The following is a 57,297-nucleotide window of genomic DNA, read 5'->3' as shown; positions in this document are numbered from 1 at the left end:
TAAAGCGAAACTTTGTCAGTGTCGTAGCTCTGGCTTGTGCTTTTGTCTGGTTACCAATGTGAAACGTCAACAGCTCCTAGTCTGTTGGACAGACTTGTCACTATCAAAACCTGACAGTGAAACAGCGAATATCTCAACTCAGCCTATCGGCTCATTGCCATAATTTTTGGCATATAAAGATTCCCCCATAGCGGTAATCTGATTGCCAATTAACCGGTCAAATGCCGTCAGCATGCGCTCACAGGCAGCCCGATCATGATCAAAGGCATTCAGCACTTCCACTGCAGCTTCAACGGTAGAGAGATAACCAGGAGCAGGAACCTTACGGATGCGATAGGCAGATAACTTATCCGTCGTAATCTGCACGGCAGGCAGTGTATGGAGGCAGGTGGACAGATAATAGATTTTTCGCGCTTTACGCCATGTGGCATCCAATAGAATGAACAAGGGCTTCTTATCGCCCTGCCCGGCATTTGCCACGGTAGCCAATGACACAGCGCCGCCCTTTGGGAAAAGTAACCACGGCTGACAGTCCGGATCATTCAATTTTTTTAGCAGGCGGCTATCGGAAGAAAAGTCGTCACCGACAAGAATCTCCGCATTATCCACTGCAAGCGTAACAATGGTAGCCGTATTCAGTGCATGCCTGGATTCATCAGGATGCTGGAGAATCAATAGATCGACCGGCGCCTGATGCGCGATCAAATCATGGCAGTAACAGACCGATTCAGGACGGCGACAACGTGGACAACAAATTCGAGGCATCAGAGAAAATAGAAAGTAAGAAGAAAGCCTAAACTATACGAGCAGAACACCACGTATTTCAAACAGACAGGAAAAGAAATTGACTACCGCAAGAACCACAAAACAAGAAAACAACGCACGAGTGGCCACTACCCAAAAACCACTCTCGATTGATTGCGCTTACTTCTCAGAATGACGCTCGATATCTTTCTTAATAAACCAGGCGAAACCACCACCAAACGCAATCACTAATCCAACGGTAAGCAAGCCTGCTATCACAACGGTATCAAGGTACATACCCCCCTCCTTCCTGCATTTTCGTTATCTTTATGAGTTCAGGCTAGCAGTACCCGGAAACCACCCTATTGACTCAGATCAACAACCTTTCGAAAAGTCAGGTTAATGCGGGGAGATACACTTTTTTGTGTCTTTGGAACCTGATGTTTCCAGTGCTGCTGCATACCTGTCCCCATAAACAGCAACGAACCCGCCTCAAGCATCAGGGTTCGCACAGGGATTGAACGATCGGTTTTATGGCGCAACTGAAATCGTCGTGTCGCACCAAGACTCAGTGAAGCTACCAGCGGATCCTCACCCAGTTCTGGCTCATCGTCCGCATGCCAGCCATTGCTATCCTGCCCCGATCGGTAAAGGTTCAGCAATACACTATTGAACTCAGCCCCCGTGGCTTGCTCGACCCGCACTTTCAGCGCATACAGAATCGGAAGCCAGGGTAGTGGCTCTAGCTGAATCCCCGAGTAGCGATAACTGGCACCGGCATCACCATACCAGGCTTGCAACCGCGGCAATGGCAGGGTTCGACCAAACATTCGGATTTCATCCTGTTGCCACGCCACCGTTTCCAGCAACGCTTGATACAGCTCGCTGGCTTCATCGGTAGTCAGCCAGATTGGCCAGTATCGACAGACACCACCCGGCAACGTGATAACTTCATCACTCATTTCATCTCTACCAGAATCAGGACTTAACATTTGCCAATACCTGCCCTAGAATACTGTATAGATATACAGAATATCACAGACAAAAACCAAGAGGACCACCATGGCCGTTATCCCCATGTGGCAATGTGACCGGGACGGAAGCATGTTTGCAGATAAAAAAGCTGCCGAAGAGTATGATCGTCAACTGGAGCTGGCTGCCAACCTCAGCAGCCTGTTGGAAAAGCATTTCAGTACGCTGGACGAAGAACTGGCAGAAAACATCGGCCTGCTGCTGGCCCGTCACAAAGACACTCTGTCCAAAGCGTTCAAGGGTAAACCTGAACTGGTGCTGGAACTGCTCGACGAAACCCAGCCAACCCCTGAATCCGAGCCCGCCTGATAGGCACAGCCCAACAACAAACCTGCGCACGGCTTGCCCTGTAAACCCCGAAGCGGTGGCGTAGACTGGAGGCCGTTATCCGAAGGTGCCTCCCACTCCAACATCTTTGGATGCTTTCAGGTAAATCCCTGCTTCGCCGGAAAGGCTTACTTTCCGGCATTTTATTCTCCAAACATCCCCACTTCACCTATCCTGTGCACCAACACCAATCATCCGGATTGTTTCCCGTTTCGGTCACCCCCATATTGAGTCTTTCCGGTTATCCGCTAACATACGCCCCTTTTTATGTAGAGGGAGCAGGCAACCCCTATGGCAACATTCGTTTCTGGACAACGCTGGATCAGTGACACAGAGATCGAACAGGGGCTTGGCACCATTCTTACCATTGAGGCGCGAACGGTAACGCTACTCTACCCCGCCACTGGTGAAACCCGTGTCTACCGACTCGAAAACTGTCCCCTGACCCGCGTTATGTTCGCGGTGGGCGATACCGTTGAAAGTCATGAAGGCTGGTCACTCACCGTTACCGGCGTCAGGGAAGAAAACGGCCTGGTCACTTATACCGGTACGCTCGACAATGGTGAGCAACGGGACCTCCCCGAGTCCTGTCTCAGCAATTTTATTGAATTTAACAAACCGCAGGATCGCCTGCTGGCGGGTCAGATTGACCTGAACAGCAATTTCTCCCTGCGCTATCAGACGCTCTGTCACTACAACCGGGTCATTCAGTCCCCCTTGCTGGGCCTGACGGGCGCTCGAGCCAGTCTGATCCCCCATCAGCTGCATATCGCGAATGAAGTGGGTAATCGCTTTGCACCACGGGTGCTGCTGGCAGATGAAGTGGGTCTTGGTAAAACCATCGAAGCCGGTTTGATCCTGAGTCAGCAACTGCTGACCGGTCAGGCTAAACGCGTGCTGGTTGTAGTTCCGGAACCCCTGGTTCACCAGTGGTTGGTCGAAATGCTACGGCGTTTCCACCTGCGTTTCAGCGTGTTCGATGCCGAACGCTGCCGGAATGCCGATGGCGACAACCCGTTCAGCAGTGAACAGTTGATTCTCACCAGTCTGGAATTCCTGCGTGACCATCCAGAGCATCAGGAGCAGGTGGTTGATGCCGGTTGGGATCTCCTTGTGGTTGATGAAGCCCATCACCTGCTGTGGACAGAGTCCGAGGGCGGTAGTCCTGAATACCAACTGGTTGAAACCCTGGCAAACAGCACCCCTAGCGTACTGCTACTGACAGCAACGCCTGAACAACTGGGTGTCGAAAGCCACTTCGCTCGATTGCGCCTGCTGGATCCAGACCGTTTCCATGACCTGGAACAGTTCCGCAAGGAATCCGCCGGGTATGAACCACTGGCCAAGGCAGTGCAGCAACTACTGGAAGCCGAACAACTTCCCGCAGAACAGGCAAACGTGATTGCCTCGCTGGTGGGTGAGGAAGCACAGCCGCTACTGGAAATCCTGACCGCTGAAAGTAGCGAACAAGCTGCGTACGATCAGGCAAAAGAGCAGTTGATTCGCCTGTTGCTTGATCGGCATGGCACCGGCCGTATTCTGTTCCGAAATACACGTGCCTCTGTCCCCGGTTTCCCTGGTCGCGTCGTGCAGGGCTATCCACAACCGCTGCCGGAGCTGTACCAGATTGCACTGGAAGAATCCCGGGAATCAGAGCACTTACTCAAACATCAACTGTTTCCGGAACTGGCCTACCAAGCCAACATCAAGGTTGATGACATGGATCCCTGGTGGAAGGTCGACCCCCGTGTCGAGTGGCTGGCGAATCTCCTGAAACTGTTGAAAAAGGAGAAAGTGCTGGTCATCTGCGCCAATGCAACCACCGCCATGGATCTTGAAGCTGCCCTGCGCATCACCTCTGGCGCCCAGGCATCCGTGTTCCACGAAGGGATGTCCATCGTTGAACGCGACCGTGCCGCTGCCTGGTTTGCTGATGAAGACTATGGTGCCCAACTGCTGATCTGTTCCGAGATTGGCAGCGAAGGACGTAATTTCCAGTTTGCCCATCACCTGGTGCTGTTTGACCTGCCCTTCAACCCGGACTTGCTCGAACAGCGCATTGGCCGGCTTGACCGGATTGGACAATCTGAAACCATTCGCATCCACGTGCCCTATCTGGAAGGTACCGGTCAGGCTCGCCTGTTTCACTGGTACCAGGAAGGACTGGATGCCTTTGCCGATACCTGCCCCGCCGGTAGTGTCGTTTACTCAGAGCTGGGCGAGGAACTCACGAAGTGGGTCAGCAACACTGAGACAAACGACACCGATGAAACAGGTGAATCAAACAGTAATGAGCTGATCAGCAGAACACTGGCACTCAACACCGAAATTGCCGGAAATCTGCGTCAGGGACGAGACCGTCTGCTTGAACTCAACTCCCGTGGTGCCGGTAGCAGTCACGATCTGGCCGCCGAGATTCGAAAACAGGATACACCGAAGGTTCTTCGACCTTACCTGGAACGGCTTATGGAAGGGTTTGGACTGGAAACCGAAGATCATTCCAAACACTGCCTGATCGTTCGGCCAGGTAGCCATATGACGGTATCGAGTTATCCTGCAGTACCTGTTGATGGCACAACTATTACCTTCAACCGCGATACCGCTCTGGCCCGCGAAGATATGCAGTTTGTCACTTGGGAACACCCCATGGTACGCGAAGGCATGGAAATGCTGCTGACCAGTGAAACCGGGAATACGTCAGTCGCACTGATCAAGAACAAGGCGCTGAAGCCCGGCACCATGTTGATGGAGGCAGTGTTTGTGGTTGAAGCCGGCGGTGACAGGAAACTGCAACTGCACCGATTCCTGCCACCCACGGTGATTCGCACACTGATTGATCCCAACCTGAACAACCTGGCGGACAAGGTCAGTTTTGAGGGGCTGGACAGTCAGCTGCAGAAGCTCAAGACCACTATGGCTCGCAAGGTGGTCAAAGCACAACGCGAACCTATCCTGAAAATGGTCAACAAGGCGGAAGATTACGCCCGTACCCGCGTGGCAGATATTATCAATGAGGCTTGCCAGCAATTGATTCAGTCGGTCACACGGGAAATCCGGCGACTTGCTGCATTAAAGGCGGTTAACCCAAATATCCGGGATGAAGAAATTGAATTCCTGAAACAGCAAGCGGCCATTGGCCACCAGTGCCTGCAAAAGGCCCAGCTACGACTGGACGGCATTCGATTGATCTTCGCAGCGCAATAGTAAGTACCTGCCTCTCGGATTGGGTCTGTTCAGCGAATGACCCCCTACCCAATTCGAGAGGTAGACACCAACAAAGCCCTACATAACAAGTACTCATCCCCCCTAAAAAAACAAACATCCCTCCCCTGCAAATCCTTTTACCCTATCGTTTGTTCAGTTTTTACCCATCCTATCTCGGTGAGGGTAATAGTGCTTGCTACTCACTATCACAATCTCTAACCTAGCTCTAAGATGCCTGCACGCATGATCACCGGTAACTTGCCATGACCAGCACGATTACACCCCATACGGTAAGCCCTTGCTTTCAGTTGAAAGGAAGCATGGTCACACTAATGACCTTGGAGTTGTTTCACTTCAGTGAGATTGAATTTCGCGCACAACTTCAGACCCTGGTTGCACAGGCACCACGCTTCTTTGAAAACACCCCTGTCGTACTGGCTCTAGAACGCCTGAGCAATAGCAGCAACACGCCAGACTTTGACCATATCCGCTCCCTCTGTGCTGGGTTTGGCATTAACATTTTTGCTATCCGCGGAGGCAGTCATACGCTTCAGCAAGCAGCAGCCAATGCAGGACTGGCTTGTCTGCCAGCGCAAAAGGGCAATATCGTCAAACGCAAACTCAACCCAACGACAGTACCAGCCAAAGAGGCTCCTTCAGCCAGCATCCTGCCAATGACGCAGGGTGAACTCCCCCTGGATCAGCAACCCGCAGAAGGGACTCCGGAATCAAACCAGAAGACAGCCGGTGACGACTCATCTAAGCAACTCGCAAAGGCCGCACCGACGACCCGTATCATCACCCACCCCGTACGTTCCGGCCAGCAAATTTATCACCCTGGCGAGCTTATCATACTGGCGCCAGTCGGTGCAGGGGCGGAAATTCTCGCGGACGGCAACATTCACGTCTACGGCCCCCTGAGAGGTCGCGCATTAGCCGGTGTTAATGGCAACAATAAAGCCCACATTTTCTGTCAGCATTTCGAGGCCGAACTGATTTCCATCAATGGCCGCTTCAAGCCGGCAGGTACAATAGATGAGAAATACTGGAAATCGGCCGTGCACGCCTGGCTGGATGAAGACAGTCTCTGCTTTGAAGCACTGTGATACGAAGCTGGCTTCGGCTTTCCAGACTGACACTCCGCGCTAAAAATCGATACAATGACGTCGTGGTGCCACTGCCATGAGACCCGGGCACAGTTTCAGTCGCGACTACTGATTGTACAAGAATAAATCAGTCGTCTATTACCTGTACCCATGTAGTTTGTTTGTAAGGGATGATTCATTGGCCAAGATAATTGTTGTCACATCAGGCAAGGGGGGCGTGGGCAAAACGACATCCAGCGCAGCCTTCTCTACCGGCCTGGCCATGCAGGGTCACAAGACCGTTGTGATTGATTTCGATATCGGCCTGCGCAACCTGGACCTGGTCATGGGGTGTGAACGCCGTGTCGTCTATGACTTTGTCAACGTCATCAATGGCGAAGCCGCACTGCACCAGGCCCTGATCAAGGATAAACATACCGATAATCTCTACGTCCTGCCCGCCTCCCAGACCCGGGACAAAGATGCGCTGACGCTTGAAGGGGTTGAAGCCATTCTCAACCAACTCAAGGAAGACTTTGACTATATTGTCTGCGATTCCCCGGCAGGTATCGAGAAAGGCGCACTGATGGCACTCTATTTTGCTGACGAAGCCATCATCACGACCAATCCGGAAGTCTCTTCCGTCAGGGATTCTGACCGCATCTTGGGCATTCTTCACAGCAAATCACGTCGGGCCGAACAGAACCTCGAACCCGTCAAGGAACACCTGCTACTCACCCGCTACGACCCTGAACGTGTCAACAAGGGCGAGATGCTGAGCGTGGACGATGTCAGAGACATCCTGGCCATTCCACTGCTGGGTGTTGTGCCAGAATCCATGGCGGTCCTGAAAGCCTCCAACCAGGGGCAACCCGTCATTCTTCAGGAAGAAAGCGATGCCGGACAGGCATACAATGATATTGTCAGCCGTTTTCTTGGCAAGGATCTGCCTCACCGCTTCCTTGACGCCCGGAAAAAAGGCCTGCTGGAACGGATGTTTGGGGGACGCTAATGAGTCTGTTTGACCTTTTCCAGAACAAGGAGAAAAAATCCTCGGCCTCTGTCGCCAGGGAGCGACTCCAGATTATCGTCGCCCATGAGCGTGCAGGTCGGGACAGCCCTGACTACCTGCCCGCCATGAAGCAAGATATTCTTAACGTCATCCGGAAATATGTGGCGGTGGAAAACGAGGATGTCAGCATCCAGTTCGACACCCGCGAGGAAGTCTCCATCCTGGAGCTGAATGTCACACTGCCAGAGGCATCAACTGGCACGAAATAACTTCATTCCGCTACAGGCCGCTGTTATTCTGTCAGGCACTCACTCTGCCTGACAGAATACCCATGACAAAGCACACCTTTGACCAAAACACCTTCAATAAAAACTTACTGACCTTTCTGGACCAATCCCCCACACCGTTCCACGCCACCCGGGAAATTGCGCGCCAACTCGACAAAGCCGGCTTTACCGCACTGAATGAACGCGACGCCTGGCAGCTGGCACCTGGCAAAAAGTACTACACCACCCGCAACGGCTCATCAATCATTGCCTTTACAACGGGCAAAGGGAATTATGCGGAACAGGGATTTCGCATGGTTGGCGCACATACTGACAGCCCTTGCCTGAAGGTCAAACCCACGCCTACCCTACAGGAAAAAGGCTGCTATCAACTAGGGGTTGAGGTATACGGCGGTGCATTGCTGAGCCCATGGTTTGACCGCGACCTGTCACTGGCCGGGCGAGTAACCTGGACCGACCCACAGGGTCAACTACACAGCTCCCTGATCGATTTCCGTGATCCTATTGCCATTATCCCCAATCTGGCAATCCATCTTGATCGGGAGGCGAACAACACCCATCCCATCAATCCGCAAAAAGATATCCCCCCCATCCTGTCGCTGCTGAAAAATGACGAAAAGATCGATTTCATACAGCAGCTGGTGAATCGCCTCAAGGTTGAAGCCCCCTCCAGCCAACCCGTTGAAATTCTGGATTATGAGCTGTTTTTCTACGACACACAGAAAGCCGCCATCATTGGTATGGAACAGGACTTCATCGCCTCTGCCAGACTGGACAACCTGCTGAGCTGCTTTACGGGTCTGCAAGCCCTTCTGGCAGCCAACAGCGATTCTCCCTGCCTGCTGGTCTGTAATGATCATGAGGAAGTGGGCAGCCAATCCGCCACTGGTGCGCAGGGGCCGTTCCTGAAAAATGTACTCGAACGCATTATCGGCATGGGGGAACCCATGACCCGCACCATGCAGCGCTCCATTCTCATCTCGGCAGACAACGCCCACGCCGTTCATCCGAACTACGCCGACAAACATGATGGCAACCACTGCCCGATCATGAACCAGGGACCGGTTATCAAGATCAACGCCAATCAGCGTTACGCCACCACCAGTGAAACCAGCGCCCTGTTCAGACACCTTTGCCAGAAAGCCAATGTACCGGTCCAAAGCTTTGTAGCCAGAACCGATATGGGCTGTGGAAGCACCATCGGCCCACTCACAGCAGCGGAACTGGGTGTAATGACACTGGATGTCGGCCTGCCGACACTGGCCATGCACTCCATCAGGGAACTCGCCGGCACAGAAGATGCCACCAACATGGCCAACCTGCTGACGCTATTCTACAACGAAGAAAGCCTGACCATTATCTAAACCTGCCGGGGCAGAACCATACGGTTTTGCCCCATACCCATCTCCCGGCATGACGTATGAATCAAGCCGTCCTATCCTGAAAACATAACGCAAAGCCTTAGCTTGGCGGGCTGCGATGCGCAGCATCAAATACAGCTGAGGCACGGCGAACGGCAAAACTATCACTTTCCCTGCCGTGACAGTTGTAGGTATCATGCTTTAGACGCCTGTAAAAAGGCTGAGTAGACGGCCGATTACCCATAAACAGCCATCAGCGGGCTGGGTAGAAAAAGGAGTTGTCACCCATGCCGGTTTTCATAACACGCCAGGCAGACACTGATAAGAGAGCGAACCATCTGATGCATTTTAAGGCCCGAACTGCCCGTCTGAATCTATTTTTTGCCTTGCTGTTGTCATTGTCATCAACACTGGCTTTCGCCAAGGACAGCGAAACCAGCCATGCTGATACAGAAAAACTCCTTGAGCAGCAACTTGAAACACTCAAGCCCACACTCAATCAGGCCATCGCAAGCGTCAACGTCGTGCAACTTTTGCAGCGAAACTCCTACGAAAAAATCACCATTGATAACAACAGTTCGGAAAAGATCTTCCAGAGTTATCTGGATACACTGGATCGTAATCGCAGCTTCTTCCTGGCCTCCGATATCAAAGAATTCGAACCTTACCGGGATGAACTCGACAGCGCACTGAAAAGCGGTAACCTTAAGCCCGCTTTTGATATCTTCAACCGTTACATGCAACGCAGCGAAGAACGCATCCGATTCGCCCTGAAGTATCTGGAAACCGGATTGGATAAGATCGATTTCAACAAACAAGAATCACTAACCATTGACCGTGAAAAATCGCCCTGGCTCGCTGATAGAAAGGCTCAGGAAGACCTCTGGCGGCGCCAGCTGAAAGACAACATTCTTAATATGAAGCTGAACGAAAAGCCGCTCAAAGAGATCCAGGAACTGCTTCACAAGCGCTATACCAATCAGCTTCGCCGACTCCATCAGACCCGCAGTGAAGATGCCTTCCAGCTGTATCTGAATGCGTTTACTCAGCTTTATGATCCGCACACACAGTACTTCTCGCCGCAACGCGCCGAAACCTTTGATATCAATATGAGCCTTTCACTGGAAGGCATTGGCGCCGTTCTTCAGTCTGAAGACGAATACACCAAGGTCGTCAGCATCGTTCCTGCAGGCCCGGCAGACAAAGCCGGACAGCTCAAGCCGGGGGATCGCATTATCGCAGTCTCCCAAGGCGAGAATGGCACGTTTGAAGATGTGGTTGGCATGCGACTGGATGAGGTTGTCAAGCTGATTCGTGGCCCCAAAGGCACCCGTGTGAAGCTGGAAACCATTCCCGCCAACAGCAAGGATGGCAAGACCCGCATCTACCCAATTACCCGCGACAAGGTCAAGCTGGAAGAACAATCCGCCCAAAAGGAGATCATCACCATCAAGCAGGGCGATCGTGATTATCGTATTGGTGTGATTGACATTCCGGCCTTTTACATCGATTTCAAAGCCGCACAGGCTGGCGATCCCGATTACAAGAGCACAACCCGGGATGTTCGCAAACTGCTCAAGGAACTCAACAAAGAAAACATTGATGGCCTGATTATCGATCTGCGCAGTAATGGCGGTGGCTCCCTGCAGGAAGCCAACCAACTCAGCGGCCTGTTCATCAATGACGGCCCCACCGTTGTGGTCCGGGACAGCCGGGGACGTACCGAACCCCAGCAGGATCCTGACCCAGAAGAGGTCTACCACGGCCCCATGGCAGTCATGATCAACCGCCTGAGCGCCTCGGCGTCAGAGATTTTTGCCGGCGCCATGCAAGACTACCAGCGTGCTGTCATCATTGGCAGCCAGAGCTTTGGCAAGGGCACTGTCCAAACTATCCAGCCACTGAACCATGGCCAACTGAAACTGACCGTAGCAAAATTCTATCGGGTCTCCGGACAAAGCACCCAGAATCGCGGTGTCATCCCTGACATAAGCTTCCCTTCCCTGTTCAATAAGGAAGATATTGGAGAGAGCGCATTACCCAACGCTCTTCCCTGGGATGAAATCAACCCAGCCAAGTTCAAGGCCTTTGAGCCTTTGACGCCTTTCATGCCCGCCTTGCGTGAAAGACATAACAAACGTATCAGTGACAATCCAGATTTCCTCTATCTCAAAGATCTGAAAACCTTCCAGCAGCGTTATGACAGCAAGAACAGTATCAGTCTCAACGAGAAAGAACGGCGTCATGAAACAAACTCTATGCGTAAAGAACGACTTCGCCTGGAAAACCAGCTGCGCAAAGCCAAAGGCAAACCTGTTTACAAAAGCCTTGAAGAGCTAGAAGAAGCGCAAAACACCAACGATTCCCAATATGGCAAACGGGACGAGGATAAATCAGAAGATGATGCACTGCTGATAGAAAGCGGGAATATTCTGGCTGATATGATTGAACTCTCCTCTCGCTATATCGCTGACAGCGCCAAGCAATAACCGGTCTCGAAACAGGCGGCAGGCCTAACCAGTCTGCCGCTGCACTTCTGGCTAAAAAGCGTCCAGATCAGCCCGCATCAGAGACTGTTCACTGACATCGAAGCAAACCAGCTGAGGCTCTACATCAAACCATTGCATAAAGACGCTGTAATCACGCCTCTCAGGCCAAAGCGCTTCATCTTCCAACCAGGCTGCCAACTCATTCTCAAACAGCTGAGCGGCATGCGATTTCAGCCACTGCTTAAAATCTTCTTCCTGCTCAACCTCATCAAACAGATAAACCGAGCCTTCAGCCCTGAACGCTTCAATACTCATGGCTTCCTCCGGATTTACCCGGTTGGCCCACTCTACGAATACGCCTGTTGGCTTCAGAGAAACCGCGGATCGATTCAACAATTTCATTCTGCAATCCTGCCATTCACTCAATAACGACCGTTTAGCGCGAAATAATGACGTTTCAGCGCTGAAGACGCAAATCGACAGAAATGTAATCACTTTTTTCTAGAATTAGCGCATCCTGTCGAATACGAGGAGTAAGAGAATGCCAAGAATAGTCATCATCGCCGTGACACTTATCATGACCTTACTGCATGCCAGCTCGATGCCCGCAAAAGAAAAAACCCTCTTTCTGGTACGCCATGGTGAAGCTGATCACAACATCAATGGCCGCTATAGCACCAACCCTGAACATCCCGCTTACACCCCGTCATACCTGACGGACAAGGGGAAAGAACAGGTTAAATGCACAGCCGATGCGATCGACACACAACTCAACAGGGAAGCTCGTATTGCGCTGTTCGCATCTCCCTTACCGCGTACCGTCCAGACAGCAGAAATACTTGCCTCCCATCTGCGACTCACTCAGCACTCCATTATTACTGACAACCGACTGATAGAAACTAACCTCGGCAACCGGGAAGGCCAGTTACATTCACAATTCGATGACAAAGACCCCTGGTTTCCCGATGACCCATCGACATATGACGGCGAAACTACTGAGCAAATTAATGCGCGCTTACAATCATTTTACGATGAAATCATTTCTGACAATCACACTGATATCCTGATTATTGTTACTCATGGCTCCCCCGCACTCCTGTTTGCCCATCTCATACAGCCTGACATTTCACATATACGCCTGGAAACTGCTGGCTTTGGTGTATTTGTCATCACAGACGAATAAGGTCGTCTTACTGTCGCTCATGCGTTTAAGAAATAGGATTGCCTCCCCCACCCGGATAAGGTTATCTTTTAATCAGGATTAACAATAATGAGAAAAGGAATATGGAGTATTTTATTGGCACAATAAAGTGGTTTAGCAATCCGAAGGGAATCGGGTTCATTAATCCTATTAGCGAATCCAATAATCAGGATATATTCATCCATTACAGCTGTATCAACATGGATGGATTTAAAACACTGAAGGCGGGGGAAACCGTCAGATTCCTACTGGGCAACGGCGCCAAGGGGTTTATGGCAACAGAAGTGATACCGGAACCCGGCAACGCAACGGAAGCTTCCACGCCATCCGGTTCGACCATCGAAGAATCGACACAGGCCAGGGAGCCTGAAATGGCTGAATAACGAACCTGGTTCTTTCTACGACAATCACTGCCTATTTCGTGACTCTCCCGGTTTGATGGCGAATCATTCCGGGAGCACCAAAACTCGCAAGCTACGTCACTGACAATCCAATCTGACCGTTATCTATAGCAACCTGGCTATTTAATTGCGCCATCAAAGCCTGCAGGCTCTCCAGACGATCACATTCCTCATGCCAACTGCAATAAATATGGCGCTTAATGACTGGCACATCATTAACCTGATACAAATCCCCTTCCGACATCGGTGTCTGTACCATTGTCAGTGGCAGATAGGCACAGCCCCCGTTATTCAACAGGAAATCCAAGGCAACTCGAGCACTATTGGTATGCAGTACCGGCGAAGGCAAGCCACTCAGGTGCCGTGACAACTCAATACCAAAACGCGTCCCCCAATCCACCATTACCCACCCGGACAGCCAGGGTACAGAATCCTCCTGAATAGCTGCACGTGTGACCATCACAAGCTCAACTGTCGCAAGTTCACAGTAACCCAGCTCATCTGCCTTAGGCGGATCGAACAAAATAGCCAGATCGAGTGTCCGATTCAGCAGTCTTCGCGCCACCACTTCCGGACTGACACTTTCTGCCCGAACAGCAATACCCGGGTTATCACTGAATATCTGGTTAATTCGCTCCTGCAACAGGATGTCCCAGACGTTAGGTGTCGCCCCGATGGATATCTGCACATTCTGATTACGGTCCAACGCCACATCCAGTCGCGCCCGGTCCCAGGCAGCCAGAATGGCTTCCGCATGGGTTCTAAGACGCTCCCCGGCCGGTGTCAGCTGAATATTGTTACGATAACGGGTAAATAGCGGTGCAGATAGTTGAGACTCCAACTGCCGTACCCTTGAACTCACAGCAGACTGAGTCAAATAAAGATTTTCTGCCGCCTTACCAAAATGCCGGGTCTTTTCAACTTCCAGAAATGTCTTCAAAAGCTCGGTATCCACAGAACAAAACACTCCTGACAGGCATTAATGTCATTAAGCATAATAGTCACTCAAGCGAAGCCATCGCCTGCAGGACTTATAAGAGCTGGGGAGATTGTCCAACAGCGCGTCATATTTTTCCACACAACTGATCGCTATCACAGGAGACAGAAAGCAATAAAGAAGGGGGGAATGACACCAAGAACCGGCATGAGTATCCAACATCAAAAACCATGCCGGCAAACAGATTACAAACAGCGCAGATTAGCTTTCACTGACCAGTGACTTATAGCCGAAGAGCATTTTAACATCATGCTGCTTAAGAAATTTCTGAAGCCAGAAATGGCACCAAGACTCATTATCCAGTGAGGGATCCATGCCGGAAGGGCTGAGATCAGTACGCAACAACAAAACAGGTGTGGACACCCCATCATTATCAATCACCTGAAACAGCAAACCACAGGGAATGATCTCACCATCAGTACCAGCGCTTGCCGTCGGTCTGATCGACATCACCAGATTAATCGACCAAAGCCTATAACTCTGCTGAATCAACAACTGAAGCGGAAACTCCATTACCCCCTCATCTTCAAGCGAGAGGTCATTTCCATGCAAAACCACTGAACTCTCAAACTTCCTGATCATCAGCGATTCAATGGTTCTTTCGGGAGACCCACTTAACCAGCTTTTCAGCGACGCTGCACGCGCTACGAGTGCATCCTGCATTTCTTGTTCGTTCATACCCAATTCCAGACACGAAAAAACGGCTGTTGCATCGCTAGAATATGCGGGTAAAACCAATCCGGTTTCAAACGAACTTACTTATTCTCACGATCATTTTTTTCGATCAATAGCGATGGAGAAACGAAAAAGGACGATGGTAATTTTTTGATAACAACAAAAAAGCCGATCATCGCTGATCGGCTTTTTCTGAAGAAGTGGCGGACCGGACGGGGCTCGAACCCGCGACCTCCGGCGTGACAGGCCGGCATTCTAACCAACTGAACTACCGGTCCGCGACAAACTTTCTAACCTGGTGGGTGATGACGGGATCGAACCGCCGACCCTCTGCTTGTAAGGCAGATGCTCTCCCAGCTGAGCTAATCACCCAAAATCTTGTAACGCATATCTAGCAAATTAAATGGCGGACCGGACGGGGCTCGAACCCGCGACCTCCGGCGTGACAGGCCGGCATTCTAACCAACTGAACTACCGGTCCGCGACAAACTTGCTTTCTAACACTGGTGGGTGATGACGGGATCGAACCGCCGACCCTCTGCTTGTAAGGCAGATGCTCTCCCAGCTGAGCTAATCACCCAAAAATTCTTTCGATCATCAGTCAACAAATGGCGGACCGGACGGGGCTCGAACCCGCGACCTCCGGCGTGACAGGCCGGCATTCTAACCAACTGAACTACCGGTCCGCGACAAACTGACATCCGCATTGTGGTGGGTGATGACGGGATCGAACCGCCGACCCTCTGCTTGTAAGGCAGATGCTCTCCCAGCTGAGCTAATCACCCTTCCCGATGCGGTGCGCATTATAACCATAATGCGACTTAAATCCAGACCCTGATGCAAAGTGGCGGACCGGACGGGGCTCGAACCCGCGATCTCCGGCGTGACAGGCCGGCATTCTAACCAACTGAACTACCGGTCCGCTACAGTCTTGCGTGGTGGGTGATGACGGGATCGAACCGCCGACCCTCTGCTTGTAAGGCAGATGCTCTCCCAGCTGAGCTAATCACCCCTCGTCAGGACGGCGCGAATTATAAGCAGCATCGGTTACGATATGCAACCGATATATGCCCACCTGCGGGATTTACACATTCGGACTGTTCTAACAGTCTTTTTATCGCATCTCGCAGCATCCTTACGGCTTCAGTAATAAAATGCCGAATGCATCTGTTACCATGACAGATGCCAACAGTGGGACAGAGCATCATGTGGTTCAAAAACCTGATTTTGTACCGTTTCAGCAAACCGTTTGAATACACCGCTGAAACGCTGGAAGAAAAACTGGCGGAACAACGGTTTCGCCCCTGCAGCAAATCGGAAATGAGCAGTTTTGGCTGGGTATCACCCGTGCCCGATGGCGACAGCCTGATTCATGCCAGTGGTCAGTTCCTGGTCGTCACTGCAAAAAAAGAAGATAAGCTGTTACCGGCCAGCGTCGTACGCGATGCACTGAAAGAAAAGATCGAAACCATTGAACATGAACAGGGCAGGAAAGTTTTTAAAAAGGAGAAAGACCAACTCAAGGATGAAATCACGCGCGACCTGCTGCCGCGAGCGTTCAGCCGATCCAGTCGAACCAGCGCTTATATAGATAGCCGTAATGGCTGGCTGATTGTCGATGCATCCAGCTTCCGCAAAGCAGAAGAATTGACTAGCTCCCTGCGTAGCTGTCTGGGCAGTCTGCCCGTGCTGCCTCCGGCACTAAAATCTTCACCTTCTGCCATTATGACCAACTGGTTGCAGCAGTCTGCTGACCTGCCCGCACCGTTCATACTTGGCGACGAGTGCGAGCTGAAGGAACCGGGTGAAGAAGGCGGCATTGTCCGCTGCAAACGTGTTGACCTGTTATCTGAAGAAGTCAGCCTGCATCTTACTTCCGGCAAAGTCGTCAGCCGCATTGCCATGCAGTGGGATGAATCTATCGACTGCATTCTCGGAGAAGATCTCTGCATCAAACGACTGAAGTTCACTGACACCTTGCAGGAGCAGTCCGACGCACTCGACATTGAGGATAAAGCGGGACGTTTTGATGCCGACTTTACGCTGATGGCTCTGACACTGGAACGTTTCCTCAGTGAACTCATTAATGCGCTTGGCGGAGAAGACACCAGTCGCACAGGGCAGGAAGCAGAACCCGTGGGCATGGAAGAGCCTGAACTGGCAGAAGCCTAAACGACAAAAAGGCGGAGGGTTTTAAACCTTTCCGCCTTTTTAACTCTACGATCAACGGCCCTAACGCTCCAGCACAACAAATGCTACCGCATAGTCTTTCTCATCACTGATCGTTACATGATGAGTACTGATACCTAACTGTTCACCCAACCGCCTTGCCGCACCATGGAACATCAGAGAGGGCGCACCCTGCGCACTATTAGCCACCTCGATATCCTGAAACGAGACTTTACCAATACCGGTACCCAATGCCTTGGCCACCGCTTCTTTTACGGCGAAACGCGTTGCTATAAAGGACGCATGACTACCACGGGCGACAAAAACAGCATATTCAGACTCGGTCAAAATGCGCCGAACAAACCGATCGCCCTGCCGTTCCAGCACTTGCTGTATACGTCGTATATCAACGATATCGGTTCCAATGCCTGCAATCATGCCTGGTGCCTGGCTGCATCCAACATTAAGGCTTTCATTTCCCGAATCGCTTCTTTAAGTCCGGTAAACATGGCCCTGCCAATGATGGCGTGACCAATGTTTAGTTCATTGACTCCCGGAATCGCGGCGACAGGTTCAACATTCTGGTAATTCAAGCCGTGCCCGGCATTCACGATCAAGCCCTGCTTGCGACCATGGGAAACGGCGCGACGGATTCGCTCAAGCTCTGCATGCAGCTCTTCAGGATTTTCTGCATCCGCATAACAACCGGTGTGCAGCTCAATAGTTGGCGCACCACATCGGACGGCAGCATCAATCTGGGTCGGCTCCGGATCTATAAACAGTGAAACATCAATGCCTTTTGCTGCCAGCCTCTGACAGGCTTCAGCAATGCGTCCCTCCTGACTAAGCACATCCAGCCCTCCTTCCGTGGTTAGCTCTTCACGCTTCTCTGGCACCAGGCAGACATGGACTGGCAGAACTTGCTCAGCAATTGCCAGCATCTCTTCAGTGACGGCCATCTCCAGATTCATTCGAGTCTGGAGTAAATCCTTGAGCCGATACACATCATGATCTTGAATATGACGACGATCTTCGCGCAGGTGCAGTGTGATTCCATCAGCACCCGCCTCTTCCGCATCCAGCGCGGCCTTGACCGGATCAGGGAATCGCGTCCCTCTTGCCTGACGAATCGTGGCAATATGATCAATATTGACACCCAGAAGAATACGGTTAATCGGAATCACTGACTACTCCTTCCACTGACTTGATCATTGACTCATACCGGATCGGCCTGCCGAAACAGCTCACGACTGCGTAACGGTCTATTGCCGAGCAGCGGAGCCAATGCCATCCGGGTCAGACGCTTAAGATCCGGCAACATCAGATCGGTAACCTCATTACGGGCAAACGCGTTCAAAACCGCCCCGGAAAAACAGGGAACCCTGCCCGCCGGATCCAGCGCATGGCAGGGTACAAACCCATTATCCTGCTGGTAGAGATAATATTGGTTATCACGAATCGCGTGCCCCTGCTCTCCGTCATACGACAAAGGAATCCCATAGCCCAGCGCTTCCAGCAAGAGTTTCTCAAAGATTCTCAACTTGACCTCCAGTGGCAGCTGCTGATTCAAGCCATCAACAAGCCACTCATAAAGATCAAAAAGGTTTGCTACCGCATCACCGGGCTGTAGCAGGCGCACCAATAATTCATTGGCATACAGCCCGCTATAGAGATATTTACCCGTCAGCAGCAGATAACGATCCTGCTCTAGCTGGCGCAAGGTCTTGAGTTCTGTTTTCCCCGTCCAGCTAATCAGCAAACGGGAAAAAGGCTGGAGCAGGTGACCTCGCCGAGGCTTTCCCGCCTTACTGGCTGCTCCCCGGGCGCCTGAGGCGACCAGGGAGACTTTACCGTGATTACGGGTCAGGCAGTCAACCAGCAAGCTTGTATCACGGTAGGGCCTGGTATGGAGTACCCAGGCAGGTTGCAGCTCGAAGGTGTTAGCAGACACCGCAAGCCCTCTCAGGGCAGCTCGGTATAACCAAGACTGGCCAAAGCCCGCTCATCATCTGACCAGCCGGAGCGCACCTTGACCCACAGATTCAACATCACCTTATTGTCGAACAGCTTTTCCATATCCAGGCGGGCATCATGACCGATCACCTTCAAGCGACTGCCTTTGTCACCAATCACAATCCGCTTCTGGCCTGGACGCTCAACCAGAATCAGTGCACTGATATGAAGCACACCACCATCTTCTTTGAACTCTTCAATCTCAACCGTAATTTGATAGGGAATCTCATCACCCAGCTGACGCATGATCTTTTCCCGAACCAGCTCTGCCGCCAGGAAACGGGAGCTGCGATCAGTAATCTGGTCATCACCATAAAAATGAATACTTTCCGGCAGAAATCCGTGAACCAAACGTTCCAATCGCTCAACATTGTGGCCATTCTTGGCCGACATTGGCACGATATGCGCGAAGTCCATCTTCCGCGACAGCTCATCCAACCAGGGAATAAGTTTATCCTTTTCTGTAATACGGTCGGTTTTGTTCACAACTAGAATGACTGGACAACGGCTGTGACGCACCGTTTCCAACACCATTTCATCTTCATCAGTCCAAACCATCCGGTCAACAATAAAGATGATAACGTCCACATCTTTAACAGACGAGGTCGCGGCCCGGTTCATATACCGGTTGATGGCTCTGCCATCATTTTTATGAATACCGGGTGTATCCACGTAAACAGCCTGCACATCACCATCGGTTTTGATACCGAGGATCTGGTGGCGGGTTGTCTGGGGCTTACGGGACGTAATACTCAGCTTCTGGCCAAGAATATGATTCAAAAGGGTCGATTTACCAACATTAGGCCGCCCAACAATCGCCACATAGCCACAACGGCCTTCAGACACTGCCTGTTCAATCATCCTTCAACCTCCACCCCAAGCGCCATTAGCGCCCGTCGGGCTGACTGCTGTTCCGCCGCCCGTCGACTGCAACCCGCACCTATCGTCGATTCAACCCCGACGACAGAACAATGTACCGTAAAGGTCTGATCATGCGCCCTGCCATCAATGCTGACCAGCTCATAGTGAGGCAGAGGCTGCTGACGTGACTGCAGATATTCCTGCAGACGGGTTTTGGGGTCTTTATTCTGTTGATCGCCAACAGAAAGCTTTTCAAGCCGACTGGCAAACCAGACGAGAATACGGGTTCGGCAGATATCCATGCCGCCGTCAAGGTAAATTGCGCCGATAAGTGCTTCGACAGCATCCGCCAGAATCGACTCACGGCGATACCCGCCACTTTTCAGCTCACCGGAGCCTAGGCGAAGAAAATCACCCAGACCAAATTCCCGGGCAATTTCCGCCAACGTGGCACCACGCACCATGCAGGCCCGCAGCCTGCTCAATTGGCCTTCCTTTGCCTGAGGAAACCGCTGATAGAGATCTTCGGCAATCACAAAATTGACGATGGAGTCGCCAAGAAATTCGAGCCGCTCGTTATTACGACCACCATAACTACGATGAGTCAACGCCAGAACAGCCAGCTCGCTATCCTTAAATTGATAGCCGAGCTGCTGTTCCAGCTTGTCTATGGATTGTTTCACTATTGCCTGATTTTCCTGCTGTTCTTGAATGTCAGAACAGCATCTATGTTGTAAATCATTGGGACACGACGCTCATAGTTTACATCAATGATGATGTCATTGCCTTCACGCCGTACTTTTGCGCTATCTTCGATTAGCTCTGGCAGATTGTTAACCTGAAACCCTCTATCCAACCAGTCACGGATATCAGCAACTGCCGCATCCTCAACACCATCACGTTGTTCTATCGAATCCAGCGTTTTCTCAACACTGAAGTTATCATGGTACAAAGGCGTAAACTTGATAACACAAGTAAACAGGAAGGCCGCAAAAGCCAACCAAGCCACTACGGCGATCATGGATGCTCCGCGCTGTTCTTTCATTCCCTTCATGGCAGGTCTCCAGCTGCTCTTCAGATTATCGATCCATTGTTTTTCAGATTAGGCAGATCAAACCAACTCGGCCAGTGCATCCAGATATAGACTGCTTTACCGACAATATTTGCCTCCGGCACAAAACCCCAATAACGGCTGTCATTACTGCGATCACGGTTGTCGCCCATCACAAAATACTGCCCTTCAGGTACAGTCCATTCTGTCTGCGGCAGGCGATTTTCGATATCCATATCCTTGCGGATCTGATGAGAGGTATCACCGATGGTTTCTTCATAGATCCGATAAACCAGATTTCGCCCCAAGCGTGGCTCAAAATCATCACGTAGCTCGGCCACAAAGGTTTCCGGCACCTTCTCGTCATTCACGTATAACGTTTTATTTCGATACTCAATTTTATCGCCAGGAACGCCTATTACCCGCTTGATGAAATTGATATTAGGGTTCATCGGCTCCTTGAACACCATGACATCGCCCCGTTGTGGCTCATTCACTGCCACCACTTTGGTACCTATCACAGGAAGCCGGAGGCCATAGGTATACTTGTTAACAAGAATGAAATCACCAACCTGAAGCGTCGGAATCATCGACCCCGACGGAATCTGAAAAGGTTCATACAGGAATGAGCGCAATACCAGCACAACAAACAGGACAGGGAATACAGACTTTGCAGTTTCCACCATCCCCGGCTCTCTGGACAGCCTGCTCAGCGTTTCCTCGTCTGCTTCTTCGACCTGCTCACGGTAACTGGCGACGGCGGTCCGGCGCCTCGGCGCCAGCACCAGAATATCAATAAGCCCGATCAAACCACTGGCAAATACGGCGATCACCAGGATAAGGGGGAAATTAAAGTCCATATCAACCTTTTAGTTGTCAACTTTCAATACAGCCAGGAATGCTTCCTGGGGGATTTCCACGCGACCAACCTGTTTCATGCGTTTCTTGCCGGCCTTCTGCTTCTCCAGCAGCTTACGCTTACGGCTAACGTCACCACCATAACACTTGGCCGTTACGTTCTTGCGCAGCGCCTTCACCGTTGACCGTGCCACAATCTGGCCACCCATCGCTGCCTGAATCGCCACATCAAACATCTGCCGCGGAATAATCTCCTTCATGGCATCTGTGAGTTTACGCCCCTTACCGGCCGCATTGTCCTTATGCACAATCAGCGCCAGCGCATCGACCTTCTCGCTGTTGATAAGAATATCCAGCTTGACCATTTTCGCCACTTCGAAACGATCAAAGGAGTAATCCAGGGAAGCGAAACCACGACTGACCGATTTCAGGCGATCAAAGAAATCCAGTACCACCTCACTCATCGGCAGGTCATAGGATACAGACACCTGAGTCCCCGTGAACTGCATATCACGCTGGATACCGCGCTTTTCCACACACAGGCTGATGACATTACCCAGATACTCCTGCGGCACCAGGATATGAGCCTGAACGATGGGCTCACGAATCTCCAGGATACCGGCCGGGTCAGGCAAACGGGACGGGTTATCAATCTCCAGCACGTCCTCATTCTTCATTACAACCTGGTAGACCACCGTAGGCGCCGTGGTGATGAGGTCAAGGTCATACTCCCGCTCCAGGCGCTCCTGGATAATTTCCATGTGCAGCATGCCCAGGAAGCCACAACGGAAGCCAAAGCCTAGTGCATCACTGCTTTCCGGCTCATAAAAGAGCGAAGCATCGTTAAGGCTGAGTTTTTCCAGCGCTTCACGAAAATCTTCAAAATCATCGGAGCTGACCGGGAACAGGCCGGCATAAACCTGCGGCTTCACACGCTGAAAACCGGGAAGCCTTGCAACTTCAGGCGTCTTGGCATGCGTCAGGGTATCGCCCACCGGCGCGCCATGAATATCCTTGATACCGGCAACAACGTACCCCACCTCACCGGCTTTCAGCTCACCTGTCGACTGCCGTTTCGGTGTAAAGATACCGATATCATCCACGACGTAGGCTTCACCAGTCGACTTGACCAGCATTTTGTCTTTTTTGCGCAATGTACCGTTAACCACCCGAACCAGAGAAACAATGCCCAGGTAGTTATCAAACCAGGAGTCGATGATCAGCGCCTGTAGCTCACCATTGATATCTCCTTCCGGCGGTGGGATAGTCGCCACCAGAGCCTCAAGCACATCTTCAATGCCCAAGCCACTCTTGGCAGAACAACGCACCGCATCCGTTGCATCAATGCCAATGATTTCCTCAATCTCCTGAGCAACACGCTCTGGTTCAGCCTGGGGAAGGTCCATTTTGTTCAGCACGGGCATAACTTCCAGCCCCTGCTCAATAGCGGTATAGCAGTTGGCTACCGACTGGGCTTCCACACCCTGGGCCGCATCAACTACCAATAATGCACCTTCACAGGCCGCCAGAGAACGTGAGACTTCATAGGAGAAGTCAACATGGCCCGGCGTGTCGATAAAGTTGAGCTGGTAGACCTGACCATCCTTAGCGGTGTAATCCAACGTTACACTCTGAGCCTTGATGGTGATACCACGTTCGCGCTCAAGCTCCATAGAGTCGAGCACCTGCTGCTGCATTTCCCGATCACTCAGACCACCACAATGCTGGATGAACCGGTCAGCCAGCGTCGATTTTCCGTGGTCAATATGGGCGATGATCGAAAAATTTCGAATATGTCGTAAGTCACTCACCGTGTGTCACTACTGCTCTAAATAGATTAACCCGCCCGCCTGAGTCAGGCGGGCGGGTTACGGCTAATGGAAACCCCTGTTAACGCATCAGTCTACCGTATTTACCAGTAGCCTGCTATCCGGGCATGGATCGTCAGGCTATCCATTTCTACGAGTAGTCAACGTTATCCCGGCAATATCACTCTGCCAAACGGAACGTGATAAACCCAGGCATACCTCGGCGCACCACCAGCATGGAGATCGTCTTATCCGCTGGCAGCTTTTTCACGATGCTGTTGAATTCCTGTACGCTCTTAACGTCCTGATGGTTGATCTGGGTAATGATATCGCCATTACGCAAGCCAACTGCACGACCAGCGCCACGACCGACCTGTGTGACCACAAGACCTGACACCGATTTATCAACACCAAGACGCTGACGGTAGTTGTCGTTCAACAGCTCAACATTAATTCCAAGGCGGTTATCCTCACGGCTCTGCACCTGAGGCTTGGTCTTGCCCTGTTCGTCAGGCAGTTCACCGAGTTCGACGGCCTTGGTCAGCGTTTTACCACGACGGACCAAATCGACCTCAACCTTCTTGCCGACGGGGGTACGCCCAACTTCCATGGGAAGATCACTGGAGAACTTAATATCCCGACCATTGAATCGAAGAATAATATCGCCCGGCTGCAAACCCGCTGTACCAGCAGGCCCCTCAGGAATCACCTGGCTGATCAGCGCACCGTGGGGCTTTTTGAGACCAAAAGATTCAGCAAGACTGCGATCAACATCCTGAATCACTACACCCAGCCAGCCACGGGTGACATACCCTTTCTCTTTCAGCTGTTCAGCGACATCCATGGCATCATCAATGGGAATCGCGAACGAGAGCCCCATGAATCCGCCAGAACGGGTGAATATCTGGGAGTTAATACCAATGACTTCACCGTCCATATTGAGCAACGGACCACCGGAATTACCGGGATTGATCGGTACATCAGTCTGGATAAACGGCACATAGCTTTCAGTCGGTAAGCTACGATTCAGTGCACTGATAATCCCCTTGGTGACCGAATACTCAAAACCAAAAGGAGAACCAATAGCAAAAACCCACTGACCAGGCTTCAATTCATCCGAATCACCCAGACGAATCGCAGGCAGGCGCTTGGCATCCACTTTCAGCAATGCCAGATCAGAGCGCTTATCCGCTCCGACCAGCTTGGCCTTGAATTCACTGCGGTCATTAAGGCGTACGAGAATTTCATCCGCACCTTCTACAACATGGTTATTGGTCAGAATGTAACCATCATCGGAAATAATAAAACCTGACCCCAGTGACTGAGGGCGCGGCTGCTCAAACTGGGAGTCATCGGGAATCTGCAACCCGAAATAACGCCTGAAAATCTCAGGTAAATCATCACCATATGGCCCATAAAGCTGCTGTCTGCCAGACTGCTTCGGCTTGGACAACGTACTGATATTCACAACAGCCGGCGATGCATTCTCGGCCAGGCTCGAAAAATCGGGCAACTGCTCACTGGCAATCGCCAACTGCATGCCGAGAAACAGGGCGAATATACCGCCAAGCCAACCGGCAACATTAATTCTTGGATATCTCATAAGATCCGTTTCCCCATCTCACCGATGATCAAACATTTCTGATACATTTCACCAGCCAGTCACCACCAACACAAAGATGCTCTGGCTGTCACAGCATGACAATGACGTCGTTAGACATCACAGGCTGATGTTCTGACATATTCTTTACTGCCGTTTCCTGATCCGTTAATTGCCAACTGAGCACGACCGGCTGCAACTGTTTCTGTCGGTTTTCATTGCGGAACAAACGGGCAGTCATTCCAAAGCCCGCTCCCATAACGAGCAAGCTAAACAAAATCAGATAACCTTCCGGCAAACCGAGCCAGTAGCCAAATCCAATGGCAACCACCAAAAACAGCAAGGGTGACAGATAAACCCAGAATGAAGCCGTTAACATGGCTGACTCAGGTATACCAATGACCACCGTATCACCCACCCTCACGGGAAAGTCACACAATGCGCGGATATGCATATGGGAAGCACTGTGATCGCTGATATGACGCTTGAGTCCCTGTCCACAGGCATTCTTGGCAGAACAGGCGTCACAGGCGGATTTTCTTACGGTTTCCACAACAGCCAGCCGCTCTTCGACGGCGACAACACGTCCACTTTCTTCAATCATGAATCGTCTTCAAATACTCTGACGTCTGTTATTGCTACCGCTTACTGCGCAGGTGCCTGAAAGGGCGATTCCACCTGACGGGGTTTAACCGATACGGCAATGCGCTCTGCCGTACCCAGCGGGATCTCGCCGACAACCGTCACATTATAATAAGCATCACCATTGCGGAAGACTCTGGATACAGCGGCGGTTGCTCCGGACTGTTCTGACGACTGACTCAACACCCGGGTCATATCCTCTTCAACAAATACGGAAAATGCTGCCAGACCATCGCTGTATAACAAACTATCCACTGGCTTCTGACTGACAGGACTCACCGTTTTACGGTAACCGGTCTTGTTAAATCCATCAGGCACCCAGCCCATTTCCCAGGTCAGGGGACTTTCTTCAGAGTGAGCAGCAACTGCCGAGCGATCGATCCAGGCATGCTGTCCCGGCGGGATGACATCGCCATCAGGGAGATTGCCAACCGAAAGATCAACAAACTGAAAGCGCTCCAAAACCGCGCCTTTGTCACCATGCATTTCAGACTTCAACAACAAGCCAGAATCATGATCCAGCCACAGGTGGTAACCGTAACGGTGCTTGTCCCGGGGCAGTAATTCCACATGGCGACCGATGCGATTGGCTATCCGTACATCACCGCCAAAACGTAACTGATAGAACCCACCTAGTTTCTGGAAATCCGTCTTGAAACGACCTGACAAGGCTGCCAGATAACCCGGCTTTAACGTCACACCGCCCTGCCCCTGCCGGATATAGGCGATCTTCTGGCCATCACGGATCATCTCGCGGTAAGGGCCGTCCAGATACACGAGACGTTCCTTTTCCTGACCATCCACCACACCATGCATCACTTTGAGCGTCAGCAACCCACCAAGGTTTTCGTAGATGAAAAAACCCTGATAATTTTCACTTCTGAAGGCTGTGGACATCCGGTCAAGCCATTCAACCGGTGATCCCTGCGGGGCCGCAGCGACTGGCAGAGCCCAGCTCAATACCAGTAGGCCGATCAGTTTCCGTGCGTGCAAAACCATTCCTTCCATCGCCAAACTAGGGTCTCTCAAAGCTGGCAGCCCTGACGAACGGCAACATACCCTGTGCGGTATAAGACGATTGCTGTTCAGCATGCTGTAACATATAGGCACTGAAACGCTCACGAGCGACGTTATCGGCGAAGACCCGGGCCCGATTCAGTTGTGAGGGCGTCAAACCTTTCTGCTCTGTACCATAACCGGCCAGAACACCCACTGCGCCATAATCAGCGACCAGTGTGCCATTATCGCTGGCAACCGGCTGGACAGTTTCCTGAACGGAAGCAATGTCCTGCTGCCCTGCATTCTGGCCATTCCAGAGCTGGACACCCACGATCACGGCAAGTGTCACAGATGCCGCGACCGCAAAACGTCCCAGCGATTGCCACCGCCCACTCAAACGTTCTTCGGTATTCACGGCAGGCTCCTGGCCAATGGCATCACTTACGGCAGAAGAGATATCAATCCCGGCAAAGGCATTGTTCTCTTTGCGCAGAGTTTCACCTATCAACTGGTAGCTAAACGCCGTCTTTCTGAAGGCTTCATCCTTCTGCAGATGATCGAGTACCCGATGCATCTCAAGTTCATTGGCTTCGTTATCCATCAGTGCGGATAGCGACTCTTTCAGGCGCCGGTCAGGCTGGTTATCGATCGCGGTCATGGGACACCTCACTGGACATGGTCGGCTCTACCCCGTTTCCCCACAGCATTAATACGATTACCCCGATTTGCTCAGCAATGGCTGAATCACTTTATCTATGGCTTCCCTGGCCCGGAAAATACGTGACCGCACGGTCCCTACCGGACAATCCATGATCTCGGCGATATCTTCGTAGCTCAGGCCATCAAACTCCCGCAGTGTCACCGCGGTACGGAGTTCATCCGGCAAGCCCTTGATCACCTTGAAGATCACCGCCTCTATCTCGTCTTTCTGCACATTGTGCTCCGGTGTCTCCAGATCTTTCAGGGGGTACGAACTATCCAGAGTCTCGGTGTTGTATACATCAACATCGGTATCCGGCGGACGGCGTCCTTTCGCCACCAGAAAATTCTTGGCCGTATTGATCGCAATACGATACAGCCAGGTATAAAACGCACTGTCACCTCGAAACTGCCCCAGGGCACGATACGCCTTGATGAACGCCTCCTGGGTCACATCCTGCATTTCCTGAAAGTCATGCACATAACTCCCAACAAGGCCGAGAATCTTGTGCTGATATTTAATCACTAGCAGGTCGAATGCACGTTTGTCCCCCTTTTGAACCCGACTCACCAACTGCTGGTCGGTTTCCTGTGCATCTGCCATAAATTGTCCTCAATTCTTCTGTCCAGGCTTCAGAGCCTAGCGCAAGAACCAACTGCCCTGTTCTAACTCAATAGACAGTATCACTGACCAAAAGTTCCCAACTTTCACAATTTTTTTCGCAAGACTGTCTGAGATGGGATTCAGGGAATCATTTTTCAAGGAAAAACCGCCGTTGGAAAGGCCTGAAATGCACGACTGTTCCGTTTCCCCTTATTCCGTTAGTACCTTTCCCTATAAGACCTGACTGCCTTAATATTCAACTCTAGCAAACATGACACGCGGTATCACAGAACAATGCAGCAGCATCAGTATGACGCCCTGGTGATCGGCAGTGGCGCTGCCGGCCTGGCCGTCGCCTTGAATCTTCCTGAGACAACCCGGGTTGCCATTCTGAGCAAGGGGGACCTTTCCGCCGGTTCGACCTATTGGGCTCAGGGCGGTATCGCTGCCGTACTGGATGAAGGTGACAGCCTGGACAACCACCTCGGTGACACCCTCAATGCAGGTGCTGGACTGTGTAACGAGCAGGCCGCTCGTTTCACCATTAGTCATGGCCGTGAAAGTATTGAGTGGCTTGTTGGACAAGGCGTCCCCTTCAGCGAAGCAACAGACGACCAGAAGAATCTGCACCTGACTCGTGAAGGTGGACACAGCCATCGCCGGATCGTCCATGCCGCCGATGCCACCGGACGTGCTGTTTCCACGACGTTGGTCGACAGGGTTCGTCAGAAAAGCAATATCGATCTTTACCAGGATCAGATTGCCATTGATTTGATCACAACCCAAAAGCTTGGGCTTCCAGGCAACCGCTGTCTGGGCGCCTATGTGCTGAATCAAGCTAATGAATCTGTTGATGTCTTCAAAGCGCGATTTGTCATCCTTGCAACGGGTGGAGCAAGCAAGGTGTATCTCTATACCAGCAATCGTGACGGATCATCCGGTGACGGTATTGCCATGGCCTGGCGCGCTGGCTGCAGGGTTGCCAATATGGAATTCAACCAGTTTCATCCAACCTGCCTTTATCACCCACAAGCCAAGTCATTCCTGATCAGCGAAGCGGTTCGTGGAGAGGGCGGTCGATTACTGCTGCCTGACGGCACCCGTTTCATGACCCACTTTGACGAACGCGGCGAACTGGCCCCCCGGGATATCGTTGCCCGCGCCATCGACCATGAGATGAAACGGCTCGGCAGTGACTGTCTCTATCTGGATATCAGTCACCGTCCACGGGACTTTATCCTTGATCACTTCCCCAATATCCATGAGCGTTGCCTGCAATACGGTATCGATATGACACGGGAACCGATTCCAGTCGTACCCGCCGCCCACTACACCTGCGGTGGAATCATGGTAAATCACGCAGGAAGAACCGATCTGAACGGACTCTATGCCATCGGTGAATGCAGCTTTACAGGGCTGCATGGCGCAAACCGGCTTGCCAGTAACTCCCTGCTGGAATGCATTGTCTTTGCCCAGTCAGCCGCGAGGGATATCTGCCAGCAGCTGGATACGATCGCAGATCGCCATGACATACCCGCCTGGGATGCCAGCCAAGTGACAGACTCCGATGAGGATGTTGTCATCAGCCATAACTGGGATGAACTCCGCCGGTTTATGTGGGATTACGTGGGCATTGTCAGAACCACCAAGCGACTGCAGCGAGCCTCTCACCGGATCAAGTTACTGCAACAGGAAATCCATGATTTTTACAGCAACTACAAAATCAGTAGTGACCTGATTGAACTACGCAATCTGGCACTGGTCGCGGAGCTAATCATCCGCTCCGCGATGCTGCGACATGAAAGCCGCGGGCTCCACTTCACACTGGATTATCCTGAAACACTGCCAGTCGCAACTAATACCGTGCTGACACCAATCGTAAACCCATGAAATAAGCTCAATGACCCAGCAGTAAGCGAACCCGAAGTGTTCTGAATGCTTCGGGATCCACCGCATCCGAGAACAGCACGGCGTTATGGGTTCGATGCCCAGAACGAAACGGAAGAATAGTCAGAAAAGGGGTAATCAGTGGCTGCCCGGCCAGTTCCACGCGAACCCATCCAGCTGCATCCAGTGCAATTGACCACTGCTCACCGGCATACCGAACACCGTTAATAGCACGCGACCTGCCTAACCAGCCCTGCTCACGGAGTGCATCCAGCCAATGAAGCAAAATAAGAAAGGATAATATTGCTGACCAACCATTCGTTCGTGCAAGCCACGGGGACAACCCAGCAACAAGGTGCGCTCCCGATACCAGCCATAACTGATACCGGGATCGCTTCAAGTGAAGCTCAATGAACGGCTGGCAGACTGCGGGCACGGTCAAGGATCATTCTAACCATATAGGCAATATCCTTATCCTGCGATTCTTCCTGCTCCATAAACCAGGCGAACAGGTCAGCATCCTCACATTCCAGCAACCGGACATAACGCTGCCGATCGTCCTCTGACAGGGTCGGATAGATCTCCCTGGCAAACGGCACCAGCAGGATGTCCAGCTCCAGCATCCCTCTTCTGCTATGCCAGAACAGACGATTCATTTCTTCCTGAGTAGTCATTGGCTGCTAACCTGTCAGTAAAAACCGGCCATCATTATAGGAAGTAACAACATCGACGGGAAAGCGATTTCAGTAGTGCTATCAAATGCCAAAATGCTCTATGATGAGCCCTCACCCATCGACGATTCACGATACACCATGAGCGACAACAACTGGAAAAACCGGCTCGAGGCACTGGGCGGACGTTTCTCTGGTAATACCTTCCTGGGACTGGATGCTGACCACGCCGAAGAATCTGCTGAGCGCAGTGGCTTCATGACGGTCCTCAGCCATGAAACCATAACCTCTGTATCCGGCCCTGATGCCGTGCGCTTCCTGCAGGGCCAGGTGACATGCGACGTCAACCAGCTTGCGCCTGAACACAGTAGTCTTGGCGCCTGCTGTACCCCCAAAGGCCGCATGATCGCAAACTTCAGGGTACTGAATCATGACAGCCGGCTACTGCTCACCATGCCAGCCAGTGACAGTAACCGTCAGCATGACGCCCTGAAAACCCATCTCAGCAAATACATTGTTTTTTACAAAGCTGAAATTGGTGACGCTTCAGACGAATGGCTCCGGATTGGGATTTTTGGTGATACCTGCGAAAAAACACTCAGTAAACACTTCTCCCTTCCTGAACCCAACCACGGCGAATGCGGTGACGGTTATTGCCTGCTCCAACTTCCCGGCATAAAACCCCGCTATGAGTTGTGGCTTCAGCCTGACGCTGTCGATACCTGGTGGCCGCGCCTGACTGGATTATTTCAGGTGCAACCAACCAGCGCCTGGCAGCATGAAGATATACGGAACGGCATTGCTTGGGTTATCCCGGAAACACGCGAAGCGTATATCCCCCAACACTTCAACTGGCAGATACTGGAAGGCGTCAGCTTCAAGAAAGGTTGTTATACCGGACAAGAGATTGTGGCCCGCATGCAATATCTCGGCAAGCTGAAAAGTCGACTCTACCGCCTTACCGGCACACTTGAAGAGCTACCAGCCCCAGGCACGAAAATCCTGACATCATCAGGAAAAAGTGCCGGGGAAATCGTCTCTGCTATCTCCCCTGTCAACACTGAACTTTTGGCTGTTCTGCGATCTGATGCGATCAGTGACACGCTTACAACAGAATTGTCTGCAAATGCACCATTCTCTGTTGAGCCACTTCCTTACAACGTAGACGCATAAATACAGGAACCGTCAATACTGTTTCGTGCCTGTACTGCTATCAGGCACGAAACACGTCACGCAATTTCCTGTAGTAATTCATCCAGCACTTTACTGGCATCCTCAAAATCATAATGTTCCATGCATTGCTTAAGGTCATTCAGCTTTTCCGTATAGCAATCCGCCTGAAGCTCAGACGCCAACAGCGGGAAATAATTAACGACCTCAGCATCACCTTCCCTGAGCTTCAAACGTATCTGATCAATGATCTCAGCAATATCAGCTGCAGGATTAACTGGTATTGATGATGGCAATTCATCGTGCATCTTCTCACAATGATCCAGTGTGTCCAGCCCTGCCAGAACCTCTGACAGGTGACTTTCCAGATGGAGAAGAAGATCCTCACAATCAATATCAGAGGCCGGATGTTGACGTAACCGATACTCCAGAGCTTTAGCAGTTCGGAACACACTGACTGCACCAATATTGCCAGCCCCCCCCTTCAACGAGTGACACTCATGTAGCGCAGCGTCATAATCCCTCTCTCCCAAAGCCCTGCGAATAACCTCAGCCGACTGAGCATGCTCCCGGCGGAACGTGGCTAATAACCGGTAAAAAAGCGCACGATTATTCATCACACGCTGTAAGCCCTGCTCAATATCGATCCCCGGCAGCTCAACAGGCTTACTGGCCGACGGTAAACCTGCATCATTCTCTTTATCGTGAACATATCGCAGCACAAGGCTATACAGCTCATCGAAAATCAGTGGTTTGGAAATATGGTCATTCATACCCGCTTCAATGCAACGCTCACGATCACCCGCCATGGCGTGTGCCGTCATGGCTACAATCGGCAAAGTTACCAGTTCCGGTATTTGTCGGATGGTTCGGGTTGCTTCGTAGCCATCCATTTCCGGCATCTGAATATCCATGAAGACCAGATCCACCCTATTCTGGCGTACCATATCCACCGCTTCCCTGCCATTGACCGCGAGGATGACATCAATCCCCATAATCTCAAGCAGCTCAGTGGCAACCTGTTGATTGATCTCATTGTCTTCCACCAACAGAACGGTGAAATGCTTGCCAATCGCCTCATCCGCCAGAATGGCGGCTTCATTCAGGCCGGTATTATCGGTGAGCCTCAGTTGATGCAGTGACTCCGGTAAATCTGCCAATTCAGCATTCTCATCCGCCATACCCAGCTCAACGGTGAAGGTAAACGTGCTCCCCTCTCCTGGCGTGGATTCCACACGAATACTGCCATGCATCATCTCAACCAGACGTTTACAGATCGCGAGCCCCAAGCCTGTACCACCAAATTTTCGTGTCGTAGTGCCATCCACCTGTGAGAAAGAGGCAAACAGGCGTGAAAGCTTCTCGCTCTGTATACCAATCCCCGTATCCTCAACGGTAAGCTGGAGTTTCACTTTGTCTGACTCCTTGCTCACCAGGTTCGCACTGACGGTCACCCGCCCTTTCTCATCAGTAAATTTGACGGCGTTGTGTGTGAGGTTTAACAACACCTGACCAAGCCGAACGGGATCACCAATGTATTTAGTGGGAAGATCTTCTGCAATATTGCACTGAAAATCGATTTCCTTGGCCCTGATCTTCATGCTGAGCATGTTGGTCATATGCGCAAAGACTGCCGACAGGTCAAAGACTACCTCTTCCATATCCAGCTTGCCGGCCTCGATTTTGGAGAAGTCCAGAATGTCATTAATGATTCCCAGCAGCGAGTCGGCTGCCGCATGGATTTTCTGGAAATAGTCCCGCTGACGGGGCGACAGCTGGGTTTTCATGGCCAGCTGACTAAGTCCGATGATCGCATTCATCGGCGTACGAATCTCATGACTCATGTTGGCCAGAAAATGACTTTTGGCCTGGTTCGCCTGATCTGCCTCTTCCTTGGCTTTCTGGAGGGCGGCTTCAGCCTGTTTGCGATCCGAGATATTCCGCCCGGAAGCAAAGAGAAAACCTTCACCTTCATATTCCATGTAATTCGCGGTAATTTCGACCGGAAACACTTCATTATCTCGTGTAACCCGAAGCACCTCGTAGGTCGACAATTTACCGGTTGTGACTTTCTCCCACTGTTGCTTCCATGCTTCTTCTGTCAGGCCCAGCGTAATATCCATCGCATTCATATTCAGGAGTTCTTCCTGACTGTATCCGAGCGCCTTACAGATCGACTTATTGACGTACTTGTGACTACCGTCTTTTCTGACCCATTGCACCTGGTCGGCGGAATTATCCAGGGAGAAACGGGCCATGGATAATTCCCTCTCCCGCATACGCTGCTCTGTGATATCAACCAGTGTACCCACCGCCCGTAACGGACGACCTTCCAGGCTATGGGATATCACTTTGCTTTTAATGCGCACTGTCGCATAACTGCCATCCTTGCGACGCATGCGATAGACATACTGAAACGGCTCGCGGCAATGGCTGAACATCTCGTTCATGTATTTGACCGTTGCCGCCTTATCATCCGGATGTATCAGACGCTTCCATGCCGAAGGCGTACCGGGCACTTCGCCTGGACTGTATCCGAGGATCAGCATATACCTTGGACTGAAATAAATTTTTCCTTCATGAAGATCCCAGTCCCAGAGACCATCCGATGCCGCTTCCATCGCGAGCTGATAACGCTCTTCACTGGTTCTCAACGCATCTTCAGCATTTTTTCGAGACTGGGCTATTGCAATCAACTCACCGGCACGACGCAAAAGGATAATTTCATCAGCACCCCAATGCTTGTCATAATCCCCTGTCACCTGGGCAATACTGCCCACCGCTCTTCCAGCCAGCATCATCGGCACATGAATGACGGACTGTACTTCCAGTCCTGTCATGGTCTCCAATAACGCGGGGGCCGTTTCGCCATTCAGCTCATTCCTGCTGACCTGGCAAACCTGCCCTGCCAAAGGCCCTTCACGCAGCGGCTGATAATCACTGCAGGTCAAATCTCTCAACCGCTCCTGTCCCATCCAACTACCCACACGGCACCATTGAAAGGGAACAGAGACGGCACGACTGTCATTATCGTAACGCACCACATAGGTTCGATCGGCGGTCATAAATTCCGTCAGAACCTGCAAGGTAAAACGAATCGCCTCTTCCAGTGGCTTATCCATGAACTGCCGGGTCACGTTACTGAGCACCCGATCCGCCTCCGCCCGAATCCTTAGCACCGATTCAACCCGTTGACGCTCGGAGACCTCCCTTGCTAGCTTACGGTTCCAGTAAACAATCAAAACCAGGGTAAAAATAATCAGAAGCAGGCCAATGGCGAATTCCTTGTTCGGTCGCCAGGTATCCACCCCAAGCCTGACCCACTGTTCCTCAATGGTCTGTCGCTCCGCTTCCGAGACGGAGTTCAATGCCTTGTTGATCAAGGTATTCAGCGTGGGATCATCTTTATGGCTTGCCATCCGGTATCGAAAACTGAAACCCGCCTCCGATGCCACCCGAAGGTTGGTGATTTTCAACCGGTCTATCATGTAACTGGCGGTCGCCAGGTTCACAATAAATGCATCAATATGTCCCAGCGAAACCATCTTGAATGCCGCAGAAACACTGGGCACTTCAACCAGACGCATCTTGACCTGATGATTCCGTAAATAGGATCGCACACCCGTACCCGGTATGAAGGCCACCGTCTTGCCATGCAGGTCATTTATCCCCTGGATGCTGTGATCCGCATCACGGGTGATAATGACGGAGGGTATTTCGAGATAAGACTTACTGAAATCCAGGTACTTACCCTGATCTTCCGTAAACAGCGCCGAAGAACTCATGTCTGCCTGTTTCTGATAAATCAGACCCAGACTTTCCTGCCAACTGGTTACCCCGCTGATCTGGAATGTCACTCCCAGCCGATCTTCAATCAATTTCAGATAATCGATCGCAACACCTTCCAACTGGCCATTGTCACCCACAAAAGACAATGGTGGCATTGTCTGATTCACCACAACACGAATAACCGGGTGCTCCTCAAGCCACTCTTTTTCCTGCGTAGTTAAATCCAGCTGGCGGAAACTCATACCAAAAAACCGGTCAGAGGCTTCAACAATCCAACGTTCTTCAATGGCCGCCAGTTCTGCTGGAGTGATCGCATTAAAACCCTGGTTGATGAGCGGTAATAAGTCGGCGTTATCTAAGCGTACGCCCGCTGCCATGGTTTCACGCACCAGGCTATTATCATTGGCGGTGATTTCACCGATCACGCCTAACTGGTTCAATATGATACGAATCGCAACCGGCTCACCGACGAAGGTACGGATTTCCCCCTCCAGCAATGCATGAATCATCTGTTCGTTGTTACTGAATGTGATGATCTTGGCTTCCGGCAACCACTGCTCCATAAAGGACTGCTGTGACGAGTCGCCCAGAACACCAATGCGCACACCGGCCAGATCACTGTAGCTACTCACGGGCATATCGACACTACGGTAAAACAGCGTCGAAGACATTCCATACAATGGCTCAGAAAAGGCAATCCATTTCTGCCTGTCTCGGGTGGGGGTCAGGGCAAAATGAATATCCGCCTTACCATTTTCCAGTGCCTCAATACTGTCACTCCAGTTGCCTGTTCTGAAGCGAATAGGTCGGCCGGTCTTTTCAGACCAGAGCTTCCACATGTCGATGAACAGACCGGCCGGCTTGCCCAACGCATTCACAAAGGCCAGTGGAGGAAAGCCATTATCGACCGCGACCGTCAATACCGATGCATCATGACTACTGGTATCTGAGCGCTTGAGCCAATCGTCCTGTATCTGTGATTTTTCATACACTGGGATGCTGTCCATTCCCTGGGCAATCATTCGAGGAAGATAAAAGTGAGATTTTGAGACACCGGCTTTGAACGTTGTTGAATACAGGGGCTTCTCGACCATGCGAAAATCATCCAGAATGCCCCGGTTTGCCAGAAAATACTCAATCGCAGGCATGAGTCCTGCAATGACACGAACATCGCCCTGAGAAGCCGCATTAATCAGTGCCATATAATCCGGGTAACGTACCAGAAAACGGTAATCCGCCGATTTCAGAACAGCCTCACACCGACTTCCGGCAATGACACCCACAGCTTCACTCTTCAGTGATTTAATCCGCTTTTTATTGGTATCAATATTGGAGACATAGAGACCCGCATTGGCGGTCAGGATAGTAGTATCCGTATCAATGCTGTCCGGCCACTCCTCAAAATCGGGAATAGCAGCAATAATATCGACCCTGCCTCGCTGCTCCTGCTCCAGGGCTTCCTCTTTTGTCATTTCAACAAATCGTAGAGGAATACCGACCCGCTTTGACCATCGCTTCCAAAGCTCAATGACAAGCCCTTCGGCCTCGCCCTGATCATTGGTATACATCAGTGGCACATGGGATTGATAGGCTACGGTCAGTGGCTGGTACTGGTAACTCCGCGACACCAGCAGATCATCTGCTGCCGAGGCAGGCAGGACCAGTGAGAGTAACATCAGCAGGCAGCACATCCACACTGCCTGTACTCCGGGTATTCGCATGAAATTCTAATCTTGTTCGGGAGCAGAGATAATTGTCGTGCCGAAGAGCAAGTTTATCTGAAAGCTGGCAGCTTACATAGCCACGCCGCTTTTACGCACACTACGCCCCGTCCTTGCCATGATATCGGTCAAAGGTCAGCCAGAGGATGCCTGCTTTCTGGCCAATCTATCGAAAAATACTCATCCACCTGTGCCATGGGCACATCTTCAATGGAAGGATAACGCCAGCCAGGGTCATTCGTACGTTGAATCAGTAAGGCCCTGACACCTTCAGCGAAGTCCCTATGGCGTGTACACTGGATCGCCATCGTCAATTCCATACGGAAGATATCCGCCAAAGAAAGCCCCTTCCCCCTGCGCAACTGCTCAAACACCAGCCATGCAGAGACCGGGCTCCCCGTTGCCAGCGTCTGTGCAGGTCGACTAAACCAGGCTGGTAACTCAGGCTTCGTCAGGTTGGCCAAAGCATCTGCAGGGGATGCGACATCCAATAAGGAATCAATGAGAGGTTGATAGGTTTGCAGCGAAGAGTCGTCATCCGGTTCACTTGCTAATGAAGACAGGATGTCACTGACCTGTTGATGGTTCTCCGGCAACTCTCTATGCCAGGGTGCTGCAATCAATGCTTGCAACAGGCCATCCCATTGCATGGCGTCAAGGTAATAATCCGCCAACCGAGCATAGAGTGCATCAGCGGCCTTCATTCTGACTCCGGTCAGGCCAACAAATAACCCCAGCCTTCCCGGCATCTTATTGAGAAACCAGGAGCCTCCGACATCGGGAAACAGACCGATGGTGACTTCCGGCATGGCCATCATGGTGGATTCCGTGACTACCCGATGCGATGCGCCAGCCATCAGACCCATGCCTCCGCCCATAATGATGCCGCTGCCCCAACATATCAGTGGTTTGCCATAGGTATGGATCTGATAATCCAGCCGATATTCCCGTGAAAAAAAAGCACTGGCATAGGCATTATCACCATAATCACAGTCAATGATAGACTGATACAGATTTTTGACGTCTCCGCCGGCACAAAAGGCTTTGTCACCACTCCCTGACAGAATAACGCACACAACGTCATCGTTTGACTGCCAGGATGTTAACGTCGCAGATAACTGGTCAATCATGTCCAGCGACAGTGCATTCAGTGTGTCCCGGGCATTCAGACAAACATGACCAATCATCTTACCGGAATCGCTTTCTATCTCTTCGACCAGAATCAAGCTCTGCCCCATTAAAACACCCTCCCCTGATGCCATGCGGGAACACACACCCAACTGTCACTGCACACTGCAACAGCAGATGCCCGGTATATCATGAATCAGCATAATAATAAGTCAAAATATTTCGATTTCTTACCAACGAAGCGACAAACCAAACGGCGAGCCCCGCTTACTGCACACACCAAAGCTCGCACGCCCTGCACTCATCTATGCTTAAAGAACATATATATTGTTACTGGAAAATCCGTTACGCCTGCCCATAGGGTAGGGAGAACAGAGCCATATGCCCGTATCAACGACTGTTAGCCCTAAAAAACGCAAAAGCCGGTCAGAGCTGCTGAGCGAAAAGCTGGATCAGGTCGTCGCTGACGCAGAAGAGCAAATGACCCGCTTCGCTGGCATCAAGAACGACCTAGGCTATAACCCTGATCTGATCAAGGAAGCCAACGAGAAAGGCTTGGTTTCTGGCGAAGACCTCAAGGAAGCCATGCAAGAGATGAATGACTGGAAAACCCAGGTCAAAAACGATGTCAAGGAAGCGGTCATGCTGGAGAAGCGTCGCCAGAAGGCTGAACGGAAAGAACAACGCAAAATGCGCGGCGAGCCTGATCCTTCCGAGAGCAAAAGCGGAGGTCGAAAGCGGCGAGGCAAATTCATTTGACGGTCGCCCTTGCGACAAGTCGTGCTTTGCCTGCGACTGACACACGGCAAGGCTGACCACAGGTATCGATAGACACAAAGGGAGTTGGGCGTCATGTCTGGCCAGAACATTGGATCAACAGGTGGTATACAAGGTGTCGATCTAAAAGGCATTGGTGAAGCCTCAGGGGAAAAGCTCAGCCTGGCTGATCTGATGATGCAAACCATGCTGGATCGCTCAGAGATGCTCGATCAACAGATTCGCAGCCAGGCTGCACTGGTAAAAAGCCAAAACGACCAGATCAAGCAGCTAAACCAGATCTACTCTAAACTGGCCAATCATAAAACCCAGACAGAAACCGTCAGCAAACCCACCTGGACAGTCGATCACGATAAGAATCCCAAAGAAATAGCACTCGATAATGGCAACAAGATCGTCATCCATGGAAATAACGAAGCCTGGTCAATCGTCGATGCCAATGGCAACAGCACAAAGATCTGGGGAGATCCACACGTCTCTGAAGGCGACCGGAACGGCTACTGGGACTTCCAGTCTGACGGCACCTTTATGCTGGATGACGGAACAAAAATACAGGTCAAAACCACCGCCAAAGACAGAAAAGACGGCAATGTTTATACCGACTCGCTAACAATCACCAAAGGCAACCAATCGATCGAAGTCACCGGCATTGCAGATAACAAACCCCAAATCGGTGAACCCTCACTCAATGGCGCCATGCTTGATCAAGCTACCAATGACGGTCATGTCTTCAAGATGGGTGATCAGGCGGATGACTGGGTCTATGAGGGCAGCGAACTGAAACTCGGCAGCAAAATCACAGAGGAGCGTCAGCACGAAGAGGCTTCGGCGATCGACGAGAGTAGTAATGTCTATAACCAGGTGCTGAGCCCTGAAGACGTCAAGCTTCTGGAAAGCGTCGGTGTGACCGTTTATGACGCCAGCGGAACCGGTTTGCTGACCCCGGAAGAAATTTCCAACTTGCAAACTCAGATCAAAGATATGCGGGATTCCGTGTCCAGTATTTCGAATATCGAGCTGACAAAACTGGATTCTTACAACAAGAAATACACCCAGTCACTGGATTTGGCCTCCACGTTCATGAAGAGCCAGTACGATCAGGCCAAGAATATTATCAGGAACATTAACTAATCATGGCGACTGAAGACGAAAACCTCCATAACGCAATTTACGAGAACAACAAGCTCGTTAACAACGTTGAAGACCAACTCAAACAACTGGATGCCCTGCGCCAGGAGCTAGGCCTGGAGCAAGGCGCAGGCAAGGCTTTTATGGAGCAGATTCCGGAATCCGCTGAAAAGCGTAATGAAGCGGAAAAAGAGCTTCAACAACTGGGTTCAACGACGCCTTCCACCAGCAAGAAGAACCGTAAAAAACAGAAAAAGCGCAGCAAAATGGCGCGGGCCATGAAGAATAAGCTTCAGATCTGACCACCCATCTCTTCAAACATCGGCTGACTGCCGCTTAATCCACTCACATCCGGCAACTGCCAATCGATCGGCTCTATGCCATGGGCAATCAGGTATTCATTCGTTTTGGAAAAAGGGCGGCTGCCAAAAAAACCCCGGTATGCAGACAGTGGCGAAGGATGGGCTGACTTGATCACCCTATGTCGCTGCTGATCAATGAATGCCCCCTTTTTCTGAGCATACGAACCCCACAGGATAAAGACCAGATTCTCCCTCTTCTCATTCAACTCAGCCACAATTCGGTCGGTAAACTGCTCCCAACCCCGCCCCTGATGTGACGCCGCCTGTTTATGTTCAACCGTCAGTACACTGTTAAGTAACAATATGCCCTGCTTTGCCCAATGCTCGAGAAAACCGTGGTTAGCTGGCGGTATACCCAGGTCACTTTGCAGTTCCTTATACATGTTCACCAAGGAAGGAGGAGCCTGCACCTCCGGTCTGACCGAAAAACACAACCCGTGTGCCTGCCCCGGGCCATGATAAGGATCCTGACCAAGAATCACGACTTTAACTTGATCAAAAGGAGTGAGATCCAGCGCACGGAAGTATTCACTGCCTTTCGGATAGATACACTTACCGGCTTGCTTTTGTCCCAAAAGAAAGGTTTTGAGATTACACATGTAATCCTTGGAAAACTCCCCGCTGAGACGCTCCTTCCAGCTTTCTTCAAGAACAACGCCAGGCATGATTAACGCTCCTCAGTAAATTCACAACGAACAGGGCGCTGCTTTTTGTCAACCAACAACCCTGCTGCACCTGCCCTTTCTGTAGATTCCAACACCAGATAATGGTCTACACAACGCGCTCGTTTTTTGGCAGGGATATGGGAAACATACTGATCCTGACCAGGCACATTCGCTATCAAGCTGAATTCCGCCATATAAATTGCATCAGCTTCATTGGAGTGGCGAAGATAACCGTAATAATGCAGCACAAAGACAGTTGCTATCAGCGTAACGATGGCAACGGCAAGCAACTGGGTCTGGTGATTTAGCTTCATGATTTCCCGCTCTATCAGTCTTTGCGGGCATTCTATTACAGGGGCAGGGGGTGAAGGAAACCGCATTCGCAAAGACACGCGAGAATGAATGCCTCTGCGAATACGGTAACAGCATGCGCTTCAATCAGCGCAATACGACATGATTCAACATGAGCTCAATCTGCCGATGCAGGTAGCCACGAATAACGGTTTCATCCAGATGATCCGGATTCTGCAGCAAGCCTTCATACTCCACGGTCATAATCGCCGTGAACATCAAACGGGCATCCATCTCTGCATTATCTGAACCTGCCTGCTTGAAAAATGCCACAAGATCATTCAACAGATATTGTTGATGCTTGAAGGCAATCGGTCGCAGGTTTTCATTACGCAAACATTCCAGTTTAAATGCCTGCTCTGCCATCAGATAATCCCGATGCTGACGCAGCTGATTCAACACATAAGCAACCGCCAGATCCGTCATGGCATTAATCAGGTGTTGACCGGATTCGGCAGAATCCGAAATGTGCGCCATGGTATTTTGGAGCGTACGGTGTGAATCTTCCCAGTAGGAGCGGAACTTCTCAGCGCCCATTTCGACAAATAGCGTAAATGTGTCGGTAATGAGATCCGAAATATCCTTGAAGTAATAAGTAGTAGCAGACAAAGGAACATCCGCCTCCTTAGCAACCGCACGGTGTCGCACACCTCGAACACCATCCCGCACGACGATTCGAAGCGCCGCCTCAAGAATAGCCCGTCGCCGCTGTTCACTGCCGGCTCTACTGGTTTTCCGGCCCTTGTAGGTCAGGCCTTCCACCAATTGTGGTGTTTCTTTGATCGCTTCCATAAGGAATGCCTTGATTTTTCCAGGTTTGCCACGGCCAGTCCCTGACCCGCCAGTCCTTCGGGTTGACCGGTGACAAGCACCGGCCAGTCGGTCTTATGCTTCTGGGCGCATATGGGGGAACAGTATCACATCCCGGATAGAGGGGGAGTCGGTAAACAGCATAGCCAGACGGTCAATACCGATACCTTCACCTGCCGTCGGCGGCAGGCCATATTCCAGCGCCCGAATATAGTCTGCATCATAATGCATGGCTTCGTCATCACCGGCGTCTTTTTCCTGCACCTGCTGCATGAAGCGTTCATGCTGGTCTTCAGGATCGTTCAACTCGGAGAAGCCGTTAGCCAACTCACGACCGCCGACAAAGAACTCGAAACGGTCAGTAATATGCGGGTTATCGTCGTTACGACGCGCCAGCGGTGACACTTCAGCCGGGTATTCTGTGATGAAGGTCGGCTGGATAAGCTGATGTTCAGCAGTTTCTTCGAAGATCTCAGTCTGAATCTTGCCCAGACCCCAGATCTCTTTCACCTGAATACCCAGGCTTTCAGCAACGGCTTTGGCTGATTCGCGTTCTGACAGCTGCTCACGGGTGAACTCCGGACGGTAATGCATGATGGATTCCACCATGGACATGCGAACAAACGGCTTGCCCAGATCGTATTCGACCGTTTCCGCCACTTCACCGTTCTTGTCGTAGATCGTGTTGGTGATGGTAGTGGTACCCAGAATATCCTGCGCCAGAGTACGCAGCATGTCTTCGGTCAGATCCATCAGGTCACGGTAATCCGCATAGGCCTGGTAGAATTCCAGCATGGTGAATTCCGGGTTATGCCGGGTGGACAGACCTTCGTTACGGAAGTTACGGTTGATCTCAAACACCCGCTCGAAGCCACCCACAACCAGACGCTTCAGGTACAGCTCCGGAGCAATACGGAGGTACATATCGATATCCAGGCTGTTATGGTGGGTGATGAACGGACGGGCAGTCGCACCACCGGGAATCACCTGCAGCATGGGCGTTTCCACTTCCATGTAATCACGATCCGCCAGGTAACGGCGAATACCGTCTACCAGCTTGGAACGGATACGGAACACTTCACGGGAACGCTCGCTGGTGATCAGGTCAACATAGCGCTGGCGATAGCGCAACTCCATGTCAGCCAGACCCTTGTGCTTTTCAGGCAGCGGACGCAGCGATTTGGACAGCAGTTCGAACTGCTCAATATTGACGTAAAGATCACCTTTACCTGAACGCTGCAGGGTGCCGGAAATACCGATGGAGTCACCCAGATCGAGGGTTTTGATCTCGGCCAGCGTATCAGCGTCCAGTGACTTGCGATCCACATATAGCTGGATGCGGCCAGACATATCCTGCAGCACCATGAAAGCACCGCGGTTCAGCATGACACGACCAGCGACGCTTACCTGGATACCGGCCTCAGCCAGACCGTCTTTACTGGCATCCTTGTACGCTTCCTGCAATTTGCCCGCATAGTGCTCGCGGCGGAAGGTATTGGGAAACGCGTTACGCTTTTCCCGGATAGCAGCCAGTTTCTCGCGGCGCATGGCAATCAGGCGGTTTTCGTCCTGTTGTTCTGTCACGCTGTTCTCGGAAGCGGTTTCGTTCGACATGTTTGGTAGCTGTCCTGAAAACTCAGGGAGCGGGCCTCGCCCGCTCCGGATTGGAATCAATGATAGAAGATGGCACAGATTTTTTCCCGATCATATACGGGGGGACGCTTAAAGTCCCTGTTTCAAACTGGCCTCGATAAACTTGTCCAGATCACCATCCAGTACCGCATTACAGTTACTGGTTTCCACGCCCGTACGCAAATCTTTGATGCGTGAAGAATCCAATACATAGGAACGGATCTGGCTGCCCCAGCCGATATCAGACTTACTGTCTTCCAGAGCCTGCTGATCCGCCGTACGCTTCTGCATCTCCAGTTCGTACAGCTTGGCCTTCAACTGCTGCATGGCCTTATCGCGGTTCTGGTGCTGTGAACGCTGGTTCTGACACTGTACGACAATACCCGACGGCATATGGGTAATACGGATTGCCGAATCCGTGGTGTTAACGTGCTGACCACCCGCACCACTGGAACGGTAGGTATCCACCCGCAGGTCTGCCGGGTTGATTTCAATCTCGATATTGTCATCAATTTCCGGAGACACAAACACCGATGAAAACGACGTATGTCGGCGATTACCGGAATCAAACGGCGATTTACGCACAAGACGATGAACACCGGTTTCGGTTCTCAGCCAGCCAAAGGCATACTCACCGGTAAACTGTACGGTCGCGGACTTGATGCCCGCCACTTCACCGGCAGAGACTTCAATAATTTCTGTTTTGAAACCACGTTTCTCACCCCAGCGCAGGTACATACGCAACAGGATGTTGGCCCAGTCCTGGGCTTCAGTACCACCGGAACCCGCCTGGATATCCAGGTACGCGTTATTCGGATCCATCTCACCGGAAAACATGCGGCGGAATTCCAGCTGTTCCAGATGATGCCCCAGGCTTTCCAGCTCAACGACGATCTCTTCAACACCATCGCTGTCGCCCTCTTCAACCGCCATATCCAGCAGTTCCTGAGCATCAATCAGACCCTGGGTCAGATCTTCAATAGTGCGTACGACCCCTTCCAACTGAGAGCGCTCACGCCCCAGCGCCTGAGCATTTTCCGGATTATTCCAGACCGCCGGGTCTTCCAGCTCTCTTTCAACTTCTACCAACCGGTCTTTCTTGTTGGCGTAGTCAAAGATACCCCCTGAGCACAGTGGTGCGCTCGGTCATATCTTTGATGGTATTCACGATGGGATTGACTTCCATTGCTGTAATTCCGCGCTGAATCTGGTTACTGAGACAAAGCCGGTAACTTTACCAGATTGCATGTCAGGACAAAATACACTCACCTCGACCGTTTCTTGCAGTTATAACAACTTGAATATTAAATAAGAATGATTATCATTTGACAAAATGCATTTGGGTGAGACTGCCGTCATGAAAGCAACTCCCAATCTGGCTGAGCAACAGCAGGTACTGAATCAGACCCGCCAGAACTTCATAAGCCCGGAGGCTGACCCCGACAGTCCCGGCCTGATTGATCGTTACCTTGACCAGGCCATCACCCTGGCGGATACCTTGCAGCAGTCGGGAAAACGCTTTCAACAGGAGGCCCTGCTGTTCAGCGTCTTTAATGATCTGGTGAATGCGATTGCCGATCCCCTGCGTCCCAAGGTCTTTCGCGCCAACTGCCTGGACCGGCTCTATCGCCCCCTGGTCTGCCTGAACCACTTTTATGGCAGCCAGCCCAGAGGTAAGGCATCCCTCAGGAAACTACACTGGGAAATGCAGCTGATAAGCCACTACTTCTCGCCCTAACCCTGTGACTACTGCAAAGGAACCGAGGTCATGCCAAGCACATCCAAAGGAGCCACCCGCACAGAAACTGACAGCATGGGTGATGTCACCGTTGCTGCCGATGCACTCTATGGTGCCCAGACACAACGAGCTATCGACAACTTCCCTGTCAGTGGTCTGCGCATGCCGGATGGCTTTATTCGTGCACTGATTACTATCAAGCAGACAGCTGCTGACACCAACCGCGCATTGAAGCTGCTTGATGACGAACGGGCAGACGCCATCATTAACGCGTGCGCCAAATTGCTGGAAGCACCCACGATGCCAGCATGGAGCCAGCATTTCCCCGTCGATGTATTCCAGACCGGTTCAGGCACCAGCAGCAACATGAACGCCAATGAAGTGATTGCCCACCTGGCATCCGACATACTCGGGGAACCTGTCAGCCCCAACGACCATGTCAACATGAGCCAAAGTAGCAACGATGTCATACCAACAGCCATTCATCTCAGTGCCGCCCTGGGGCTGGAAGCATCATTACTGCCAGCGCTGAAACATCTGGAAGCCATTATTCGAGGCAAAGCTGACAGCGTTGATCAAATCATAAAAACCGGCCGCACCCATTTAATGGATGCCATGCCCATCAGAATGAGCCAGGAACTGAATGGCTGGGCCGATCAAATCCTTCATGCACGTGAAATGATCGAAACAGCGAGACCCGCCCTGCACCGACTGGCGCAGGGCGGTACAGCGGTTGGCAGTGGCATCAATGCGCATCCGGACTTTGCAAAACACTTTGCCCAGACACTGACCAGCAAAACCGGTATGACCTTCTCTCCATCCCGACAATGCTTTGCCAGCCTCTCTGGACAGGATGCGGCTGTCACACTGTCAGGCCACATGAAAACGCTGGCGACCGCACTGATGAAAATCAGTAATGATTTGCGATGGATGAATTCTGGCCCACTGGCCGGACTTAGCGAAATTGCACTGGAAGCATTACAACCCGGTTCATCGATCATGCCCGGAAAAGTGAACCCGGTAATTCCTGAAGCCGTCGCCATGGTCGCTGCACAGGTGATAGGCAATGACACCACCATCACCCTTGCCGGTCAGTCCGGAAACTTCCAGTTGAATGTCATGCTGCCAGTTATTGCATACAACCTGCTGCAAAGCATCGACCTGTTGACCAACAGCTCCACGCTGCTGGCAGACCGGGCAATCACTACGTTTAGTGTTAACCAGGACAATCTCAATCAGGCATTGGCGCTAAATCCTATACTGGTCACAGCACTCAATTCAAAAATTGGCTATCTGAAAGCAGCGGAAATCGCCAAAAAAGCCTATAAGGAAAGCCGCCCAATTATCGATGTTGCAGAACAGGAAACCGATTTCACCCGCGAGGAACTGCAACATCTTCTGAATCCTGCCAATCTGACCGAGGGCGGCATACCGGATTAATACAACATACCTGTTTTCCCCCTGCCCACAAGGCGCTGACAGTTGTTTTTTGTGATAGCTTTTGCTCTAAAGGTGTACAACACGTGTCTAAAATAGGACTTTTCTTTGGTAGTGATACCGGCAATACGGAAGTGATCGCCCGCAAACTGGCAGAACGACTGACCAGTGCAGAAATCGATTTATACAACATTGCCGAAGCCGGTCCGGATGATATGGATCGCTATGACAAACTGATTCTGGGGATCCCCACCTGGGATTTTGGCGGCATACAGGAGAACTGGGAAAACTTCTGGCCCAGCCTGGAAGCTTTAGACTTCTCCCACAAGACCGTGGCGCTCTTTGGCCTGGGTGATCAGTTCGGTTTCGGTGACTATTTCCTTGATGCCATGGGACTGCTTTATGACGTCATCGTGGCACAGGGAGCGACTGTCATTGGTTTCTGGCCAACAGAAGGGTACGACTTTGAGGAGTCCAAGGCACTGACACCGGACGGCAGCCATTTTGTTGGACTCGCCATTGATGAAGACCAGCAATTCAACCTGACCGAGCAGCGCTTGGATGCGTGGTCGCAGCAATTAATCCAAGCATTTGAGTTTCAACAGACTCCGCAGAGACACCCCTCTAGCCTGCCTCATACATAACCCACACCGCCCCTATAACTTAAGATTGTCAGTATATCTGCTCAAATACATTGGCAGCTTTAACCCCCAACAGCATAGCTGGAAAATTTGATTCATTTGTGATTAGCATAGTGATTACTGCTTGATCGCGAGAGAGATCCAATGACAAGCATCAGGCTGATCATAAAACCCATCCCCTGAGTCTTTAAATCATGTCAAAATCCAACACGTCACATCCTGAAGGGTCATTAAAACCCAATGTAGCGTCTGAACCTGGTATTGACTGGAGCCTCGTCGAGGAAGTTCGTCTAGCTATTGCTAATGGAGAGTTATCGATAGACCCCGATCGTCTGGCTCAAAAAATCATAGAACTGGAAACAGCTATCGAGAAGTCCAGTCCAAAACTATGACTTTGCCATCTTGCATTCAATACCCCTATTACCCGGCGGGTTCCAAGTGGTCAACCAATAACTGTAATATGCGGTTACCACGAAACTCATTAACATCCAATTTATAGATCGCCCGCACCTTCCTGACAGAGAGGTCCGGCCAAATACCAGTATCCACATTGAAGGCAATACTATCGATCCAGTGATCGGCACCAGGGCACATCAACACCATCTTCAAGTGTTTTTCACCAACCAGACGCTGTTCAACTACTTCAAAGCAACCGTCGAAAACCGGCTCGGGAAAATTCTGCCCCCAAGGCCCGGCCTCTCTTAGCAATTCTGCCGTTGCCATTGTGAACTCATTCATTGCCAGCTCCCCATCAGTCAACACCAGAGCCTTTAACTGATCTTCGGTAATGATGCGATGCGCTTCCTCATCAAAGGCTGCCGCAAACCGGTCATAGTCTTTCTCTCGTATACTCAGCCCGGCAGCCATGGCATGACCACCAAACTTCAGGAGCAAACCGGGATTACGGGTGGCAATAGCATCCAGCGCATCACGGATGTGAAAGCCGGGAATGGAACGGGCTGATCCTTTGATCTCCCCATCCTGACTGGCAGCAAATGCAATCACCGGGCGATGCAATTTTTCTTTCACCCGGGACGCCAGGATACCAATCACACCCTGGTGCCAATCCTCCTGAAACAGGCACAGCCCCCACGGCAGCGACTGTTCTTCATCCAGTTCCAGCCTGGCCAACGCACGCAAGGCATCATCACGCATACCCGACTCAATGGATTTGCGCTCTTCATTCAAACTGTCGAGCTCTGCAGCCATCTGCCGTGCCTGCAGGATGTCGTCAGTTAACAGCAGCTCAATTCCCAGGGACATATCATCCAGCCGACCGGCGGCATTCAGACGCGGTCCCAGCGCAAAGCCCAAATCCTTTGCTGACAACGTATCCCGGCGACGTCTGGCAACATCCACCAATGCGAGAATGCCCGCACAGGCACGTCCCGCACGAATGCGCGCCAGCCCTTGATGAACCAGAATCCGGTTATTGGTATCCAGACTGACAACATCCGCCACCGTACCCAACGCCACCAGATCCAGAAAATCCGCCATATTCGGTTTTGCTACGCCGCTTTGTGCAAACCATTCTCGCTGCTCCAGCGTTGTACGAAGGGCGCAGAGTACGTAAAAGATAATGCCGACACCTGCTGTATTTTTCCCGGGGAAAGGGCACTCCGGCTGGTTAGGGTTTACAATTGCATCGGCGGAAGGGAGCTCTTTGCCTGCCAGGTGGTGATCGGTCACCACGACCTGTATTCCCAGTGCTCTGGCGGCTTCTACGCCGGCCATGCTGGAAATACCATTATCGACTGTCACCAGCACATCGGGCTGCTTCGCCCTGGCCACTTCGACAATTTCTGGTGTCAGCCCATAGCCGTATTCGAATCGGTTCGGCACCAGATAATCCACCCAGACTGCCCCCATGGCACGTAGCGCCCTGACGGCGAGGGCACTGCTGGTCGCACCATCGCAGTCAAAATCCCCTACGATCAAAATACGACGACGATTGATTACAGCATCAGCCAGGATCGTCGCCGCTTCGCGGATCCCCTTCAGGTCTTCATAGCTGTACAACCCCTTGAGGGTTCGGGCAAGATCCTGGTCGTTCAGCACGCCCCGCGCAGCGTAAATACGCTGTAACAACAGCGGCATGTCTGCAGGAAAGGATGCATGGGACAGATCGGGCGTGCGTTGCACAATAGAAAGTGTCATAGAGGCTGTACAGGATTGTGAATGAGAAAGCCAACGGCGCTTACTGGTTATCCATTCTACCAGTAGTCGCCAGGACTCTACACATTCATGACACCGACTCACTGAAACCGTACTCTTTAGAACATTATCAGCTTATAAACCCATCGTTGTTTATTACCCCAGCCTCCATAGTATGCCTGTCTCTTGTCAAATAAAGCACCAGACAACCAATACAGGCGACAGCGATCAAAAGTACAACCGGTGACCAGAGGACGTCCGTTTTCTGTATCAGCCAGGTTGCCACCAGCGGCGCGCAACCACCAAAGATTGCAAAACCGGTGTTATAGGTAAAACCTATTCCCGTGTATCTGACAGCGGCCGGAAAAAGCTGGAGCAACATGCCCGGCCCGGCAATACTGACGACACCTGTCAGGATGGCGCCCAGAATAAATGCGGGAGCCAACCACTGTTCCGACTGTGCCGGTAAATAAAAAACCGGAAACATCAGCAGAAATTCGATGATAACCGCATAAATAAACACTTTACGGATACCTATTCGATCCGCGATGAACCCGACACCAACGGAAAATAATCCAGCCAGGAACAACACAACGCCCCCCACCAAAGACAACCACTGCCGGGACTCAGTAAACACTGTTTCGAGATAGGTTGGCCAAAATACATTGATGAGAATGGTGGTTGTGCTGTTCAGTGCAATACACAACACGCCACAAACGACTTCAACCCTGTGATGCTGAAACAACGCTGCCAACGGCACCGTCACAATGCCTCCCTGCCGCTGCAGCTGTGTAAACGACAGCGTTTCCTGAAACCGGGTTCGAATCACAAACCCGATCACTCCCAGCAATCCACCGATCCAGAATGGGATACGCCAGCCGAAATCTGTCATGGTATCAATCGACATAAGTAGCAATAGCCCGGCATGTACCAGATATCCCAAGGTCAGTCCGGCGAACATACCCAGCACAATGCAGCCACATCCGGCATAACACTGTTTTGGCAGAATCTCTCGAATGTACGTGAACGCCCCTCCTGACTCCCCGCCCATGGACACCCCCTGCAGCAGCCGAAGCATTAGCAACAAAACAGGCGCTGCAATGCCTATATTATGGTAACCGGGCAAACATCCCATCACCGCTGTCGATGACGCCATCAATAGCAGGGTCCAGGCAAAGGGCTTCTTCCGTCCCCGGCGGTCGCCATGGTGTCCGAACAACACACCGCCCAGCGGACGCACAAGGTAACCGGCACTGAAGGTGGCAAACGTTAACAGCAGCCCTTCCACCTGTGCTTCGTCAGGAAAAAAAACGGATGACAGATACGGTGCCATCAAGGCATAAATCAGAAAATCGTAGGTTTCCAGCACACACCCCAGCGCTGTGATAATGACAAACTTCCGCGTTTTTATATGGCTATTCTGTGCGCTGCTCACTCCATCGATCCTTTTTAAAACAGAAAAACATGGCACAAAGGCGGGCAGCTGCCAGATTTTTTCCCTGTAAAGAATTCTGGTAAAACAGCGAACAACAAAAAAGGCCGGTATGCTTTACCGGCCTTTAGTGAACGTTGATAACTACTTAACGTAGTGTCGTGGCAATAAATTCATGCACGGCTGCAAGTGAATTGGGCAATACCGTCATCCGCTCTTCACGGCTATGCAGATCCTGCAGATGATGTGGCAACGCCGGGGCATCCAGCCCCGCCGCCAGGATAGCATCCGGGAACTTGACCGGATGCGCCGTTGCCAGTGTGACAACCGGAACCTCACGAGAAGCCAGGCAATCACGTGCCGCTTTGACACCTATCGCGGTGTGCGGATCCAGCAGGTATTCAGTCTGATCAAAGACCTGCCGAATCGTCGCAACGGTTTCATCGTCATTGGCACACTGGCTATCAAACAGGGTTTTCACTGACTGCCAACGGGATTCATCAATTGAGATCTCACCTGAAACATCAAACCCGGCCATTAACTCAGCCATCGCCTTGCCATCGCGGTCATGGAGATCAAACAGCAAACGCTCAAAGTTGCTTGAGACCATAATGTCCATACTCGGCGACAAGGTATGCCCCAGCGATTCCTTACGGTAACTGTTGGCACTGAAGAATCGGTGCAGAATGTCGTTGCGGTTGGTACCCACAATCAGTTGCTGAATGGGAAGCCCCATTCCACGGGCAATGTAACCGGCAAAAATATCCCCGAAATTCCCCGTGGGCACAGCAAAGGAAACCGGACGGAACGGACTACCCAGCGACAAGGCCGCATGAAAGTAATAGACCACCTGCGCCATGATCCGCGCCCAGTTGATGGAATTCACCGCCACCAGCCGGCGCTCCCCGTTCAGGAAACCCTGTTCCGCAAAGCTGGCCTTCACGATCGCCTGACAGTCATCGAAATTCCCTTCGATCGCCAGGTTATGCACATTATCACTCAGCACAGTGGTCATCTGCCGACGCTGCACCTCTGACACCCGGTTATGGGGGTGCATGATAAAAATATCGACGTGATCGCTGTGGCGGCACCCTTCAATGGCAGCAGAGCCGGTATCACCGGAAGTGGCACCCAATATCACCGCCCGCTCATCACGCTTAGTCAGGAAATGATCCAGCAAACGCCCCAGCAATTGCAGGGCAAAATCCTTAAACGCCAGGGTGGGTCCATGGAACAGCTCCATCACCCACTCATTCGTGTCCAGCTGCGTTAAAGGGGCGACTGCACTGTGATTGAAGTCTGCATACGTGTCTTCAATAATCGCTCGGAGCTGTTCGTCTTCAATGGTGCCGCCCACAAACGGACGGATGATTTCGTAGGCCAACCCGGAATACGACAATCCCGAGAAACCGACAATCTGTTCAGTGGTAAAACGGGGCAGTTGTTCGGGAACATAGAGACCACCGTCCGACGCCAGACCGGCCAGCAGTACATTTTCAAAATCCAGCGCGGGGGCAGCGCCACGGGTACTGATATATTTCACACTGTCTTCCTGCTGTACTTCCGTTTATGACGGCGCCTGCGCACCTGTTATTCTGAACCCCCTGCCCGTCGTTGGTTCACAGGCTACGGACAGGGTCACAGGGATGGATCGCTTACATCTCCAGGTGATCGACACGAATCCGGATAATGGAACCTGTCACATCAGCGAGCTGTTCCAGCTCAATGATCGCGGTATCCATGATCGCCTCAAGGGTTTCGTGAGTCAGGATCACGATGTCAGCACAGCCGTCCCCTTCACGCACTTCTTTCTGCATGAGCGCATCAATATTGATGCCGTTATGGCTAAGTATCTCGGTCACACGGGTCAGCACACCCGGCTGATCGCTGACATGGAGTCGCAGGTAATAACTGCAGTGAATCTTATCAATCGGCAGAACCGGTATCTGCTGGTCACTCTCAACAAAACCCAGGGGCGCAACCGCTGCGGTGGGAGCATCCAGCAATCTCGCCACATCCAGAATATCGGCAATTACGGCGGATGCCGTCGCGTCACTGCCTGCACCAGGTCCGTAATAGAGGGTCTGCCCCACCGCATCACCTTCCATCAATACCGCGTTCATCACACCATCCACGCTCGCCAGAAGGTGTTTTGCCGGTACCAGCGTCGGATGCACACGCAACTCGACACCATCACCACGGCGACGGGCAATCCCCAGGTGCTTCATCCGGTAACCTAGCTCGGTGGCGTATTGAATATCCCGGGGTGTTATGGCACTGATGCCTTCGGTATAGGCTTTATCAAAATGCAGGGGAATTCCAAACGCGTTGGATGCCAGAATGGTCAGTTTGTGCGCGGCATCAATGCCTTCCACATCAAAGGTCGGGTCAGCCTCCGCATAACCCAGCTCCTGGGCCTGCTTGAGGACATCAGCAAACGGGCTGCCCTTGTCGCGCATTTCGGTCAGGATGAAGTTACCGGTGCCATTGATGATACCGGCCAGCCACTGGATTTTATTTGCTGATAAGCCTTCCCGCAGAGCCTTGATCGCGGGAATACCGCCCGCCACACCGGCTTCATAGGCAACAATCACACCCTGCTCCCGGGCAGCGGCAAAAATTTCGTTACCATGCTCGGCAATCAGCGCCTTGTTGGCCGTCACCACATGCTTGCCATTGGCGATGGCTGTCAGCACCAGTTGCTTGGCGGTGTCATAACCGCCAATCAGTTCAACCAGGACATCGACATCAGGATTGTTGGCGACATCAAAGATATCACGGGTCACATTCATCCCCGTCGTATCACAGGCCGGATTATCCCGCCTCGCGCCAATCTGCTCGATTTCTACACTGCGTCCCAACCGCCGGGCAATTTCCTCGCGGTTCCGGACAAGTACATTGACGGTTCCACTGCCGACTGTTCCCAGTCCACAGATGCCTACTCTGACCGGTTTCAAACTGGCACCCCGCTCTATGACACGCCGACGATGCGACGGTTGTTCTTTATGTTTATTGCTTTTTTTCGGGCTGATGACCCGACAGGTGACCGATTATAGCCTTAACCTCAGGCATTCTGCGACCGATAACTGACCATGGCGTCAGCGGCTGCAACAAAGACTTTCTGAAAAATGCCATGGTTGCCGTTGACTCCAGCCAAGACCAGGATGACATGACGCCACTCCCTTTTTTATACAACAACAGACATCCATAAACTTCACGCACGCATCTATTCAAAAACGTCATCACTTCTCAAGTAACTACTACTGATACACTATTATGATTCCTGTCACACAGCCTTAAAAGTGTCCTTAAGAGTCGCCTCCCCGACCTCAAACCAGACATGCCTACAACATGCCCCCCCAAAAAAACGCCGACCGCAAAAAAAGTTTTGAATTACAGAACGTTATCCGATAAAGTACGCGCCGCACCCAACGAGACGGTTCACGACTTACGGGTAAGATCACGGGGTATAGCGCAGTCTGGTAGCGCGCCTGCTTTGGGAGCAGGATGTCGGGAGTTCGAATCTCTCTACCCCGACCAAACACTGAAAGCCTGTCACTGACAGGCTTTTTTTATACCTGAAACTTTCTACTTTCCCAGCCTTACACACTGCATAACGCCATAATTGCCTCCCAAAAAAAGCCCTGCCTTACGAACAGAGCTTTTTCGATGATATTGCCAGCGCTTTCACCCTGGCTTATTGCACCCTTTAACCATGCAGAATCATTTATCCACCAAGGCATCCTGATCGGTTCTCGGGTTAATCTCGGACACCACCGGCGTATGACCCGGCATCGGCACAAACACCTCTTCCGGCCCGGTAATAATGGGCGGGCGCTGCCGCAAGCGGAAAATAAAGAAGACCGCCAGCGCCAGCATAATCACAGCCAGTGAGACAAACAGGCCATTCGGGGCCACCCTCATCATCACTGACGAACCCAACGGCCCGATGGTCGCTCCCAAACTATAAGCCAGCAGCATTCCCTGCGTCGCTGCTACCATATCTTCCGGAGGCATATGGTCACAACCATGGCTGATGGCCAGGGGGTACAACGTAAATATCACGCCCCCCAACAGGAACAGCCACACCCACATCAGCGCATTGAATAATGACAATATCAGGAGCACCGACACTGCCACTCCCAAAAAGCTAATCGCAATCAGCACCTTGCGACGGTCCACCCGGTCAGAAAGACGCCCAACCGGGTATTGCAGGAGCATACCGCCGACTATCGTGATAGCTACCAGGTTACCGGTGGTTTTATCATCCATCCCCTGCTCGGCAAAGTGCAATGGCAGCAGACCGTACAGGGAACCAATCGCCAGACCACTGGCCATGCACCCCAACAGCCCAGAAGGCGTTAGCTGGTATAACTTGCGGATATTCAGTGCTGACGGCGGATGAATGGGTGGCGCTGGCAACCGGGTCAGCGAAGGCGGCATACTGGACGCCGCCAACAGGGCCAAAATCACCAGGAAAGGTGCGTAGCCTTCTACCCCAAATGGCCCAAGGAACATCTGACCTGCCGCACTCGCCCCATAATAGGAAATCATATACAGCGCCAACAACGTGCCCCGACTGGACGGCTCACTGCCCGACAAGAGCCACGATTCAACCACCAGGAAAATCCCTGCCACAGCAATCCCTGACAATAGCCGCAATACCTGCCAAAGCATCAGATCAGTGACCAGCCCCTGTATGCCGACGACGGTTCCCAGCAAGGCCATAAAAGCGGCAAAGGCCCGAATATGACCAATGGCACTGATCAGGCGTTCCGTTCGAAAGGCACCCAGCAACAAACCAAAGTGATACAACGCAGCTGCCAGACCAATTTCGAAACTGCCGCTCCCCTCCAGGTTCAGGCGCAACGGGACCAACGACATCAAATAGCCATTTGCCGCAGAGAAAATGGTCAACCCCACCAGCGGCGCCACAAAGGAACGAAAACCGCCAAACATAAAACACCCTCAAGACAGGTAGTGAGCAGAAAATGGCGCAATCTATCATGCAGAAAGCCCCTGCACGCATCAGCATATACCGCGATCAGGCACGGCAGACCACAGATGCCCAAATGGACAATCTACACCCCCTCGACCATTGCCTTTCGACCGTCCGGCATCAACAAGACTTCGACAGGTGTGCAATCCTGTAGTTCAATACCAAACACCGAAGACAGCACATCTAAATAATCGACCTTCTCTACCTTACGATGTGAGCAGTGCTGAGCCTGAAGATGGGTCAATGTGTCGGTATTCAGCAACAGGCGCCCCGCTCCAGCCGAGCGATAAACAATGGTTCTATTGCGATACGCCGACAGTGGAGCAACCTGAGTCCACGCAACCCGCGAGAGAAACTGCCGAAAAAGTCGAGCCTTCAGGGTAAAGCGATATTGAGGCATCCAACTGTCGCCACCCGATCGCCTGAGCAAATGCCAGTCATCTCCAACCTTTCGAAGGGCAAACTCGCCCACCGATTCAACCTGAACGTGACCATCCTCGAGCGGCATGGGGTTATCAAAGACATCGCCATGTCCAACATCCAGCAGCCAGGGCGGATCACCTTCTACCAACAAAATCAGATGCTCATACTCAGCACCAAACCCTTGCATATTCTGGTTTACTTGAACACCGATTCTGGTCTACTTGAACACCCCCGTCACCTTACGTATTGGCGAGCCTGATTTT

The 57,297-nt window shown here is 51.7% G+C and carries 53 protein-coding genes and 9 tRNA genes; 20 read left to right on the top strand and 42 right to left on the bottom strand.

Annotated elements, in window-relative coordinates; translation table 11 throughout:
* Window positions 1-138 precede the first annotated feature (138 nt).
* From ABD892_RS03840 to ABD892_RS03830, 3 genes are all read right to left on the bottom strand, one after another.
* A complete protein-coding gene (locus tag ABD892_RS03840) occupies window positions 139-765 on the bottom strand; it encodes a tRNA-uridine aminocarboxypropyltransferase (RefSeq protein WP_345194007.1) in 627 nt (208 codons plus the stop codon).
* 159 nt (window positions 766-924) lie between these two features.
* Window positions 925-1,041: a cytochrome c oxidase subunit CcoM gene (ccoM, locus tag ABD892_RS03835; RefSeq protein ID WP_345194004.1), complete on the bottom strand. Its 117-nt coding sequence runs from the start codon at window positions 1,039-1,041 to the stop codon at window positions 925-927.
* Between the two features lie 65 nt (window positions 1,042-1,106).
* Complete coding sequence (locus tag ABD892_RS03830) at window positions 1,107-1,706, bottom strand: alpha-ketoglutarate-dependent dioxygenase AlkB family protein (RefSeq protein WP_345194002.1); 600 nt, start codon at window positions 1,704-1,706, stop codon at window positions 1,107-1,109.
* A 100-nt stretch (window positions 1,707-1,806) separates the two neighbouring features.
* Between ABD892_RS03830 and ABD892_RS03825 the strand changes: the two genes are divergently transcribed.
* From ABD892_RS03825 to ABD892_RS03795, 7 genes are all read left to right on the top strand, one after another.
* Window positions 1,807-2,085, top strand: a complete 279-nt coding sequence (locus ABD892_RS03825; RefSeq protein ID WP_345194000.1) for a YebG family protein — start codon at window positions 1,807-1,809, stop codon at window positions 2,083-2,085.
* A 309-nt stretch (window positions 2,086-2,394) separates the two neighbouring features.
* Complete coding sequence (rapA, locus tag ABD892_RS03820) at window positions 2,395-5,307, top strand: RNA polymerase-associated protein RapA (RefSeq protein ID WP_345193998.1); 2,913 nt, start codon at window positions 2,395-2,397, stop codon at window positions 5,305-5,307.
* Between the two features lie 263 nt (window positions 5,308-5,570).
* Window positions 5,571-6,413 carry a septum site-determining protein MinC gene (gene minC, locus ABD892_RS03815; protein ID WP_345193996.1) on the top strand — a complete coding sequence of 281 codons (843 nt, stop codon included), beginning with the start codon at window positions 5,571-5,573 and terminating at the stop codon, window positions 6,411-6,413.
* Between the two features lie 178 nt (window positions 6,414-6,591).
* Complete coding sequence (minD, locus tag ABD892_RS03810; RefSeq protein WP_345193994.1) at window positions 6,592-7,404, top strand: septum site-determining protein MinD; 813 nt, start codon at window positions 6,592-6,594, stop codon at window positions 7,402-7,404.
* The gene (minE, locus tag ABD892_RS03805; RefSeq protein ID WP_345193992.1) at window positions 7,404-7,673 is read left to right on the top strand and encodes a cell division topological specificity factor MinE; all 270 of its coding nucleotides are present in this window, start codon (window positions 7,404-7,406) and stop codon (window positions 7,671-7,673) included. The genes minD and minE overlap by 1 nt, the downstream gene beginning before the upstream one ends.
* Before the next feature lie 62 nt (window positions 7,674-7,735).
* Window positions 7,736-9,055, top strand: coding sequence for a M18 family aminopeptidase (locus ABD892_RS03800; RefSeq protein WP_345193990.1), 1,320 nt, complete (start codon window positions 7,736-7,738; stop codon window positions 9,053-9,055).
* A gap of 284 nt (window positions 9,056-9,339) precedes the next feature.
* A complete protein-coding gene (locus tag ABD892_RS03795; RefSeq protein WP_345193988.1) occupies window positions 9,340-11,541 on the top strand; it encodes a carboxy terminal-processing peptidase in 2,202 nt (733 codons plus the stop codon).
* 51 nt (window positions 11,542-11,592) lie between these two features.
* Here ABD892_RS03795 and ABD892_RS03790 read toward each other — a convergent pair whose 3' ends face one another.
* The gene (locus ABD892_RS03790; RefSeq protein ID WP_345193986.1) at window positions 11,593-11,943 is read right to left on the bottom strand and encodes a hypothetical protein; all 351 of its coding nucleotides are present in this window, start codon (window positions 11,941-11,943) and stop codon (window positions 11,593-11,595) included.
* 139 nt (window positions 11,944-12,082) lie between these two features.
* On the opposite strand from ABD892_RS03790, the gene ABD892_RS03785 reads away from it, so the two are divergent.
* Both ABD892_RS03785 and ABD892_RS03780 read left to right on the top strand, forming a co-directional pair.
* On the top strand, window positions 12,083-12,724 hold the full coding sequence (locus ABD892_RS03785) for a histidine phosphatase family protein (protein WP_345193984.1): 642 nt from the start codon (window positions 12,083-12,085) through the stop codon (window positions 12,722-12,724).
* Between the two features lie 101 nt (window positions 12,725-12,825).
* Entirely contained in the window at window positions 12,826-13,125 is a 300-nt protein-coding gene (locus tag ABD892_RS03780; protein ID WP_345193982.1) for a cold shock domain-containing protein, read from the top strand.
* Window positions 13,126-13,216: 91 nt separating this feature from the next.
* On the opposite strand, the gene ABD892_RS03775 is transcribed toward ABD892_RS03780, so the two are convergent.
* From ABD892_RS03775 to ABD892_RS03730, 10 genes are all read right to left on the bottom strand, one after another.
* Window positions 13,217-14,098, bottom strand: a complete 882-nt coding sequence (locus tag ABD892_RS03775) for a LysR family transcriptional regulator (protein ID WP_345193979.1) — start codon at window positions 14,096-14,098, stop codon at window positions 13,217-13,219.
* Between the two features lie 243 nt (window positions 14,099-14,341).
* The gene (locus tag ABD892_RS03770) at window positions 14,342-14,818 is read right to left on the bottom strand and encodes a hypothetical protein (protein WP_345193977.1); all 477 of its coding nucleotides are present in this window, start codon (window positions 14,816-14,818) and stop codon (window positions 14,342-14,344) included.
* A gap of 198 nt (window positions 14,819-15,016) precedes the next feature.
* Window positions 15,017-15,093 (bottom strand) — tRNA-Asp (locus ABD892_RS03765).
* Window positions 15,094-15,111: 18 nt separating this feature from the next.
* A tRNA-Val gene (locus ABD892_RS03760) sits at window positions 15,112-15,187 on the bottom strand.
* A gap of 32 nt (window positions 15,188-15,219) precedes the next feature.
* Window positions 15,220-15,296: transfer RNA gene (locus tag ABD892_RS03755), tRNA-Asp, on the bottom strand.
* 23 nt (window positions 15,297-15,319) lie between these two features.
* Window positions 15,320-15,395, bottom strand: a tRNA-Val gene (locus ABD892_RS03750).
* Between the two features lie 29 nt (window positions 15,396-15,424).
* Window positions 15,425-15,501, bottom strand: a tRNA-Asp gene (locus tag ABD892_RS03745).
* A gap of 23 nt (window positions 15,502-15,524) precedes the next feature.
* Window positions 15,525-15,600: transfer RNA gene (locus ABD892_RS03740), tRNA-Val, on the bottom strand.
* Window positions 15,601-15,660: 60 nt separating this feature from the next.
* A tRNA-Asp gene (locus ABD892_RS03735) sits at window positions 15,661-15,737 on the bottom strand.
* 14 nt (window positions 15,738-15,751) lie between these two features.
* Window positions 15,752-15,827 (bottom strand) — tRNA-Val (locus ABD892_RS03730).
* A 194-nt stretch (window positions 15,828-16,021) separates the two neighbouring features.
* Between ABD892_RS03730 and rdgC the strand changes: the two genes are divergently transcribed.
* Complete coding sequence (gene rdgC / locus ABD892_RS03725) at window positions 16,022-16,987, top strand: recombination-associated protein RdgC (RefSeq protein ID WP_345193975.1); 966 nt, start codon at window positions 16,022-16,024, stop codon at window positions 16,985-16,987.
* Between the two features lie 60 nt (window positions 16,988-17,047).
* Here the strand turns inward: rdgC and acpS are convergent, their stop codons facing one another.
* The 13 genes from acpS to rpoE all read right to left on the bottom strand — a co-directional run bounded on the left by acpS (window position 17,048) and on the right by rpoE (window position 28,119).
* On the bottom strand, window positions 17,048-17,422 hold the full coding sequence (gene acpS / locus ABD892_RS03720) for a holo-ACP synthase (RefSeq protein WP_345193973.1): 375 nt from the start codon (window positions 17,420-17,422) through the stop codon (window positions 17,048-17,050).
* Complete coding sequence (pdxJ, locus tag ABD892_RS03715; RefSeq protein ID WP_425559162.1) at window positions 17,419-18,168, bottom strand: pyridoxine 5'-phosphate synthase; 750 nt, start codon at window positions 18,166-18,168, stop codon at window positions 17,419-17,421. The genes acpS and pdxJ overlap by 4 nt, the downstream gene beginning before the upstream one ends.
* 32 nt (window positions 18,169-18,200) lie before the next feature.
* On the bottom strand, window positions 18,201-18,935 hold the full coding sequence (gene recO / locus ABD892_RS03710; protein ID WP_345193971.1) for a DNA repair protein RecO: 735 nt from the start codon (window positions 18,933-18,935) through the stop codon (window positions 18,201-18,203).
* An 11-nt stretch (window positions 18,936-18,946) separates the two neighbouring features.
* Window positions 18,947-19,858 carry a GTPase Era gene (gene era, locus ABD892_RS03705; RefSeq protein ID WP_345193969.1) on the bottom strand — a complete coding sequence of 304 codons (912 nt, stop codon included), beginning with the start codon at window positions 19,856-19,858 and terminating at the stop codon, window positions 18,947-18,949.
* Window positions 19,855-20,541: a ribonuclease III gene (rnc, locus tag ABD892_RS03700; RefSeq protein ID WP_345193967.1), complete on the bottom strand. Its 687-nt coding sequence runs from the start codon at window positions 20,539-20,541 to the stop codon at window positions 19,855-19,857. Before rnc ends, era begins: the two co-directional genes overlap by 4 nt.
* Window positions 20,541-20,912, bottom strand: coding sequence for a DUF4845 domain-containing protein (locus ABD892_RS03695; protein WP_345193964.1), 372 nt, complete (start codon window positions 20,910-20,912; stop codon window positions 20,541-20,543). Before ABD892_RS03695 ends, rnc begins: the two co-directional genes overlap by 1 nt.
* 20 nt (window positions 20,913-20,932) lie before the next feature.
* Window positions 20,933-21,769: a signal peptidase I gene (gene lepB, locus ABD892_RS03690; protein WP_345193962.1), complete on the bottom strand. Its 837-nt coding sequence runs from the start codon at window positions 21,767-21,769 to the stop codon at window positions 20,933-20,935.
* Window positions 21,770-21,778: 9 nt separating this feature from the next.
* Entirely contained in the window at window positions 21,779-23,578 is a 1,800-nt protein-coding gene (gene lepA, locus ABD892_RS03685) for a translation elongation factor 4 (RefSeq protein ID WP_345193960.1), read from the bottom strand.
* A gap of 178 nt (window positions 23,579-23,756) precedes the next feature.
* The gene (locus tag ABD892_RS03680) at window positions 23,757-25,178 is read right to left on the bottom strand and encodes a DegQ family serine endoprotease (protein ID WP_345193958.1); all 1,422 of its coding nucleotides are present in this window, start codon (window positions 25,176-25,178) and stop codon (window positions 23,757-23,759) included.
* A gap of 88 nt (window positions 25,179-25,266) precedes the next feature.
* Window positions 25,267-25,779, bottom strand: a complete 513-nt coding sequence (locus ABD892_RS03675; RefSeq protein ID WP_345193956.1) for a SoxR reducing system RseC family protein — start codon at window positions 25,777-25,779, stop codon at window positions 25,267-25,269.
* A gap of 41 nt (window positions 25,780-25,820) precedes the next feature.
* A complete protein-coding gene (locus tag ABD892_RS03670) occupies window positions 25,821-26,810 on the bottom strand; it encodes a MucB/RseB C-terminal domain-containing protein (protein WP_345193954.1) in 990 nt (329 codons plus the stop codon).
* 22 nt (window positions 26,811-26,832) lie between these two features.
* Window positions 26,833-27,474, bottom strand: a complete 642-nt coding sequence (locus tag ABD892_RS03665; protein ID WP_345193951.1) for a sigma-E factor negative regulatory protein — start codon at window positions 27,472-27,474, stop codon at window positions 26,833-26,835.
* Window positions 27,475-27,531: 57 nt separating this feature from the next.
* Entirely contained in the window at window positions 27,532-28,119 is a 588-nt protein-coding gene (rpoE, locus tag ABD892_RS03660) for an RNA polymerase sigma factor RpoE (RefSeq protein ID WP_345193949.1), read from the bottom strand.
* Window positions 28,120-28,413: 294 nt separating this feature from the next.
* Between rpoE and nadB the strand changes: the two genes are divergently transcribed.
* Window positions 28,414-30,009, top strand: coding sequence for an L-aspartate oxidase (gene nadB, locus ABD892_RS03655; RefSeq protein ID WP_345193947.1), 1,596 nt, complete (start codon window positions 28,414-28,416; stop codon window positions 30,007-30,009).
* Window positions 30,010-30,016: 7 nt separating this feature from the next.
* Here nadB and ABD892_RS03650 read toward each other — a convergent pair whose 3' ends face one another.
* Complete coding sequence (locus ABD892_RS03650) at window positions 30,017-30,406, bottom strand: protein YgfX (protein ID WP_345193944.1); 390 nt, start codon at window positions 30,404-30,406, stop codon at window positions 30,017-30,019.
* Between the two features lie 7 nt (window positions 30,407-30,413).
* Window positions 30,414-30,680: an FAD assembly factor SdhE gene (locus ABD892_RS03645; RefSeq protein WP_345193942.1), complete on the bottom strand. Its 267-nt coding sequence runs from the start codon at window positions 30,678-30,680 to the stop codon at window positions 30,414-30,416.
* A gap of 75 nt (window positions 30,681-30,755) precedes the next feature.
* On the opposite strand from ABD892_RS03645, the gene ygfZ reads away from it, so the two are divergent.
* A complete protein-coding gene (ygfZ, locus tag ABD892_RS03640) occupies window positions 30,756-31,850 on the top strand; it encodes a CAF17-like 4Fe-4S cluster assembly/insertion protein YgfZ (RefSeq protein WP_345193940.1) in 1,095 nt (364 codons plus the stop codon).
* Window positions 31,851-31,906: 56 nt separating this feature from the next.
* Here ygfZ and ABD892_RS03635 read toward each other — a convergent pair whose 3' ends face one another.
* Window positions 31,907-37,357 carry a transporter substrate-binding domain-containing protein gene (locus tag ABD892_RS03635; protein ID WP_345193938.1) on the bottom strand — a complete coding sequence of 1,817 codons (5,451 nt, stop codon included), beginning with the start codon at window positions 37,355-37,357 and terminating at the stop codon, window positions 31,907-31,909.
* A 128-nt stretch (window positions 37,358-37,485) separates the two neighbouring features.
* Window positions 37,486-38,595 (bottom strand): enoyl-CoA hydratase/isomerase family protein, encoded by a 1,110-nt coding sequence (locus tag ABD892_RS03630; protein ID WP_345193936.1) that lies wholly within the window; start codon window positions 38,593-38,595, stop codon window positions 37,486-37,488.
* Window positions 38,596-38,866: 271 nt separating this feature from the next.
* Between ABD892_RS03630 and ABD892_RS03625 the strand changes: the two genes are divergently transcribed.
* The 3 genes from ABD892_RS03625 (at window position 38,867) to ABD892_RS03615 (ending at window position 40,692) form a co-directional block, all read left to right on the top strand.
* Entirely contained in the window at window positions 38,867-39,244 is a 378-nt protein-coding gene (locus ABD892_RS03625) for a hypothetical protein (RefSeq protein ID WP_345193933.1), read from the top strand.
* Between the two features lie 93 nt (window positions 39,245-39,337).
* Window positions 39,338-40,393 (top strand): DUF1521 domain-containing protein, encoded by a 1,056-nt coding sequence (locus ABD892_RS03620; protein ID WP_345193931.1) that lies wholly within the window; start codon window positions 39,338-39,340, stop codon window positions 40,391-40,393.
* A 2-nt stretch (window positions 40,394-40,395) separates the two neighbouring features.
* Window positions 40,396-40,692: a hypothetical protein gene (locus ABD892_RS03615; RefSeq protein ID WP_345193929.1), complete on the top strand. Its 297-nt coding sequence runs from the start codon at window positions 40,396-40,398 to the stop codon at window positions 40,690-40,692.
* Here ABD892_RS03615 and ung read toward each other — a convergent pair.
* The 5 genes from ung to prfB all read right to left on the bottom strand — a co-directional run bounded on the left by ung (window position 40,683) and on the right by prfB (window position 45,396).
* A complete protein-coding gene (gene ung / locus ABD892_RS03610; protein WP_345193927.1) occupies window positions 40,683-41,417 on the bottom strand; it encodes a uracil-DNA glycosylase in 735 nt (244 codons plus the stop codon). The two genes, ABD892_RS03615 and ung, sit on opposite strands and share 10 nt — an antisense overlap.
* A 2-nt stretch (window positions 41,418-41,419) precedes the next feature.
* Window positions 41,420-41,731: a PA3694 family proteiin gene (locus ABD892_RS03605; RefSeq protein ID WP_345193925.1), complete on the bottom strand. Its 312-nt coding sequence runs from the start codon at window positions 41,729-41,731 to the stop codon at window positions 41,420-41,422.
* A 124-nt stretch (window positions 41,732-41,855) separates the two neighbouring features.
* Window positions 41,856-42,560 (bottom strand): TetR/AcrR family transcriptional regulator, encoded by a 705-nt coding sequence (locus tag ABD892_RS03600; RefSeq protein WP_345193923.1) that lies wholly within the window; start codon window positions 42,558-42,560, stop codon window positions 41,856-41,858.
* Window positions 42,561-42,653: 93 nt separating this feature from the next.
* On the bottom strand, window positions 42,654-44,192 hold the full coding sequence (gene lysS / locus ABD892_RS03595; RefSeq protein WP_345193922.1) for a lysine--tRNA ligase: 1,539 nt from the start codon (window positions 44,190-44,192) through the stop codon (window positions 42,654-42,656).
* Window positions 44,193-44,300: 108 nt separating this feature from the next.
* A protein-coding gene (gene prfB / locus ABD892_RS03590; RefSeq protein WP_345193921.1) for a peptide chain release factor 2 occupies window positions 44,301-45,396 on the bottom strand; the annotation gives its coding sequence in 2 pieces (ribosomal slippage) (window positions 44,301-45,323 and window positions 45,325-45,396; 1,095 coding nt in all).
* A 171-nt stretch (window positions 45,397-45,567) separates the two neighbouring features.
* Here prfB and ABD892_RS03585 point away from each other — a divergent pair.
* From ABD892_RS03585 to ABD892_RS03570, 4 genes are all read left to right on the top strand, one after another.
* Window positions 45,568-45,948 carry a hypothetical protein gene (locus ABD892_RS03585; protein ID WP_345193919.1) on the top strand — a complete coding sequence of 127 codons (381 nt, stop codon included), beginning with the start codon at window positions 45,568-45,570 and terminating at the stop codon, window positions 45,946-45,948.
* 30 nt (window positions 45,949-45,978) lie between these two features.
* Window positions 45,979-47,388 (top strand): class II fumarate hydratase, encoded by a 1,410-nt coding sequence (locus tag ABD892_RS03580; protein WP_345193918.1) that lies wholly within the window; start codon window positions 45,979-45,981, stop codon window positions 47,386-47,388.
* A gap of 83 nt (window positions 47,389-47,471) precedes the next feature.
* Entirely contained in the window at window positions 47,472-48,029 is a 558-nt protein-coding gene (fldB, locus tag ABD892_RS03575) for a flavodoxin FldB (protein WP_345193916.1), read from the top strand.
* 191 nt (window positions 48,030-48,220) lie between these two features.
* Window positions 48,221-48,418 (top strand): flagellar biosynthesis anti-sigma factor FlgM, encoded by a 198-nt coding sequence (locus tag ABD892_RS03570; RefSeq protein WP_345193914.1) that lies wholly within the window; start codon window positions 48,221-48,223, stop codon window positions 48,416-48,418.
* 28 nt (window positions 48,419-48,446) lie between these two features.
* Here the strand turns inward: ABD892_RS03570 and recJ are convergent, their stop codons facing one another.
* From recJ to ABD892_RS03550, 4 genes are all read right to left on the bottom strand, one after another.
* Entirely contained in the window at window positions 48,447-50,183 is a 1,737-nt protein-coding gene (gene recJ / locus ABD892_RS03565; protein WP_345193912.1) for a single-stranded-DNA-specific exonuclease RecJ, read from the bottom strand.
* A gap of 127 nt (window positions 50,184-50,310) precedes the next feature.
* A complete protein-coding gene (locus ABD892_RS03560; RefSeq protein WP_345193909.1) occupies window positions 50,311-51,615 on the bottom strand; it encodes an MFS transporter in 1,305 nt (434 codons plus the stop codon).
* Between the two features lie 145 nt (window positions 51,616-51,760).
* Complete coding sequence (gene thrC, locus ABD892_RS03555) at window positions 51,761-53,155, bottom strand: threonine synthase (RefSeq protein ID WP_345193907.1); 1,395 nt, start codon at window positions 53,153-53,155, stop codon at window positions 51,761-51,763.
* Window positions 53,156-53,267: 112 nt separating this feature from the next.
* Entirely contained in the window at window positions 53,268-54,569 is a 1,302-nt protein-coding gene (locus ABD892_RS03550) for a homoserine dehydrogenase (protein WP_345193905.1), read from the bottom strand.
* Between the two features lie 506 nt (window positions 54,570-55,075).
* On the opposite strand from ABD892_RS03550, the gene ABD892_RS03545 reads away from it, so the two are divergent.
* Window positions 55,076-55,152, top strand: a tRNA-Pro gene (locus ABD892_RS03545).
* 183 nt (window positions 55,153-55,335) lie between these two features.
* On the opposite strand, the gene ABD892_RS03540 is transcribed toward ABD892_RS03545, so the two are convergent.
* Both ABD892_RS03540 and ABD892_RS03535 read right to left on the bottom strand, forming a co-directional pair.
* Window positions 55,336-56,571 (bottom strand): MFS transporter, encoded by a 1,236-nt coding sequence (locus tag ABD892_RS03540; protein WP_345193903.1) that lies wholly within the window; start codon window positions 56,569-56,571, stop codon window positions 55,336-55,338.
* Between the two features lie 122 nt (window positions 56,572-56,693).
* Complete coding sequence (locus ABD892_RS03535) at window positions 56,694-57,221, bottom strand: arylamine N-acetyltransferase (RefSeq protein WP_345193901.1); 528 nt, start codon at window positions 57,219-57,221, stop codon at window positions 56,694-56,696.
* Between the last annotated feature and the right edge of the window lie 76 nt (window positions 57,222-57,297).

The sequence above is a fragment of the Kistimonas scapharcae genome, assembly GCF_039540975.1.
GTDB classification, from domain to species: Bacteria; Pseudomonadota; Gammaproteobacteria; order Pseudomonadales; family Endozoicomonadaceae; genus Kistimonas; species Kistimonas scapharcae.
Note: the sequence above shows the minus strand (reverse complement) of the source record. Positions and strands in the feature narration are given on the sequence as shown.

What these genes read in the sequence shown, in the direction of transcription:
- ABD892_RS03675 (WP_345193956.1), bottom strand. Translation starts at nt 25,779, where the DNA reads ATGATTGAAGAAAGTGGACGTGTTGTCGCCGTCGAAGAGCGGCTGGCT.
- ABD892_RS03615 (WP_345193929.1), top strand. Translation starts at nt 40,396, where the DNA reads ATGGCGACTGAAGACGAAAACCTCCATAACGCAATTTACGAGAACAAC.
- ABD892_RS03630 (WP_345193936.1), bottom strand. Translation starts at nt 38,595, where the DNA reads ATGGGGCAGAGCTTGATTCTGGTCGAAGAGATAGAAAGCGATTCCGGT.
- rpoE (WP_345193949.1), bottom strand. Translation starts at nt 28,119, where the DNA reads ATGGCAGATGCACAGGAAACCGACCAGCAGTTGGTGAGTCGGGTTCAA.
- rapA (WP_345193998.1), top strand. Translation starts at nt 2,395, where the DNA reads ATGGCAACATTCGTTTCTGGACAACGCTGGATCAGTGACACAGAGATC.
- ABD892_RS03840 (WP_345194007.1), bottom strand. Translation starts at nt 765, where the DNA reads ATGCCTCGAATTTGTTGTCCACGTTGTCGCCGTCCTGAATCGGTCTGT.
- ABD892_RS03605 (WP_345193925.1), bottom strand. Translation starts at nt 41,731, where the DNA reads ATGAAGCTAAATCACCAGACCCAGTTGCTTGCCGTTGCCATCGTTACG.
- ABD892_RS03570 (WP_345193914.1), top strand. Translation starts at nt 48,221, where the DNA reads ATGTCAAAATCCAACACGTCACATCCTGAAGGGTCATTAAAACCCAAT.
- ccoM (WP_345194004.1), bottom strand. Translation starts at nt 1,041, where the DNA reads ATGTACCTTGATACCGTTGTGATAGCAGGCTTGCTTACCGTTGGATTA.
- recJ (WP_345193912.1), bottom strand. Translation starts at nt 50,183, where the DNA reads ATGACACTTTCTATTGTGCAACGCACGCCCGATCTGTCCCATGCATCC.
- ABD892_RS03665 (WP_345193951.1), bottom strand. Translation starts at nt 27,474, where the DNA reads ATGACCGCGATCGATAACCAGCCTGACCGGCGCCTGAAAGAGTCGCTA.
- rdgC (WP_345193975.1), top strand. Translation starts at nt 16,022, where the DNA reads ATGTGGTTCAAAAACCTGATTTTGTACCGTTTCAGCAAACCGTTTGAA.
- ABD892_RS03635 (WP_345193938.1), bottom strand. Translation starts at nt 37,357, where the DNA reads ATGCGAATACCCGGAGTACAGGCAGTGTGGATGTGCTGCCTGCTGATG.
- ABD892_RS03800 (WP_345193990.1), top strand. Translation starts at nt 7,736, where the DNA reads ATGACAAAGCACACCTTTGACCAAAACACCTTCAATAAAAACTTACTG.
- ABD892_RS03645 (WP_345193942.1), bottom strand. Translation starts at nt 30,680, where the DNA reads ATGACTACTCAGGAAGAAATGAATCGTCTGTTCTGGCATAGCAGAAGA.
- ABD892_RS03620 (WP_345193931.1), top strand. Translation starts at nt 39,338, where the DNA reads ATGTCTGGCCAGAACATTGGATCAACAGGTGGTATACAAGGTGTCGAT.
- ABD892_RS03830 (WP_345194002.1), bottom strand. Translation starts at nt 1,706, where the DNA reads ATGAGTGATGAAGTTATCACGTTGCCGGGTGGTGTCTGTCGATACTGG.
- nadB (WP_345193947.1), top strand. Translation starts at nt 28,414, where the DNA reads ATGCAGCAGCATCAGTATGACGCCCTGGTGATCGGCAGTGGCGCTGCC.
- ABD892_RS03795 (WP_345193988.1), top strand. Translation starts at nt 9,340, where the DNA reads ATGCCGGTTTTCATAACACGCCAGGCAGACACTGATAAGAGAGCGAAC.
- ABD892_RS03785 (WP_345193984.1), top strand. Translation starts at nt 12,083, where the DNA reads ATGCCAAGAATAGTCATCATCGCCGTGACACTTATCATGACCTTACTG.
- ABD892_RS03780 (WP_345193982.1), top strand. Translation starts at nt 12,826, where the DNA reads ATGGAGTATTTTATTGGCACAATAAAGTGGTTTAGCAATCCGAAGGGA.
- ABD892_RS03625 (WP_345193933.1), top strand. Translation starts at nt 38,867, where the DNA reads ATGCCCGTATCAACGACTGTTAGCCCTAAAAAACGCAAAAGCCGGTCA.
- ABD892_RS03535 (WP_345193901.1), bottom strand. Translation starts at nt 57,221, where the DNA reads ATGCAAGGGTTTGGTGCTGAGTATGAGCATCTGATTTTGTTGGTAGAA.
- ung (WP_345193927.1), bottom strand. Translation starts at nt 41,417, where the DNA reads ATGCCTGGCGTTGTTCTTGAAGAAAGCTGGAAGGAGCGTCTCAGCGGG.
- minC (WP_345193996.1), top strand. Translation starts at nt 5,571, where the DNA reads ATGACCAGCACGATTACACCCCATACGGTAAGCCCTTGCTTTCAGTTG.
- ABD892_RS03540 (WP_345193903.1), bottom strand. Translation starts at nt 56,571, where the DNA reads ATGTTTGGCGGTTTTCGTTCCTTTGTGGCGCCGCTGGTGGGGTTGACC.
- era (WP_345193969.1), bottom strand. Translation starts at nt 19,858, where the DNA reads ATGATTGAACAGGCAGTGTCTGAAGGCCGTTGTGGCTATGTGGCGATT.
- acpS (WP_345193973.1), bottom strand. Translation starts at nt 17,422, where the DNA reads ATGATTGCAGGCATTGGAACCGATATCGTTGATATACGACGTATACAG.
- ABD892_RS03580 (WP_345193918.1), top strand. Translation starts at nt 45,979, where the DNA reads ATGCCAAGCACATCCAAAGGAGCCACCCGCACAGAAACTGACAGCATG.
- ABD892_RS03825 (WP_345194000.1), top strand. Translation starts at nt 1,807, where the DNA reads ATGGCCGTTATCCCCATGTGGCAATGTGACCGGGACGGAAGCATGTTT.
- lysS (WP_345193922.1), bottom strand. Translation starts at nt 44,192, where the DNA reads ATGTCGAACGAAACCGCTTCCGAGAACAGCGTGACAGAACAACAGGAC.
- ABD892_RS03770 (WP_345193977.1), bottom strand. Translation starts at nt 14,818, where the DNA reads ATGAACGAACAAGAAATGCAGGATGCACTCGTAGCGCGTGCAGCGTCG.
- ABD892_RS03585 (WP_345193919.1), top strand. Translation starts at nt 45,568, where the DNA reads ATGAAAGCAACTCCCAATCTGGCTGAGCAACAGCAGGTACTGAATCAG.
- lepB (WP_345193962.1), bottom strand. Translation starts at nt 21,769, where the DNA reads ATGGACTTTAATTTCCCCCTTATCCTGGTGATCGCCGTATTTGCCAGT.
- minE (WP_345193992.1), top strand. Translation starts at nt 7,404, where the DNA reads ATGAGTCTGTTTGACCTTTTCCAGAACAAGGAGAAAAAATCCTCGGCC.
- ABD892_RS03790 (WP_345193986.1), bottom strand. Translation starts at nt 11,943, where the DNA reads ATGAAATTGTTGAATCGATCCGCGGTTTCTCTGAAGCCAACAGGCGTA.
- ABD892_RS03680 (WP_345193958.1), bottom strand. Translation starts at nt 25,178, where the DNA reads ATGAGATATCCAAGAATTAATGTTGCCGGTTGGCTTGGCGGTATATTC.
- ABD892_RS03695 (WP_345193964.1), bottom strand. Translation starts at nt 20,912, where the DNA reads ATGAAGGGAATGAAAGAACAGCGCGGAGCATCCATGATCGCCGTAGTG.
- ABD892_RS03600 (WP_345193923.1), bottom strand. Translation starts at nt 42,560, where the DNA reads ATGGAAGCGATCAAAGAAACACCACAATTGGTGGAAGGCCTGACCTAC.